This window comes from Bacillus sp. AFS012607, assembly GCF_002558005.1.
In the GTDB taxonomy this organism is placed as follows: Bacteria; Bacillota; Bacilli; order Bacillales; family Bacillaceae_G; genus Bacillus_A; species Bacillus_A thuringiensis_S.
In genome coordinates, this window is record NZ_NTVM01000002.1 from 288,356 (window position 1) to 346,026 (window position 57,671).

A 57,671-nucleotide genomic window follows, 5' to 3' on the forward strand; every position below is an offset into this window, starting at 1 on the left:
CGAATGATATTGAATATGATGGGAACAACCGCACAGTGGGAACGTGAGACGATTTCAGAGAGAATAAAAGATGTATTTGGAAAGTTGAGAGAAAACGGCATTTTTTCAACAGGACATCCACCATACGGTTATAGATGCAGTGGTAATAAATCAATTGAAATAGTTGAAGAACAAGCGGAAATTGTACGCTATATATATGAGCTATCCAAGACCATGGGACTATTTAAGATTTCTGTAGAATTAAACAGGAAAGGTATTAAAACAAGGCGGAATAATAAGTTTGGACAGTCGGCGGTAAAAAGAATACTGCACAACCCTTTCTATTGCGGATATATGGAGGTTAATAACAAATGGGTTCCGATCAAGAATGAAGGTTACATACCTATAATAAGTGAAGAAGAATTTAAGACGACTCAAAAAATATTAACGAAACGTAATAAAGCACAGACAAGATCGAGAAGCGTTTCTTATTATCCGTTTAGTGGAATTGTACTTTGTCCCGAATGTCAACGGGCAATGAGGGGCGATAGAGCTAAATATGGCGATTATTATTATCGTTACTATCGCTGTGTATACGGACGAGAAAATATTAATTGCACTAACAGAAAGCGAATTAGAGCTGAACAAGTTGACAAAGCTTTTGCTGAATACATTTCAGGGTCTTTTGAGAATACTACAATAAAATTAGATTCCAAAGATATTAAAAGCGATATAGAGTATGAACTGAAACACTTAGATAGTAAGATAGAAAGGTTGAGTGATATATATATAGAAGGAGATATCACTAAAAGTAAATACAATGAAAAAATGAACTCCCTTCTAAATGAGAAAGAGAAATTAAAAAAAGATTTGACATCATGTAAGGAAAATGTTGACGCTGAATTTGTTCGGGATCAGATAAACAAACTAGAAAGTATTTGGCACTTAATAGATGATAAAACCAAATCCGAATCTATAAGAAGTATTTTTGATACTATAAAAATAAAACAAGATAAGAATAAAGTGACTATTATGGATCATACCCTACTTTAATTTTGGGTTAATGGTCCATTTCCTCTATGATACGCCCTTCCGAAAGCTGATACTAACGACGTTACACTTGCTTCACCTTGTTTCACACACATACACTCTCCTTCATTTTCACAACAAAAATAGGGTTCCCCTGGCCAGGAGAACCCTATTATACACCTTATTTTTATATTGGTAAATTATAGAATAAATAAGTTTTTTTGTCAAGTTTTCAGCCTACTAACGCTCCAATAATTTGTGTAATCTCTAGCAGGAAGATTTCGATCTACACCGAATATTCCAGTTCATAACAATACAAATGGAGGGCGTCATGAAAAGATTAGTCATCATTACAGTTGGAAAAACACACAGTGGAAAAACTACATTTGCAAAAGAGCTAGAAAAAGAGTTACCTAATTCTTTTATTATGGACCAGGACAACCAAGCTGAATTTATTAACACACATTATGAAAAATTACAGCCGACAGAAGGTTCAAATATACTAAAGCACGGTCTTTCAAAATTCATTGTTGATTATGCGAAAGAACATACAAATTTACACCTTATTATTTGTAATTCCAATCGCAGTAAAAGCGGAAGATTCTATTTACTAAACGAATTATTTCCACAGAATGAATATGTACGCATATTAGTTCATTTTGACATTCCAGATGATGTACTTTACGAAAGAGTGGCTCGAAGCACGCGAAGTACGAATATTTTTAGAGGTGGATATTCTAGTTTCAAAGAAGTACTTGATCGACAACAAACTGAATCACTTCACGATGATGTGGTAGATCCTGTAGAAAACGAGGCTGATTATTTGTTTGTTATTCGCAATAATAAAGATGTAAGCTTTACTATAGAAGAAATTGTTCATCTAGCTAAAGGTTTATCCCCTACCCCCAAATAAGAGATTATAAAAATTACATAATCATAGATTATTATGCAAATCCTTCCTCTAAGCGCCTAACATAGTATATAATAATAAGATAATCTACTTCTATATGCTCATTTTTACACAAAACAGTTCATGCATATGAAAGAAAAGAGGTACAAAAATATGAAAACAAAACAAACAATCGCTGCGTCTACACTAGCTTTAGCAATGATTGCTGGCGCGAACCCTGCTCATGCGGAAGTAAATGATGCTACTCCTCAGCAAAGTACGGGAGATCGATTAGCTGAAATTAAGCAACATAAACAAGAGTTAGATGCGAAATTGCAGCAACACAAAGAAAACGTGGATCAAACATTGAATGAACTTAACAAGGTTAAGGAAAATGTTGATACGAAGGTGAATGAACTACATGAACGTAAACAAGTTGCTGATGAAAAAATTAACGAGATTAAACAACATAAACAAGAGTTAGATGCAAAACTTCAGCAAGACAAACAAATCGCCGAAGATAAAATCGCTGAAATTAAAGAGCATAAAAAACAAGTAGAAGATAAAGTTGCTGAAGTAAAAGAGCATAAGCAAAATATCGATAACAAAGTGAATGAGATTAAAGAACATAAACAAACTGTCGATGAAAAAGTGAATGAAATGAAGCAACATAAAGAGAACATCGATCAAAAGGTTAATGAACTTAAGGAAGTAAAAAAACAAGTAGATGAAAAATTAGCTGAGTTAAAGAAAGCGAAACAAACTGCTGAGGACAAACTTGCTGAGTTAAAAGAAAACAAGCCGAATACTGGTAACACGTTAGAGGAACTTAAGAAAATTAAAGGCAATTTAGACAGTCTTTCCGCTAACTTAGAACTAGCTAAACAAGATGTGAAAAACAAACTAGCTGCATTACAAGAAGCTAGACAAGATTTAATCAATAAAATTAACGAAATTAAACAATCAAAACAAACTGTTTCAGACGATTTATCAAAGAAAAAACAAGACTTAGATATTAAAATCAACGACTTTAAACACACTGAGAAAAAAATTGATGACAAATTAGCTGAGATACATACAACGAAGCAAAATGTTGATAATAAGATTAATGAAGTATCACAGGCTAAACAAACTAATGGTACTAAAAACAATAACGCTAAAGAACTTCCTAACGCTGGTAGCGAGCAATCAAACAATATGGCTCTAGGAATGCTATCTGTATTAGGCGGTGTTTTATTACTTACTCGTAATAAAATTAAAACGTTATTCTCTAAATAAATCCATTAAAAAAAAGGAAACCCGCACATACATGTACGGGTTTCCTTTTTTTATATTAACTGTCCATCTCGAAGCATCAATATACGATCACATACATCAAGCATTCTTTCATCATGTGTAATCATAATTGCTGCTTTTTGGCTCTCTTTCACTTCACGTTTCATCATTTCTACAACTTCACGTGCACGTTTTGAGTCTAAGCTTGCCGTTGGCTCATCCGCTAATATTAAATCTGGGTTGTTCATGAACGCACGAGCGATTGCTACCCTTTGTTTTTCCCCGCCAGATAGTTGATTTGGATAATGATTCTTTCTTTCTCCTAATCCAAATGCCGCTAATAAATGATCTGCACGCTTTTCCGATTCTTGTTTACTTTCTTTTTTCAGCTTTGCAATGTAAAGCAATTGTTCTTTCACATTTAAATATGGAACAAGATTTGCAAACTGGAAAATGAAGCCGATTTTTTTCAAACGAATGTCTGTCATTTCCTTTTCTGATAACTGTGTAATATTTTGCTCACGAATGTAAATATCCCCTTTTGATGGTGATAATAATGCACCCGCGATTGATAATAACGTACTTTTCCCTGATCCAGAAGGACCGACGATTCCGATAAATTCTCCGGCTTTCACATCAAGCGATATCGGATGAAGGGCTGTTACTTCCGTATTCCCTTCTCCGTACACTTTACTTACTTTGTCTAATTTTAATAATGAAGTCATTACATCCCGCCTCCAATTGCCTCTAGCGCATCAACTTTTAATACTTGGTATAACGAAATAAGTGTTCCTAAAATACTAATTACGATAAAGATTGCTGCATATTGTGCAATCATCGGTGTTGTTAATAAGAACGGCATACCTGCTGGTAAAATTTGTTCTAACCCTTGTACAAGAACGATACTGATTACCATCGCAACGACTGATAAGAATAACACCTGCACGACTAAGCTATTTGCTAAATACGAGTTCTTTGTACCGATTGCTTTTAATACACCTAATTGCTGTGTTTTTTGCAGTGTAATGACGTAGAAGAATACACCAATTAGTAATGCAGCGATAACAAGTAAGAATGCAATGATCATTGTTAATGTTCCTTGCTCTTCTTTAAACCCTGGAATACTTTGCAGCACTTCTTTTTTGTCAATTACGTGTGCATTTTTTACTTCTTTATCTGTATTAAGTGCGATTGCACTATAATCTTTTTGGTTTGGTTGTGAAATAGCGCCCCATACGTCTTCATTTACATAAACGACTGGTGTATGGCTAAACATTTGATCTTTCGTAAATCCGACGATTGTAAATTCTTTCTTTGAAACAGGATCGATAATTGTATCCCCAATATCGATTCCTTTTTCTTTAATTGATTCATCAGCAACCATTTCATTATTTGCTGTACCTAATTTCTCACCTTTTACAATGTTCGGTTCTAAAAATGAATCACGTTCACTTGAAAAAATAGCGATATCAACCTTTTTCGAACTATCTTTCTTTTCATACGTTGAAACTTTCACCCGAAATGGAACTGCCTCTTTCTCGTCCACTTGATTTACTACGTTATCTACATCGTCTTTCTTAATTTGTGAACGAAGTAATTTATTTTCCGCATCATCTGCTAAAACGAACTTATTCGCCTCCATATTTTGAATCGATGAAGCATTATCATATGATAATCCATTTGCTAATCCTGAAATAACAAGAACTAAAAATGATAATAAAACCATGATAAGTCCGATTAATCCGTATCTTAATTTTGATTGTTTCAATTCACGCAGAGCTAAAAACATTATGCTCGCTCCTTCCTCTTTCTTTCTATGCACTTATCATAAAAAAGAAATATGAACGGAATATGAACAGAAGATTACAGAGTAAAAAATAAATTTTCTGAAAGTATTGAAAATAAATAGAATCCTTGATACAATTCAGTCAAATAATATTGACCGAGTAATTTTATTGAAGGAGTTGATCATGTTGAAGCCCGTATTAACACTAACCACTTATAGCCAACTAAAAGCATTAAGCGATCCACTACGTGCCGAAATGATGATACGTCTATGCGAACGTCCTTATACTGGACAATTACTATCTGAGAAATTCGGCATTTCAAGGGCGAAAATTCATTATCATTTAAAAGAATTAGAAAAGAATGGTCTTATAGAGATTGTTTATACAGAAGAAAAGAATGGCATTGTTCAAAAGTTTTATCAATCTGTCGCTAAAGGCTTCACCCCTGCCGCAGATCTATTACCTCATTTAGAAATATTAAGCGAATCAGGTCGCCAAATCTTTTTACAAATGATAGAAAGAACGAAAAGCCAAATTCTTGCTGCACCAGAAGAAGCTTTTACATTACAAAATGCAAGTGAAGATCCAGCTAAGTGGAATTACGTTTCATCCTGCTGGGAATTTGATGCTACGCCAGAACAATTTCAAGTGTGGGTGAAAAAGTTTTATGAATTAATGGCTGAATTAAACGAAATCACAAAAGGTGCAGATAAAGATCCGAATAGCAAACCTTATTATATTTCTACTACTGCACTTCAAATCGCCGAGAGAACAATGCAGCAATTTATTAAAAAAGAAGAAAAATCGTAATACGATTTTTTTTACCGAGACGGTCAATTTTATTTTACCGAATAAAATTATTATAAAGGAGTAGATAAAGTGGACATATTAAAAAACCGGAATTTCCTCTTATTATTTTTAGGGAGAATTTTTACAAACATAGGAGATAGCTTGTATTATGTAGCGGCGATGTGGCTCGTATATAAACTGAGTGGTAATCCTTTTTATTCTGGATTGGCTGGTTTCCTTACACTATTACCTTCTGCACTTCAATTTTTTACCGGTCCATTCGTTGATAGATGGTCAATAAAAAACACCCTCGTCATCACACAAGTTTTGCAATGCATTCTTATTTTAATCATTCCTATTACACACTACTTCGACCTACTAACAGTCCAACTACTACTCATCATCATGCCAATCGTAGCCTTTATTGAACAATTCGCCTATCCCGCACAATCAAAAGCTTTACCACTTCTACTGCATAAAACACAATTATTAAAAGGAAATTCACTCTTCTCATTTGCATATCAAGGCATTGATTTAATTTGTACGACTCTTTCTGGAATATTAGTAGCACTATTTGGCGCAATCACTTTATATGTGATCGACTCCTTTACATTCGCGATTACTGCCCTTTTGTTCTTTTCATTAAAAATCCCAAAACAAACTGAAGCAGACACACCACTTTCAACTAAGCAATATTTCTCTGATTTAAAAGAAGGCTTTTCAATCGTTTTTCGTTCATTGATGGGCGTCTTCTTAATCGGTTCCGTTGTCGCTAATTTTTCAATTGGTATGACGATGGCAATACTCCCTTCTTTCGCTGATTCTTTAGGCGGTGTGAAATTATATGGTTTCTTTTTAGCCGCTATATCCGCCGGTTGTTTAATTGGAGCACTATTCAGTTCATGGGTTGGTAAATATAATGTTGGCCGTGTCTCCATTATTAGCTTTGCCACTGGTGCTTTCTTTTGGTTTCTCTCTACGGTTGTACCGTTTCAATGGTTATCTATTTTTTTATTCGGCTTAGCTTGGATACCAATTGGTGCGACCAACATATTATTTGCGACTATTGGTCAAATTGTAATTCCAAACCAATATCTTGGGCGTATCAATTCAGTCACACGGAGTATGGGCACAATTGCTATGCCGCTTGGCTCTTTAATTGGCGGATACACTGCGAATGTATATAGTAGCCAAATCATTTTTGCGCTCGCTAGCATCGGGATTTTATTCATCTCCCTCGTATGGCTGCTTCATCCAAAATTACGGGCTTTGCCGAAAGCTGATGAAATTACGGCGGATACTTTTGAGCTTCGGTTTAAGGAAGAACAGGTGAAAGGTACTGCTTTGTAACAGAAAGAGAATATTTTCTTTCTGTTACAAAGCTCAAACAAGCATAACCCTATTCGAAATTTCGAACGAGGTTATGCTTGTTTACTTTTTGATGCAAAATAGCACCCTTTAATGGAATAACTAATACGTTCCGTTAACGCTTTGCTGGCCATGCCCCCTGCATTTTCCTTAATTGAATAATTTGGCCTGTATGATAAGCATCATGAAGCATGATGTCCAGTAATTTCTCTTCAAGTGAATTTTGTTCAAGCTCTTTTTCAGAAATCACGCTCAATACCTGTCTTAAATTACGCTGAGCATTTTCAGAACGTTCAACGACTTCCTTCCATTCCGTGTCATCATTAGATTGCTTAGTAAGATAAAAAGTGTCATTACCGTCTAGGTTATGTGCCCATCCATGACCTTCCAAGTTTGCAGCAAGCCTCTCTTTGTAATAAATGAGATGATTAACGTTCTCCCAAATGGTATTCGTTTCCTCACCAGATGGTTTCCACATAGCCTGTTCGGCTGTAAGTCCTTCTATAGCATGTTTAAACGGTGCATACCAACTCTCTTTATCGAATGTTGAATCTAGTGCGTTTAATAACAAGTCAGTTCGTTTCAAATTAATTTCCTCCCTACACGGTTCAAGTTTTAACACAATCCTTATAACTCTGTAGAGATTCTACATTTTTAAATAAACTTCCTGCTAATCTTATGCCACAAATCGGTCCAATTATGTAATTAAAATGACTCCCATTCTTTCACTTTACACGTATACTAGCGCCCCAAAAAAGAAGAGGCCGTTTCCAAACAGCCTCTTCCATCTATTTCGGAAGCTCCACCCGAACAGTAGTCCCTTCCCCTTTCGTGCTATACACTGAAACGTCTCCGTTATGCAGTTCCACAATCTTCTGCACAATCGATAATCCTAAACCACTACCTTCTACGTTTCTCGCTCTTGCCGTATCTACTTTGTAAAAACGATCAAATATACGGTCCATCTCTTCTTTTTCCATACCAATTCCGTTATCAGATATAGAGATAATGACACTAGACTCTAACTCTTCGACGAAAAACTCAATCGTCCCACCATCGTTTGAAAACTTAATGCTATTCGTGAAAATGTTACTCCATACTTGATGAAGTAAGTTTTCATCACCTTTTATAGTGATATCTGGCACATCAAATTCAACGGCGATATCTTTTTCCCGCCATTTCCACTCAAGCATAAAAATGACGTCTTTAATTTGCTTCTGTAGATTGAATTCTCTTATTTGTAGAACCTTTTCCTCTTTATCTAATGAAGCGAGCGTAAGTAACTGTTTACATAAACTAGACATTCGCTTACTTTCACCCTCAATAATTTGTAAGTAATGATTTCTTTCTTCCTCACTCATCTTTTCTGTTTGCAACGTCTTTGAAAAACCTTGTATGGAAGAAAGTGGCGACTGAAATTCATGTGAAACGTTCGAAACGAATTCTTGTCTCATTTCATCTAGTTCTTTAATACTCTTCGTCATCTTTTGGAAGCTTGTAGATAACGTTCCTATTTCATCTTTTCGTTTTACGTCTAATTCAATTTCATATTCCCCACTCGCAATTTTTTGCGTAGCCTTCGTAAATTTACGAATGGGACGAACGATGTAACCTGCTGCAATCGCTATAAAAATAATACTTAGTAAAACGATAAACCCAAGTAATACCGCTAAGAAAATTCGCATCTCGCCAAATTGTTGCTGAATGTCAGGGCGAATGAATAAAGCGTACTGTTTATCACCGTGTTTTACCGGGACACCGACGCTATTAATTAATTCATTATCGAAAAATCCTGTAATGAAAAGGCGCGTTGGATAAGTAGAAACACCATTAAATGTCTCCCCCTGCAATACTTTATGAACGGTATCATCACTTATTGTCGTCTTACGAAATGCATTTCCGATACGCTTTCCATTCTTTTGATCATCGACAATATAAATTTCATATCCTAGCTTCGCAATAGACCGTAAGTATGCCTCTTGATTTTCTTCACTTTGCTTTTCATATAACGATTTTACTTCTTCAGCATACTTTAAAATCTTTTCACTATTATACGGTTTTAACTTCACTTGATAATATACGTTCGTTAATAAAAAGCCTATAATACTACTAAGTAGCATAATGCCGACCGTCATAAATACAAATCTAGAATATAGTGATTTCATCTTATTTCAGCTCCAACTTATACCCGAGGCCGCGCACCGTTGTAATTTGAAAATCATCCGTTCGTTTTGAAAAACGATCTCTTAATCGCTTTACATGAACGTCAACCGTTCGTTCATCCCCTTCAAAATCCATTCCCCATACTAATTCAATTAATTCTTCCCTTGAAAATGTTCTTCCAGGATAACTAGCCAGTTGCGATAACAATTCAAATTCCTTCAGTGGAAGCAAAATCGTTTGTCCGTTACACTTCACTTCAAAGCCTTTTCGGTCAATTGTTGTACCGTGCAACGTAATAATATCAGCACTCAGCATTTGATAACGACGAAGTAATGCTTTCATACGGAAAATGACTTCAGCTGGCTCAAATGGTTTTACGATATAATCGTCTGTACCAGAAATGAATCCTTTTTCTTTATCCACTAACTGGTCTTTCGCAGTTAATAAAATAACAGGAATATCATGATACTTACGAATTTCTTCACATAACGTATAACCATCAACAAACGGCATCATAATGTCTACAATCGCAAGATGAATATTTTCCTTCTCTAATACTTCTTGCGCTATCTTTCCATCTTCAGCCTCAAAAACTTTAAACCCCTCTTTTTGTAAATGATAATGCAATAACTCTCTAATATGTTTATCATCATCAGCTAATAAAATATGTATCATCTTCATTAAACCCTCTCTCGTTCATCCTTCTACATCACTACATTAAGAAACAATTGGATTTTTTGCAAGAAAAAGAAAAACAGAATTTATAAGTTCTTGGTGGATTGAAGAAGGTTTCAAAAACAGTCAGTCTTCAAATGTATAAGTAATTTAAAGAAAAGGATTCCTTAGAAGATACTTTTGTTATCATTATGGTCAGCTGCTTTATTTTTCTTATAACTTGATGACGTACTCTGGTGTACGAATAAGTGATCTATTACTTTTTTAGTAAGTGGTATAAAGAAATTCAGCAATAACCCACCTAAACAAACAGTTAATATAGTTCCAACACCTATTGGTCCATGTAAAATCGTTGCCATTATTAAGAATATAAGGTAAATAAATGTTCGTGCTATAAAAATATTCGTTCTAGTTAATTTTTGTATGATTAAAGTTAATCGGTCAATTGGAATGGGAGCAAAATTTGTTTGTAAATATATTGCAGTTCCTAATCCTGTAATAACTAATCCGATTCCAAAATAAATCATTTTACTGTACCATATTTCAGGTGTAATTAAATCGCGTAATAAAAATAGCCACACATCAATACCAATACCCGTTATGAATGCTGTTAACAACCCTAGTACCTCTGGTCTTTGTCTTTTTAATTTCGAATTACAACATATTAATAATAAAGCTATTATTATTTCCCAGCTTCCCACAGTAAGCCCCACATTTAAAGAAAGTCCTACTAAAAGTGCATCAAAAGGTGAAGTGCCAAAATCTGATTGTATTGTGACAGAAATACCAAGGGTTAATATTAAAATTCCTAATACATAAAAAACATACTTCATTTTAATCAACCTCTTCATCGTCATTTTTGTTGCATTTACAATAAAAATATTTTATATTAAATGTAACTTCAAATTGTTGCATTTGCAATAAAAACAAAAGATAAGGAGTTCATTATGAAAGAAATTCTTCGTGAAATTGGCATGATTGCAAGAGCATTAGATTCTATTAGTAATATAGAATTTAAAGAATATGAGCTTACAAAAGGTCAGTATTTGTACCTTGTGCGAATATGTGAAAACCCAGGAATCATTCAAGAAAAGCTATCTGAGATGATAAAAGTAGATCGTACAACCGCAGCCCGTGCTATCAAAAAGCTTGAAATCAATGGATTTATCGAAAAGAAAGAAGATGAATCTAACAAGAAAATCAAAAAACTTTTCCCAACAGAAAAAGGGAAAAATGTCTATCCTTTTATTAAAAGAGAAAACGATTATTCAAATACTGTTGCATTAGAGGGATTTTCGGAAACAGAAGCGGAAACTATTTCTAATCTTCTTCAAAGAGTAAGAAAAAATATAGAAAAAGATTGGGAATTTGTAAAAAAGGGAAATAAGAGAAATTATTGATTATATAAAGGAGCGAACTATTCAAATGACTACACATATAGAAAAGTGCACCCTTGAAGATATACACAGACTTCAAGATATTAGTTATGAAACATTTAATGAGACTTTTAAACATCAGAATTCACCCGAAAGTATGAATCACTATTTGGAAAAGGCATTTAACTTAAAACAATTAGAAAAAGAATTATCCAATATCTCTTCTCAATTCTTTTTTGTCTACTTTAACGATGAAATTGCTGGATATTTAAAGGTCAATATTGATGATGCTCAGTCTGAAGAAATGGGAAATGAATCACTTGAAGTAGAGAGAATTTATATAAAGAGCTCCTTTCAAAAACATGGTCTTGGTAAATATCTACTAAATAATGCTATTGAAATTGCAATAGAACATAATAAAAAGAATATTTGGCTAGGCGTATGGGAGAAAAATGAAAATGCTATTGCTTTTTATAAGAAATTAGGTTTTGTACAAGCTGGCTCTCATTCCTTTTATATGGGCGATGACGAACAAGTTGACCTTATAATGATCAAAACACTCATATAACTTTTTTTGAAAGGTGGGCTATTATGTATATTCCAAAGTATTTTAAAGTCACAAATGTTGATGAAATTTGGGATTTTGTTCAAAAAAACTCTTTTGGAACAATCGTCACAACTAAAAAAGAGAAACCAATCGCAACTCATTTGCCCTTTGGATTAACTAAACAAGGTGATGACTATTTTATTACTGGACATATGGCTTATGGGAACCCCCAGTGGAGAACATTTGAAACCTGCGAAGATGTTCTTGTAATGTTTCAGGGACCGCACTCTTACATCTCTTCTTCTTGGTATGAAAATGAAGAAGTTCCAACATGGAATTATCAAGCCGTTCATATATATGGTAAAGCAAGTATTTTAGATAAACAGGAATTAATAGATGAATTAACAACAATGTTGAAAAAATATGAAGAACATCGTGAAAATCCAATATTATGGGATAAACTTTCCCCCACTCTCTTAGAAAATGAACTGAAAGGGATAGTTGGGTTTAAAATTAAAGTAGGAGACATCCAGGCTGCATATAAATTAAGTCAAAATCGGAATGAGAGGGATTATAGTAATATTATTGATAAATTGTACGATGAAGGAAATCCAGATGCGAAACAAATGGCAAAACTCATGGGGAATAGATTAAACAATCACATATAATTCATTGTAATTCAACTCTCACATTTCAAAATTAAAGAAAAGACTGGAGGGCTTTATCGGCAGTTTTCTTTAGAACGTAAAAGATTGAGCTTAAAGTGCATGGGGGTTAATTATAAATATAGATCCATTAGAAAAGAATCTATTTTGAAAAAAGATTATTCAAAATAGATTCTTACGTTTTAGTATTAAGATTATTTTAATCAAAAATAATTTCTAAGCCTTCGAAATATCAACAAATCCTTCTCCGAACACATCACGAACATCGTGTATAGCGATGAACGCCGCCGGATCCGTAGTTTGAACAATCCGCTTTAGCTTCACTACTTCTTGCTTATTAATAACAACATAAAGAATTTCCTTTGGAGTTTTCGTGTAATAGCCATGACCTGAGTACACAGTAACCCCTCTGCCCATTAAGGTAGTTACCTTCCCAGCTATTTCATTCGGGTTATCAGAAATAATCGTAATGGCTTTCTTCGGATTTAAACCTTCAATTACAAACTCCATCACTTTCGTTGCTACATATAGCATAATAATTGTTATCATCAGTTTTTCTGCACCAATGATGAAATAAGATGAAAACGCAACAATTAAATCGAAGAACAGTAGACCGTAGCTAATGCTCCAGCCTAAATATTTATGCGTCATCCTTGCTAAAATCGTAGTACCTGCAGTTGTTCCACCAACGCGAATAATAAGACCAATCCCGCACCCAATAAATATTCCTCCGAAAATGGCATTTACAAGCATTTCATCCGAAGCAATCGTCCAGCCTTCTGTCAAATGAAGAAATAGCGAGTTCGTAACTACAGCGATAATCGTATAAATTGTTGTAATCTTATTTAAAAACTTATAACCGGCTATTAACAAAATCGCATTTAAAATTAAGTTAACTAAGCCCGGTGACCATTCAAATAAATAGTACGTAATAATCGTGATACCTGTTACCCCACCCTCACCAAACTCGTTCGGGATAACAAACAAATTAACACCTAACGCAAAAAGAAATGCACCGATAATAATAAAAATAATGTCTGTCGTTCTTTTTTTCATACAGTACCTCACTTCTTATGTAAATATTTATTCTGCCATAAACTCTCACTATTATATCGTGGAATATTCAAATCGAACAGTGGTTTGTTTTTATTTTAATATAAGATAAAAAATCAACATTATTTATTATGTACTGCAAATAAAGTTTTGATTTCAACCGTAATTTACTCTTAAAAAGAAATGCTAAACATTGACTTGCACAAATTTCAAATAAAAAAGTACCCATCTAATTGTCATACGCAATGAGAATTAGATGGGTACTGCATGATACATTTAGTTTTTACATGTATTGTTTGGAGAAAATTGCAAATAACGACTTATACTCGCCTTATTAAGACCAAACCCAAACATCATCATTATTTTCAACGTTGCTCTTTACCTCATGAACTTTTTCAATGTTATCCGTTGTGTTCCAGTTAATAGAACTTCCACCCCAGCCTACATACTTCATATCAATTTTCACTTTCTCACCCACATTAAATACTTGTCCCTTTGTTAAGAAAACATCAATAATAACTTTCTTACCATTTAGCGATGGATACTCAACTACGACATATTTAGTAGAACCGTCTCCTTCATCTTCCATCGTTCCTACTTTTGATACTTCCCCAATCACATAATCGGGTGAGCCATCTTCTTTCATGTGCATACCTAACTTGTTTGTTGTATTTTCAACTGCAGTTGCAACCATATATTCTGTAAAATTACGCATCATAGATCCAGTAGCTTTTACTTCATCTCCTACTTTCACATTTGAAAATGAATCAATATACACACTAACAGGTTCTTCGTATTGCTTAGATTTTACGACAATTACACCGTTATCTACTTCTACTACTCGTCCTTCTAACGTCGAGAAGTTCGATTCAATAGAAGCTGCACTCGCTTTTGTTACTTCTAGTCCTGGTAAATTTGTTCCTGATAATGCTGCGATCCCTAAAGCACCTGCTAAAATTATTTTTTTCATACCCATTATGAAACATCTCCATTCATGATGATTGTATTTGTTTGATTGGTATCGACCAACCTGTAATCATTATAGTTACAGGTTGTGAAAATAACAACCGTTTTCCTCATGCAATGTTGCATACTGTAATTTTTAAATATACAACAATGAGTCTAGATTCTCGAGTTACAGCAGGTGAAATTGTTGATGATGAAGAAGCTAATGTTATGCATCATATTTTTCAGCGCTACGATTTGTATAGCCGTAGTTCATTACATTATGTAGGAGCGGGATTCATATGTTAATAAAACCAAAGAGATTACAGCCAGGAGATATCGCGGCGACAGTAAGTCCTTCATGGGGAGGAGCAGGTGATTCTGAAATAAGATGGCGATATGAGCAAGGAGTAAAAAGATTAGAAGAGGTTTTTCGTCTTACGGTTATCCCAATGCCAAATAGTTTAAAAGGTAGCGAATACCTTTATAACAATCCAGAGGCTCGTGCGGAAGATATAATGACTGCATTTAAAGATACACGCGTGAAAGCAATTATCGCGAATATTGGCGGTGAAGATAGCATCCGGTTACTCCCCTATATAGATTTTAATGTGATACGCGAAAACCCGAAAATTTTTATGGGGTACTCTGACGTTACTATTTCACATTTATTTTGTCATAAAGCAGGCCTTTCCTCTTTATACGGTCCAGCAATTTTGACTGATTTTGCTGAAAATGTAGAGATGGATCCATATACAGTTGAAATGGTAAATCGAACTCTCTTTTCAAATGAAACGATTGACGAAATTCAACCAGCTCATGAATGGACGAGTGAGCGTTTAGAATGGATAGAGAGTAATAAGGATACAAGACGTACGATGCAGCAAAACAAAGGATATGAGCTACTTCAAGGCTCTACTACTGTACAAGGGCGTTTAATTGGTGGTTGTATAGAAGTACTGGAATTTGCAAAAGGAACGGAACTTTGGCCTGAGAAAAAACATTGGGAGAATAGTATTCTTTTCTTTGAAACCTCTGAAGATCATCCGGAACCAAGTTATATAAAATATTGGTTACGAAATTATGCAGCGCAAGGTATTCTGCAAAAAGCAAAAGGTATCATCTTCGGTAAACCGAAAGATGAACAATATTATGAAGAATATAAACATGAAATACTGCTGGTTATGAAGGAACATCATTTAGAAGATTTACCGATTCTTTATAATTTAAATTTTGGCCATACCGAGCCAAAGTTTATTTTACCTTACGGCGCGTTGGCAGAAATTGATTGTGAAAATGTATCTTTTTCTATTTTAGAGAGTGGCGTGGAATGAATAAAAACACTCCTATGAGATATGTCTGTGAATTGGTACTTTTTAAAAGTATATAATTGGAGGGAGATTACGTGTATGGAAGTAACATTTACAGTAAGTAAATGGGATGAAAAACCAATCGATGATACTAAAAAAGATTTCCCTATTAATATTGCACATGTCGAATATGATATTGATGGTGAATTAAAAGGAAAAGCTTTTGTTGAATACTTCTTATATTATTTAGACTCAAATATAAATGATGGTCACTTAGCTACTGCTAAAATTTCTGGATTTTTACACTTTGAAGGAATTTATAAGGGGCAACAAGGGACATTTACAGCTATAGAGCAAGGAATATTTGATAAAGGAAATTTAGATTCCCCAGGAACAATTATTAAAGCTACTGGTAACTTAGAAAATCTGAGAGGGTCCTATAATTATCAGTTTACAGGTCAAACAAGTAAACTAATTTTAGAGTTGGAATTTTAGCAAAATATCCTATAATTTAGTGGAAAAGACATTTCTTGTAATACTAGGAATGTCCTTTTTGTTGACGAGCTAGTACGTTATAGTCACCACCAATTTTTATAGGCAGCGTTGATGTTAATAGTCCTTGTACAACGAATCTCCCTTGCTCATCTGGCGTAACATGATGAACACCTTCATCTTTCGATACTTCCGTAAATAGCGCAACATCTTCTTTTGTAAACGTTCGTTCAAAGGTGATTTTTTCGCCTACTTGTAATTTCATCCCATGCGCCTCCTCAAAAACTCTTTTAAAATAAGAAAAACCGAAACTATAATCATTTCGGTTTTTCAATCTAAAGAAGTCTATTTATTTTAATGAATGTACAAACAACCCGCTGCGCAGTTTCGGTTCAAACCACGTTGATTTTGGCGGCATAACTTCTCCAGCGTCTGCGATTGCTAATAAAGCTTCCATTGATGTCGGATATAATGCGAATGCTGCTTTATATTCACCGCTCTTTACAAGGTGTTCTAGTTCTTCTAATCCGCGGATTCCTCCGACAAAATCGATGCGTGAATCAGAACGCGGATCATGTATTTCAAGTACTTGACTTAATAAATGATCTTGCAGGATAGATACATCTAAACCTCTAACAAGATCATTCGCATCAAATGTTTCTTCTTTCACAGTAAGCTTATACCACTTCTCATTTACATACATACCAAATGTTTTTGGCTCATTTGGTTTATACGGAGAAACAGGTGCTTCTTCTACATAAAAGTACTGCGTAATTTGATTTAAAAACTGTTCCTCTGATAAGCCATTTAAATCTTTCACAACTCGGTTATAGTCCCAAATCGATAATTCATCCTGAGGGAATAATACAGATAGGAAGAAATTAAACTCTTCTTCTCCTGTGTAATTTGGATATTGTTCTCTTCGCATAAGTCCTACTTTTGCAGCTGATGCAGAACGGTGATGCCCATCTGCAATATAAAGATTAGGAATATCTTCAAATGCGTTTACTAAAGTCGTAATTACATCTTCATCTGCAATCTTCCACGCAACATGCTTAACACCGTCTTCTGCTGTAAATGTATAAATTGGCGCATGCTCTTCTTTCCAGCTTCTAATTAAATGCTTTACTTCATCTTTTGTACGGTACGTTAAAAAGATCGGACCTGTATTTGCGTCACACACATCTACGTGGCGAATACGATCTAACTCTTTTTCATGACGTGTTCTTTCATGTTTTTTAATTGTATCATCTTCATACTCATCAATAGATGTACAAACGACAAGGCCTGACTGCGTTCTTCCTTGCATCGTCAGTTCATAAATATATAGCGCTGGCTCTTCATCTTGTATGAACACTTCTTCTCGTATAAATTGCTTTAAATTGTCGCCCGCTTTTTCATACACGCGATCATCATACGGTGACAGTTCAGGGTCTAAATCAATTTCTGCTTTATCAACATGCAAGAAAGAATATGGATTCCCTTTTACAACTTCCCTTGCCTCTTCACTATTTAATACGTCATACGGTAAAGCTGCCACTTGTGCCGCTTTTTCCTCTACTGGACGAATGGCCCGAAACGGTCGTATTTTTGCCACATTCCTCTCTCCTTTACACAATCATTCGAACGGCTACAACACCTGTAATTTTGCTTATATTTTCTACAATATTCTCTTTTATTATATCATCAATTCCGTTATCGATATCAATCATTGTATATGCCCAAGAATGTTTACTACGATTAATCATATCGGCAATATTAATATGATGTTCCGCTAAGCATCCTGTAATTTGCCCTACCATATTCGGGACGTTTTGATGCATAATTGTAATTCGTTTCTTTCCGATATACGGCAATTCTACGTTTGGATAATTTACTGAATTACGAATATTTCCTGTCTCTAAATATTCACGTAATTGGCGCGCTGCCATGAATGCACAGTTTTCTTCTGATTCGGACGTAGATGCACCAAGGTGAGGCGTCGCTGTTACATTTTTCATCTTTATCACATTTTCATTTGGGAAGTCTGTTACGTAATGCGTAATAACATCTTCTTCTAACGCTTTTTGAAGAACATTTTCATCTACAAGTTCTCCTCTTGAGAAATTGAATAAACGCATACCTTTTTTCATCTTCTCTATAGCGTGTTCCCCAATAATTCCCTTCGTTTGATTTGTAAGAGGAATATGAAGGGTAATATAATCACACGTTGCAAAAATTTCATCAAGGCTAAATGCTCTTTGCACATGTGTAGAAAGACGCCAAGCTGTTTCAACTGAAATATAAGGATCATATCCAATAACGTCCATCCCTAACGCTAACGCATCGTTCGCAACTAAAGCACCGATTGCGCCAAGGCCAATTACACCTAGACGTTTTCCTGCAATTTCTGATCCAACGAATTGTTTTTTTCCTGATTCAACAAGCTGCGGTACTTCTTCACCCTCTAAATTTTTCGTCCAGCTTACACCGTTAATAATGTTACGTGAAGACATAATAAGGCTGGCGATAATAAGTTCCTTTACTGCATTGGCATTCGCTCCTGGTGTATTAAATACTACAATCCCTTTTTCTGTACATCGCTCGACAGGAATATTATTTACACCAGCACCAGCTCTTGCAATCGCCTTTAAGTCTTTTGAAAACTCTTCTTGGTGTAAAGAGTAGCTACGAAGTAAAATTCCATCTGGGTGATTGATTTTATCCCCTACTTCATAGCGCTCTCCGCTAAGTACTTGCAAACCTTTTTCTGCAATTTGATTTAACGTTTGAACACGAAACATATTCCCATCTCCCTATCTATTCTCAAGCTCAAATTCCTTCATATAATCTACTAATCGTTTTACGCCGTGTGCTGGCATCGCATTGTAAATACTGGCACGCATACCGCCAACTGAGCGATGTCCTTTTAACGTAACAAGGCCGCGTTCCTTCGCTTTTTGTAAAAACTCATTGTTAAGTTTTTCTGACGGTGTTGTAAATGGAATGTTCATAAGTGATCGATACGCAGGATCAACTGGTGAAGTAAACAATTTAGATTCATCTAAAAAATGATAAATAAGTGAAGATTTCATTCTATTTTGTTCTTCAATCGCAGATACTCCGCCTTGCTCTTTCAACCACTCTAGTACAAGTTTTGTTACGTAAATACTAAAGGATGGCGGTGTATTATATAAGGAGTTATTTTTACTGTAAGTTTCATAATTTAACATTGTCGGACAAGAGCGATCTGCTCCCCCAATTAAATCTCTTTTTATAATAGCAATCGTTAAGCCCGCAGGTCCTAAATTCTTTTGCGCCCCCGCATATATAAGACCAAACTTCGAAACATCATATCGCTCTGATAAAATATTTGAGGACATATCCGCAACGAGCGGCACTCTTTCTACATGTGGAATGTCCACATATTTTGTCCCCTCAATTGTATTATTCGTTGTAATATGTACATAATCTAGTTTTTCATCACTTAATAAACCGTCCAGTTTAGGAATCGTAGTAAACTTCTCTTGCTCGGAAGAAGCAATCACTTGTACTTCCCCAACTTTTTCGGCTTCTTGTAGTGCCTTTTTAGACCATGAGCCAGTTAGTATGTATCCAGCTTTTTTATACGTATTCATTAAGTTGAACGGTATCATAGAGAATTGTAATGACGCACCGCCTTGTAAAAATAAAATATCATACTCATCAGGGATGCTCATTAATTCACGAAGTAAGTTACTCGCTTCCTCTATAATACTTTGAAAATAAGAAGATCGATGACTCATTTCTATAATAGACATGCCTGTCCCGTTATAATTTAAAAGCTCCTTTTGCACTTTCTCTAAAACTGGCAAAGGGAGTATTGATGGTCCTGCTGAAAAATTATAGACTCTCTCCATTACCCTCATAACCTCCCTATTTCTCATTCGATTATTTTTTAAACTTTCTGAATTATAACCCAAAATATAATATATGGTCAATTTGTTTTCTATTATTACGACGCAAGACGCGATGGAATCGCTTGCAAGTGCAGACTTTTTATATATACATAAAAAAGTGTTAAGTACATAATTGCACTTAACACTCTAATAATAGAATAATAATAGCTAGTCGTTCGTAAAGAACCGATCAAAAATTTGATAAATAGCAGAAAGACCAATGAGCCAATAAATAGTGTCCACAAGCGCCGGCATAGAACCAAACCATTTCTCAACTACATTGTAATCTAACGCTACAAATAACCAATTCAAACCGCCGAGAATCACCAAAATTACTGTAAGGTAAGACAAAAATTTCATTATGATTGCCCCCTAGGTGATAAGATGGTGAAAGGCCTTTCACTAGAAATATATGTAGTAATCTTTAAAACTTACCTATTTTATAAAAATTATTTTCGGTACCACCCGTTAATAACTGCCTCTGCTTCTTTACTATGTATTTGATACGCATGTGTACTATCATTAGAGCCAATAAACCAAATTGAAAAACCTTTAAAATATGGTTTCGGTTCTAATACATCGCGGTAAGCACGCCATCCATTTAATTGTACATCTTTTGAAAACACATTTGAAACATCTGGATTCCACGGATTTTGTAATCCAAGTTCACGCGCCGGAACGTTAAACCCACCGAAGTAAACTGGTTTTCCTGTTGCATTATGTAATTGTTCCAATTGCTGAACAACATTTTGTCCACGATTATACACTGTCGTCGCAAATAAACTTTTCTTTACTTCTTCATATGTTGGATTTCTTTTTCCTGAAACTTCAAACCAACTATCAATACTTACAATATCCACCTTTTTTAAATACGGACGATTGATTTTCTCTTTAAACTTCGCTTCATAAGAAGGGTCCCAGCTTGCTGTTAACCACCAGTTCATTTGATACAAAACATTTCCTTTATACTGATTACGAACAAAATCAATTGTATCGCTCCAGTATCCTTCTGCATACTCCATATTCACGAAATTAGAAGCAATCTTTAGTCCATACACATTGTATTTACTTGTAATGGAATTAAAAATATCTTGCAGAATAACCGTCTTCCAATTCCAGAAGAAATCATTAATGTTACTTGGGTTCCATTCTGTCTCTCCAACATTCCCCTGCTGAATATACGGGAACGGTTCCACTATAACTTGAATATTACGCTTTAATAATTCTTGAATTAAAATAATAGCTTGTTGCTTTTGCGCTTGATTAATTACCATGTTTGTAGAAGTCACATTTGGGATATCTACCTGAATCGGTACATTTACTGTATTTAAATTTAAGCGCTCCACATCCGCTAATACTTTCGCTACATTTCCAACTTCCCATACTGTTACGTTTCCTGATTTGATTTTTCCAGATTGAACAGTATTTACATCTGCCTGTACATTTCCTTGAAAACAAAAAGAAAACAACATAATAAACACTCCTAAAAAACTTATTAAACTCTTATTTTTCTTCACAACTTTCCCCCTATAATTTTTGGCTTTCTTGATTATTTTATACAAAGTTTCATATATATTCCACAAAAAATCCAATAAATTTTTATTGATAAAAATGCTATTCATCCTTTATTCACATCTTACTCATACTAAGCCCCTAAAAATAGTAAGATAAATAAAAAAGGAACGGATTTCCGCTCCTTTTTATCTTTTTACGATTATCAATCCATTTCCCTTTTAGGCTCTACCAACATGATGTGGGATTCCTTTTCAGTGAAAGGTTTATGCTCAACGCCTCTCGGGACAATAAACATCTCGCCCTTAGAAATTTTCACCTGTCCATCACGGAAATCGATGAACATCTCCCCTTCAAGCACAATAAATAGCTTATCCGTATCAGGATGCTCATGCCATATAAAATCTCCATTAGCTTTAAAAAGCTGAATTTGATCATCATTCATTTCACCAATCACTCGTGGATACCAATAATCGTTAATTTTAGATAACTCGTCATTTAGTTTAATAGGTTGGTAATGGATAATAATCCCTCCTCATTTTTAACTTCCACTATATTACAATAATCTAAGTAAAAAAGTCGTCATTACGCTTAAAAAGAAAATGCTCCGGCCAGAACTTTTCATTCAGATAGTACAAAGGAGTGATTTCAATGAAAGTTCTTTCAATCCAATGTTTCCTTTAACTCTCCATAAGTATAGAACAGTGATTTTCAAATAAGAATGGACCCCTGTTGACATTAGTATGGATTATTGATGAACTTCTCGCGATATTTAGTAGGCGAAATGCCAACTCGCTTCTTGAAGACTCTACTAAAATAAAAAGGGTCTGCAATTCCAACAGCCTGCGAAATTTGTTGTACAGGCACACCACTTGTACATAACATTTTTTGAGCCATCTTTATACGATAGTTCAATAAATATTCTGCTGGCCCCATACCTGCATGCTTTCTAAACACGTAAGAAAGACGATTTCGATTAACATTATTTTGTTCTGTAAGCGTATGTATTGTAATATCTTTATAATAGTATTTTCGAACGTAACTAGATATTCGTTCGAATAAAGTATGCGACTCATAGTTGTTTTCTCTATTGACAACACTTAATAAAGCTTCATTCAACGCTTCGCGAAACAGCATTTCGGTCTGAAGCATCGAAATGCCTCCACGCTGATTATACACATCCCAAAGACGCATAAGTAATTCGACAAGACGAGGAGATTGTCCTGTTAATAATTCAAAATGCTGATGAGTAAAGCCAGAGTCTTCTCGTTCTGGATTGCTTATCTGATATAAAACAAGAATATATTCCCAGTTTATTTCACCAAGCATTTTATGGGCTAATGTCATTTTTGCACCCCCATGTATAACTTTTCCTGGGGAAAGGATATACGGCGTACCATTAAATTGAAATTGCGTCTTCCCTGTAAGTGGAAATACAAATCCTGGGAAAGAATCTGTAGACTCAGCACAAGGCACACCTGGATTTTTAGCATAACGATATACTCCTTCTACTCGGAAAGGATTATTGGCAAGATACTCTGCTAACTCATTCACGTCCAACTTCACAATGCACGCCTCATTTCAATAATAGTTTTCTTGTAATTCGCGAGATTAATTGGTGTACATTCTGGGCAACGCTAAACTAAAAATAGTACATACGACTTAACAAGATCTGGTTATTAACCTATAAATATATTGTTTTTCATTTATTGACAAAAGTATCCTCCCTATATTATTGATAATGATTTTCATTGTAGTTTGATAAAAAAACATTTGTCAAGTTGGATGGCGTAGAAAAATGACGAAACAAGGGGTACAGAGGGACCGTTCTGTTGCAAATAATACCTGGTCTTTGTTAACTAATTCCCCTCAAAACTGGAATAATCATGTTAATAGTTGTAATGGCTTTATTTGTTACAGCACTTGCAGCATGTGGAAATAATCGTAATCCTGAAGAAGTTGCTACAGCGTATTTCGAAGATGGAAACAGCCTACTATCAAATTAAATGATAGTAGGCTGGCTGTTAAAATTATTTAAGAACTGGGTTATGTTCTAAATGATAAGCTTTCATTATCAAAAAGATTATTACTAGTCCCTCCACAAACAAAAACACCCTATCACTTCGGTTCTAAATTTAGCACCTTCCCCTCTATTCCCTCCGTATTCAATGTAGTCGTATGATACGTTCCACTTACCCAATCATCTATTTGATCATGATACCAATCACTTCTAAAATGTCCCGATTGTCCTGGTCCCACTATATGATAACCGTTTGACATATCTTTCGTATCAATAATGAATCTCCAAGACGCTCCGTGATTTACAATGCCGTTATCGCCGTAACTCGCTGCTTGCACGGTAACTTGACTTCCGCCAATCGGGACTGGTTTCTCACGATTAAAAGCGAGTAGTGCTAACATACTAGATGATTTTGAAATTGGATGTGTAAAAGCGAGTTGATGGTAATCGCCCCACTTCCACTCTCCAACATCCGGTCCATATTCCTTCTGCAATTTCTTCATTACATTCTCGTACGATGTATGCACAACTTTTGTGAAACCTCCGTACTTCGTAAACCACGCGCTATTTTCTCCCGCTACTTCTTTTCGAATCAATTCATCAACAACTTGTGACTTCCCTTCAAATAACTTCATTACATCTTTCGGTATTTCTTTTGAAAATAACGTATTTGAAATCTCTTTCATTAATAAATAGAATATTAATGGTGCCGGTTCATCTTTACTATCGTAAAAATTCCACTTTGTTAATTGGTTTACGCCTTCTTTCTCTACCTCATTTAAAGATGCTTTATTTAACTCTTTTAAAAATATAGGAGTAAACTCTTTCCCGTATAAATTCTTTTGATCCATCTGTAACTCTTCTAAATCTTTCACCGTATACTTTTCCTTCTCTTGCAAAAATTCTTGAATACGCATTTGCCTATATGGCTGCGCCCACGTATTGCTAATATGATACGGATAATCATCATCAACAATTTTATTATTCGCAGTTGAAATAAAACCTTCTTTCGGATTTATAACTTTCGGCAGCTGATTAAATGGAATATATCCTTCCCATTCATATTCATCTGTCCATCCTGGAACAGGCAAGCTACCATCGCCTTTTTTACGCACTGGTATATTTCCATTCGCTTTATAAGCAATTGTGCCGTCGTTTGATGCAAACACAAAGTTTTGGGTTGGTGTATGAAACTCTTGAAGAGCGGTTTCAAACTCATTCCAGTCTTTTGCTTTGTTCATATTTAATACAGCTTTTAACTCAGCTGACGGTTCTAAAGCTGTCCATTTCAAAGCAAATACTGTTTTCGTTTTCTCCTTCCCCTTATTCGCAAACTCTGAAATTACTGGTCCATGCCTCGTAATCGTAACGTTATAAGGAATTGTCTTCCTGCCTTTTACTTTAATAGACTCGTCAACAACGGTAGCTTTCTCCCATTTGTCGTTATACAGAAATTCATTTTCATTATTAGGATTTCTCTTCTCAATATATAAATCTTGCACATCAGGCCCCGTATTCGTAACGCCCCACGCTATTTTTTCATTATGGCCTAATATAACACCTGGTACTCCAGCGAAAATAACGCCACTCACATTTAAACCTTTCATTTCAAGTCGCGTTTGATACCAAATAGAAGGCGTCGCAAGAGATAAATGAGGATCATCTGCTAAAATCGGCTTACCTGACGCACTCTTCTCACCGCTCACAACCCAGTTATTACTACCGTTAAACTCCGGCGGAATTATCGTTTTTGAAAAACTTTGCGCTACGTCCACATTTGTATTTTTCAGTTCAGCTAGCAATCTAGGGGCATCTTTCGGATATGTAGGAAATAGCTCATTCGCTTGCTCTTTCGAAAGGTTTTTCAGCGCCCAATATCGAAACGCCTGTCCATGCCAATGTCCTCCTAAGTCAAACGCCATATACTTTCCAATTGTTAAAGAATCCACGATTGACCATTCAGAAGGCTCATAACCTAATATAGTAAACTCAACCGGCAATTTCTTTTCCACTTTTGCCTCACGTATAAAAGCGTTCACCCCATCAGCAAATGACTGCAGGGCATATTTTGCTTCTCCATCATATTGACTAACTGAAGCTTCTGCCGCTCGCCGTAAACCGAGTGTTCGAAACAATTTATCTCGGTCAACAGCTGCTTCCCCAACAACTTCACTTAACATACCAGAAGCTTGTCTTCTACTTAAATCCATTTGGAACAACCGATCTTGCGCTTGTACATATCCTTGCGAAAAATATAAATCATGTGCATTTTCCGATTTAATATGCGGGACACCTTTACTATCCCGCTTTACCGTAACAGCGTGTTGTAAATCCTCTAGCTTTATCGTTCCATCTATCTTTGGCATAGATTTCAGCGTATATATATTCAAAAAAATCGCAGCGGAAATAACTAACAAGAGAACGATACTACTAGCCCAAATAAAAATTCTTCTTCCCCTTTTTCGTTTCTTCTTTATAACTACCTCCATATAACCACCCCTTTCTCACACTATTCGCTTCTATAGTAAAAGAACCTTTTAGACTAGAAAAAATCCTTATCCAAACTATGGATCATACAAACCGAATACTTCTCTCCTATGGATTCCTTCACTAAAATCTATTCGTTCTTTCTTACACCAATTCCTCAAAATCCCCTTCACATAAACTAACGTTTTCTTATTATTTTCAAACGCAATTTTAAGTGCCTCTAACACTTTCTCTCCAGAAAGTCTTTGTATCCAATTCTTCAATTCCTTCACAATATACGGGGATAAACTACTAATATTTTGTTCATAAAACTTATAAACTTCACTATTTGGAACGCCCTCTTCTATGGTTTCTATCTCTTCCTCTTCTTTTTTCTCTTCAATAACTACTTGTGAACTACTATTATCCTCTTCTTCTGGCATACCAAAATACTGCAATAATAATGGAATCGTGTATTCTTCTTCAAGGCATTTACGTAAAAATATATGTATGAACTCATTACTTTTTACAGTCTTTAACTCACGTAATACGCACTTCTCCACATTCGTATTTGAAATAGGGTTATAGTGTAACCAGTTTATTATGAATACCTCTTTCGTTTTCGTATCATATAGAATCTTTCCATACTCAACAAACCTGTTTAGCAGCTTCTCAACAGTCTCCATACTATAACCTGTTTCAAGCTCTGCCACACGCTTCGGTAATATGTAAATACCACATTGCTTTGTTTTCGTACCAGTTAACAAATATATGTAAAAATAACGCTCCTCTGGCGTTAAATCTAATATGAATTCATCTTGCCAAAAGTTCACCTGCACATTACGGTATACCGCCATATGTTTCCCTCCACTCTTTGCTAGTAAATAGGAAAATTTTAATCCTTCATTATAAAGATAGGCATGCGGGAATGGTTTTGGCATTCGAATTACAATTTTTTTACTACTACAACGCCGGTTTCATTTTTTCGCGCTTGTTTTGTTCTTTTAGTTGTTTTTGTTTTTGTTTTTTCTTAGTGATTTATTACTTGGTAGGGGCTTATGAGGGGCTTGGAAGGGCATTCTACATTACAATCTATCAAATACAATTTGTTCTTCCTACTAAATAGGAGCTATTCCAAATCATTATTTTGGATAGCTCCTTTCAAATTCTTCTTATTTTTTACTTCTACCAATGTCAGCTTCTATATACAATTTCTTCTGCTATCTGCGGGCAGTAACACTCTCATTTCAAAATTCGGTGAATAAACTGCTCGATTGCAATGCGAGTGACCCTCACTGATTAAAGTTTCATTTTATTTTTGCATTGAATCTAACATCTTCACAATAAAGGCAGCTGCCTGACCACGAGTTGCTGTGCCTCGAGGATCAAACTCATTATTTCCAATACCATTAACTACCTTTAGACTGTATAATCGTTGAACCGATTCTTTGTATGTTATTAAATGCTTATCTGTAAATGGTAATGCTACTAACTCACCTGTAATTCCTTTATATCGTAATGCTTTGTCAATCATAATAGATACTTCTTCACGAGTAATTGGTGAGTTAGGATCAAAAATCCCTTCACCACGACCATTAATAATTCCTGCACTTGCACAACGTTTAATACCGTCATGAAGTGATGGATGTGCCTCATTAATATCTACAAATGACTTATTTCCCTCTGGTAGTTTAAGAGCATTCGAGATTAATTTCGCAAACTCCGCTCTCGTTACATTTCGATATGGCGCAAATACACCATTACCTTCGCCTTGCATAATACCTAGACTGTTTAATTTACGAATATGCCCTTCAAACCAGCCACCTGTAATATCATCTTTTGGTTTTTGTACTTCTTCCTTTGGTACATTGTAGTTAATTTTAATCCAACTTGGGTCATAGAAAATCCATTCTCCATTACCTACTTTATACCAACCATTTTTAACCGCTAATACTTTGTAACGATCTCCGTTTGAAGCTTTACGTACAACACGATGTTCAATACCCGCATCACTACGTACATTGATGCCACTACCATTTACCACTAGTTCCATGCTAGGTTCAGCTGGATTATTTTCATTTGGATTAAATGAGTCATTTTTATCTTGTAAAGGCGTATCAATCTGCGCATTTATATTTGCATACCACTGAATTCCTTGTACGAAACCAGCCCAATTACCACGTGAAATTAAAATGTCAGGACATTTTTTCCCGCTCCATTGTTGATGCTTGTAAATATGATCTGCACCAATTCCTTCTTTGTTCATTAAATAACCTGCAAGTCGTTTTGCATTTTCTAATGCTTTATTGTAATCACCATCTTGGTTAACCGCGATCTCGATACCGATAGATTCCCTGTTTCCTGATCCATCTCCATCTCCTGCATGCCAACCATTTTCGTTTGTTGGTAAGTGTTGATAAATTTGTTTATCGTCTACAGTAAAATGCCATGAAGCTGTTCGGAAAGTGCCTTCAGTTGCTTGCTTGTATAAATATTTCGCATGATTTTCAGCATTAGCACCAGCGGCTGTATTTGCGGTCTCATGAATTGTAATGTAACGTGCTTTCATCGGATTTGCAGGACGAATATCAGGATTTCCTGCTGGAACAATCCACTCCACAAATGGAACTCCTGCAAGTGTTCCATATTTCTTCGTACTCTGTGCGCTATATTGAATACCTCTTGGCTTTGCAACAGGTTTCATTTGACGATCAGACCCATCATTTCGACCATCTACAGATTCAAATGCCTTTTCAATGTTTGAAATAGCTTCCTTTTCTGCTACTTGTCCCTTCTTAGCATCTTGCATTTTGTTTAATTCTTCTGTTTCATCATGTTTATGCTTATATTCTTCTAAAAGCATTTTTTCATTTTCAGATACTTCTGCTTCGTTAATTTGTACATGATTAGGAACTTCCAACTTGAAATTAGAATAATTTAATCCACTCGATCCGTGTTCTCCTTGGGCAATATTAAGTTGATCAGTTTGAGAGTTGTTTATCTCTTCTGCTGATACTGATAAAGGTACGCTCCCTAAAATCACTAGACTTGTTGATAGTGCGATTACTTGTTGTTTGATTGTCTTATTCATTATTATAATAGATACATACACATTCCCGCCGTGTATGTATCTCAACCTCCCTTTATTGTCACATTAATTTTTAAAAATATGAATCTACTATGTACTTCTAATACATTTTCTTTTTATTTATATATTTAAATTACTATATTTTATACCCATTAAGAAAATATTTATATGTCATCCCTACAGATGAATTTCATCTAACATACTTTTTATAAAATTCGTCAACAAACATTATTTTACAACTAATTACAAATGCCGTCAAAATAATCAATTTAAACTTAAACAAATGACTGGCACACAAATTTATATAAATTGGGATGGCGTGTTAGTAGACGACATGTTAAATGATGAGGGCAACCAATTCGCAATGTACTACTTTAACAATAAGGATGAGTGGAAGTATATAGATGATTACTCAGGTATTTTTACAGACGATGGAGAAACTCTCTACCACGTGCAAGTTACTTGAGAAAATTATTTCAAATTAAAAGAAGTTATTGATAATAGCTATAATTTTTGGAAAGACAACTTACAAAATATATAATTATAACAAGTCGATTTCTTATTTTAATAAGGAATCGACTTTCTTAATATTTAATTTGCTGATTAACATCTCACTCAAAAATTATTTTACTAACGATACTATTATAGATACCGAATTATCTATAACGGAACGTTCTGGGCGTGATTTCATTAACACTGTTAATCCAATTAAGGACGTGACTAATGTTTGCGCTAATGCTTTAGCGTTCAAATCACTTTGTAGTTCTCCTGATCGAATTCCTTTCATGATTAATTCTTGAAAAATAACTGCAAGATACATTTGGTGTTCTCTAGTCAGTACTTCAAACTTTTCATTATGAGGAGCAAGCTCAACCATTGTGTTAATACAAAAACAGCCTTTACTGAACTCTTTTTTATATTCCTCTTCCACCATATTTTCAAAAAACATCTGAATTGCTTCTTTTACAGATTGTTCGTTTTGAAGTTTTGTTCGTATACGAGCCGCATGTAAATTTGTGTATCTCCTTAATGCCGCTTCAAATAAGCCCTCTTTATCACCAAAAGCTGAATATAAACTCGGTTTTTGTATTTCCATTCTTGCAGTTAGATCACTTAATGAAGTAGTAGCGTATCCTTTCTCCCAAAAAAGTTGCATAGCAGCATCCAAAGCTTTTTCTTCATCAAATTCGCGTAGTCGAGCCATTTAAAAATATCCCCTTCCTCTACATTTTTAGATTATAAACTAACACTTTATGTACCAATCAGTATATTATATATCGTATTAAATTATAAACGATGTGTCAAAGAAAACAGAATTAACTCAAAATAAACTTGACATATACATTTACTCAAGATTATATTTTACTTACAAAATAACATACCGTTCGGTACGTTATTTACACCAATACAAAATGGAGCTGATTTTATGAATAGCAAGGAAAAGATGATGACCACTCTTAAACATAATGATCCCCAGTTATATTCACCTATTAGCGCAAACATGTCCCGCTACATGACTCTATTATTCGCAATAGCTTGCGGGATGGCGGTGGCAAATATATATTTCGCTCATCCGCTACTTGATTCTTTATCAAATGAATTTAAGATTAGTCATTCAACTATCGGTATTGTGATTACTATTACTCAAGTTTGTTATGCAATCGGATTACTTTTATTAGTTCCACTTGGTGACTTATTAAACCAAAAAAGACTCATTATTGTTCAAATGGTTTTATCCGTTATCGCTTTAATTGTAATTGGGACCGCTCCCTCGGCCATCGTACTTTTTATAGGTATGGCCTTAGTAGGAATTCTTGCAACAGTTACGCAAACACTCGTCGCATACGCATCCATTTTAGCAAATCCAGCTGAACGTGGACGCATAGTAGGTTTCGTTACAAGCGGCGTTGTAATAGGCATTCTCCTTGCGCGTACATTTGCAGGCGCATTAACAGATTTAGCTGGATGGCGATCCGTTTATCTCACCTCCGCTACACTTATACTATTCGTAACTGTTTTGTTATATCGTAATTTACCTACTCTTGGACAGAGCAGAATGACAACTATGCCTTACCGGAAGTTAATACGTTCTGTACTCTTATTATTTATAGAAGAACGACTCTTACGCATTCGCGGAATATTAGCATTGCTCATTTTCACTTCATTCAGTATTTTATGGACTTCTTTAGTATTACCTCTAAGTGCTACACCACATAATCTTTCACATACAGCTATTGGTGCGTTCGGCCTTGCTGGAGTTGCAGGTGCATTAGCTGCTACTAAAGCTGGACAATTAGCTGATAAAGGATTAGGACAAAGAACAACTGGCATAGCTTTATCTTTATTAGTACTTTCATGGCTCCTAATTAAATCTATTAATCACTCTCTATTATTACTAATTTTCGGCATTATCCTCTTAGATTTAGCGGTGCAAGCTGTACATGTCACCAATCAAAGTATGCTGTTCACAGTGCGTCCCGAAGCAAGAAGTCGACTTACTGCCAGTTACATGATTTTTTATTCTATCGGTAGTGCAACAGGTGCAATTCTTTCAACAAATACGTATGCAAAATATGGTTGGGATGGCGTATGCATATTAGGTGTATCTATTAGTGCTTGTGCTCTTTTATTTTGGATAATAACCTTGCGGCGATCATCACAGCTGAACGAAGAATAATTCATTTATGATTAATACGTGTTTTTCTACAAGACTATAGAATAGCATTTATTTTTTAACACAAATCAACGGCATTTTCATATAAAAAATGCCGTTGATTCACAATTTTATAATAAGAGATCCTATACTATCGAAATACATCTATTACAAATTCCCTTTAACGTTTTCAACAATTTCGTTTATCGTATTTCGATCAAACTTATCACTAATTTCGTATGGCTCACGATCTTCTACTAATTGTACGCCGACGATATCGTTGCGATTTTTACTATATTGCACTTCAATAATAGACCCACGCTCTATTTGTTTCCAAACGAGACTTGCTTCATCTTTATTATCTAAAATAATACAGTCCTCAATATTTTCATCAATTCCAATTAACTTATTATCATCCATATATCCAATCTCGTATTGTTGCCGTTCTTTCGCTTTGCCACTTACTAATATACCTTTGCTACCATATGAATAATCCATATAGTCCTTTTTCTCCGTTTGTACCGCTTTCGGCTTTTGTGCTTCAGTTTTTTCAGTAGCCCCACAACCTGTAATAAGACTGATTGGCATAACCACTATTAATACTAATCTAGTGAATTTCTTTATCATTTGTAACCAACCTCATATATTTAATGTAAAACTCCATTTATTACTCTATTAAAGAATAACATGATACTAAGTAAACAGAACGAAAGATAACATATTATTTACATACCCACACTTTAATGAAGGACCAGACCATTTAAACCTAGTCCTCCATAACTTTAGCTTTGCTTCACATACTTAATTGTATGAAATGACGTCTCATTAAATAATCGCAAGTTTTCCCCATCATAATCTTGAACTTTATATGCTATTTTCTTTTTTTGAATTGTATCTTCTACACCGTCTACTAAACGTTTATTGAGATGTAAATAGATTGTAAAAGCTTCCTTATCATATTCCCAAGTGCCTTCAATATAATTCTTTTTATTTGGATACTCATCTTTACCATACGTTTCAAATGTCTTATCACCTTTTAAAATAAGTGACATAATGAAACCGTCTGTTCCTTTGAATCCCCAATTACCAATTAATTCCGTACCATCCTTCACATTCTTCATAACGTTATCCGTATTAATTCCAGCTTTCTTATCTAACTCTTTCAAATCTTTCACAGATACTGTACCGTCACCGATTTTAATATCCCCTTCAAGGTCTTTGAATGCCTTAAGCCAGTAAATATCTCCTTCTTTCACTAACTTTTCGGATTTCTCCATTAACTCTTTATCAGTCTTATCGCCTTTTTCTCTTTTTTCTTTTCGGGTGAATACTTCATTGATTAAAGAAAAAGACTCTCTAAAATAACTAATTGCTTTTTCAAAATCCTTTTGTTGATTTACATACTCTGCAGGGGGATCTATCGACTCGAATTTATCTAACGTTTTATTTAATTCTTTCACACTATCTACTATATCTGATTTCTTTTTCTTACCGTCAAAAACCTCTCTTGTAATATTGTTATGCTCCGCAAACAACTTATCAAACTCTATCCCTAATTTATACACTTTATTAGGATAGTCTTCCTTTGAAACTTTTTCTTTCTTACTATTAGACTTCGATTCTTTTACTTTAGACTCTTCTGTTTTCTCCTGTTTAGAAGTGTTCGTTTTCTCAGACACTCCACAACCAAATAACAACATGACCGGAACTGCTACCCCTAGTAGTTTCTTTGTATTCATGACTGATTTCTCCTTTTACTTGAATAGATTACTCTTGCTATACCCATCCTCTTTTTTTATCTTGTAATTAAAGTTACAATCGCAATAACTCCTAGAATCGGTCCCCAATATTCCATCTTTATAAAAAATAGTGAGTGCTTTTTGTTAAACATAACTTTTTCACCAGTTTCAGCATCTATATAAACTTTCCCATTTGGCTTATTAATATATTTTCCTAAATACCAAGACATAACCCCTGATATAATAAACATTACCGCCATTGGCCAACTATGATCTTGAAAATATGTAGCGTCCCCCGTTATAGATCCCAAGATAACCTTACCCAAAAGAGTATTAATAATTACAATAATTGCGACTAAAAAACCCCAACCAGACCAAATAACCATCTATTTCTCCTCCTAAAGCGCACAACTTTGTACCTTATGTTAATTTGAACTGCAAACGAAAACATTAAAAAACCGAATATTCAGACGTAAATAATTATATTTATCCTACATTCGATTCTAACTTTAGTGTTCTAAATGCAAATGAACCAGACATAATTTGTAATATTGTTGGAATAAACAAAAAGAATAATGACATAAATAACATAACTATAGGAATCACAATCATACAAACTCCATAAACTTTATTATTAACCTTGTTTACTAAACATGATAAAATAAGCAATCCTATTTGAACCGTTAAAATAATAGAGTAATAAGCTAAAAGTTCATAATCAAAACTTTCCATAATATTAAACGCTACAACTATTAATAGTATGGAAATAATAATTCCTATAATGCCACCAATTAAACCTAGTACGAATTCAATCGTCCTTTTCAATTCAATCCCCCTTTTATGAGCCACTAAAAACTTGTATATTTTTCCCATTCACCATCATACCAAATATTTATTGGAAAAACTATACATACTTTTCATTCTTCCTTACCTTACAGTGACCTTCTTACCATTATAGATAGCTTGTAGCAGTCACAAAATCAAAACCTTGAAAATTACTAACCGAATTGTCATACTGAAAATTATAAATTAATATGATAGAATTGTAGGATTTCTTTAATTTAACTTCTTCGTTAATTCGAGAAAGTATTTTGTCATCATATGAACATCCCGTTAATAACATAGAAATGTCATCACTTGCTTCTTCTAACACTTCCTTTTCAATAAAATCCTCATCTACATCAATCATATCTATATTAAAATCAACAAAAAAACTCGCTGGTATAGCGTCTCCTTCTTCATCATACGTAACATCTATATATGTATCCAACTGATCTTGCGTTTTCATATTACCTAACCATATTGAAACTATTCCATGTACTTCCATTGTAGTTTTCCTTTATTTTTTATCTTGCAGAACCAATTCTATAACTTACCGACTACTTTAAAACTCATAATTTTTATGAAAAACATTTCTTCTTTCCATTTAGTTAAATGGGGTTATTCGGAAATTCATTATCATACTTATGAATTAGCACTTTATCATTTTCATTAATTGGTACTTCACCTAAGTATTTATGTTTCCAAATAATCATTTGATCACTAAAACTATATTCTGTGTCGAGCCAATTGGTATAATCGAAATGCATGTTAAATTCCCCACTATGTTCCAGAGACATTGTAAAAGAGTACCAAAGCTCTTGCTGATTATCTTTGAAAACATTTCTTAATTCCTTACTCACTTTATATAAAGAATCTTCTTTCCTTTCAAATTCCTCTTCATTAACTTCGTATTTAAAAGGAATTTCTACACTATACTTATAATTTTCTTTATTTCTGAAGTTGTTATAGACAAAGTAAGTTCCCCCTCCAGCTTCTGATATTTGTGCATAAAAATAAAATTTCTCCCATTCTTCTGGAATCATGGCATGAACCGTTTCCGCTATCTCTCTATATAATCGATTCAATTTTATTTCCAATTGAATACCCCCTATTAGATTTTCATCATTCACTTTTTCTATATTATACCACCCTTTTAATTAGCTCTTTATTTCATCTAAAATTCAAACCAAGTTTCGATGCCTTTAGAAAGTAGACATACCTCTTAAATACAATTAGTATTAAAATAAGAAATATGAAAGACTTAAAAAGGCTCTTACATGAAGGAAGGAAGTGCACAGCTATGGATTTTAAAACAGTTATGCAAGAACTTGAGGCTCTAGGTAAGGAACGAACGAAAAAAATATACATATCTAACGGTGCGCATGAGCCAGTATTCGGAGTAGCTACAGGTGCTATGAAACCAATCGCCAAACAAATAAAATTAAACCAAGAGTTAGCTGAAGAACTTTATGCGACAGGTAATTACGATGCTATGTACTTTGCAGGCATTATTGCGGATCCGAAAGCTATGAGTGAGTCTGATTTTGATCGTTGGATAGATGGGGCTTATTTTTATATGCTATCTGATTATGTTGTAGCCGTAACTTTATCGGAGTCAAATATTGCACAAGACGTTGCTGATAAATGGATTGCAAGTGGGGACGAGCTTAAAATGTCTGCAGGCTGGAGTTGCTACTGTTGGCTTTTAGGAAATCGCAAAGACAATGAATTTTCCGAAAGTAAAATTTCCGATATGCTTGAAATGGTGAAAGATACAATTCATCATTCTCCAGAACGAACAAAATCCGCTATGAATAATTTCCTAAACACTGCGGCAATTTCATATGTACCACTACACGAAAAAGCAGTCGAGATTGCAAAAGAAGTTGGTATAGTTGAAGTCAAACGTGATAATAAAAAAAGCAGTTTGTTAAATGCTTCTGAAAGTATTCAGAAAGAACTTGATAGAGGAAGACTTGGTTTTAAGCGTAAGTATGTAAGGTGTTAAAAGTATGAAGGTGTCAATCTAGGAGAGATTGACACCTTTTTTGTGGACATTACTAGACTAACGGAGCTGCAAGTTAAAGGGAACCAATCATTCATCTCCCACTATACATCTCAAACTTCTTCTTTCAATTTATATACCCTATCTCTTTTCTCATCATCTTTGATAAAAATAAGTTTTCCTTCTGTAACAAAACCTTCTAATAGTAAACATACTTGTCCATATGCTTTAGGCTTATTCGTAGTGAATCTTTCATCGGGTATTTTACCAGCTCGTATTAATCGTTCACATAGCTCAAGCGCACTTATTTCTTCAGAATCAATTAATTCTAAAATATCTTTTTGTAATGGTGATAAAGGGGCTGGTACCTTACATACCTCAGCTACCTCCACCTTTTCTTTTTCTTCTTCAAATAAATCTTCAAATGAAATTTGATTCATTACATCTTTTCCTTTCTAACAATTGATTTATATAACATGAATCGAATTCTATAGGTACAAGAACTTTAAATATTAGCTATTGTTATGTATTGCTTGCTTACCTCATTACATGAATTTCAAACTCATGTACATCATTTCATATAGTATATTTTGATTATACCAAATATACGTTCTGTCTTCTATTGTAGAATTTTTTATAACAGGAATGAAAGTAATAGTGAACATTTTTCTTCTCTTTAGTTGTATAAAAAATCATGTGAAAAGTTTACATAATAGAATTATAGTGCTCTGTTAAATTTCTACACTAAAACGCAAAAAAACACTCGTTGCCTTTAATCGACAATCGAGTGCTTTAAGTTCATCTATTTTTAAGTAGCATAAATTTGTAAGTTTTGTACGAGTTCGTTAATTTAACATACATTCCATGTGTTTATATTTATCGCCCGGTAAAATGTCATCTCGCCTAAGCTCGTACTTTATTTTCTATTCTATCATTGCACATAACACTCTATGATGGTACAACCATCATGGAGTATCTATTTTCAAACGCCCTATTATTTTTTCTGTATTTCATTTAGTTAAATAGGATTATTCGGAAATTCACTATGATATTTATCGATTAACGCTTTATATTCTCCATCATTTGGTACTTCTCCTAAGTATTTATTTTTCCAAATAATCATTTGGTCACTAAAACCATATTCTGTATCGAACCAATTTGTATAATCATAATGCATCTTAAATTTCCCACTACTCTCAAGAGTCATTGTAAAGGAATACCAAAGTTCTTGCTGATTATCTTTAAAAACATTTCTTAGTTCGTCGCTCAACTCAAACAGCTTTCTTTTATTTTTTTTAAATTCTTCTTTATCAATAGCATAGTTAAATGGGATTTTCACACTATAATTAAAGCATTGTCTATTTTCAGGTGTATTATAAAAAAAGTACGTCCCCCCTCCAGTTTCCGATATCTGAGCATAAAAATAAAATTTCTCCCATTCTTCTGGAATCATTTCATTAACCGTTTCAGCTATTTCTCTATACAACTTGTTCATTTCTTTTTCCACTTTAATCAACCTCCTGCGCGATTTCTAATCATTTTCTCAAATATCCCTTTTCCTTCTATTTCATAAACCATTTACTTTATTGCTCTATTAGCCTCTACAATTACTATTAATTTACCGATTTTACCATACCCACTATTTAACTACTAACACAACATTTTTTATAAACACTTTAAAAATTTATTAATAAACTAAAATAAAAAGCATTAGATGCAAGAATCAAATCCCGCATCTAATGCTTCTCAGTTTATTCAGCTAGAACTTTTAGAAACTCTTCAAAATTATTACTCGCAAAATACGTCACGGGTTCTAAATCTGCAGACTCTTCATGATTCCAAACACATACAGAAGGTTCTTCGTTATTCCCTCGGTAGTCTAAACATACAAAATCACCTGCAAATAAAACTGCTATTGGCAATAATTCTACCCCTACTAAATCTTCATCAGAAACAATTCTCTCTTCTAACTGAGTTCTAACAACCCCAATATCATAAAATTCATCATCACTTTGGCCAGTAACTTTTAGTATACACAAAAACCTATCAATAACATAACTATGATTATTACAGACGAAACTATCTTTTATCGGAACAGCTCCATTATTCTTTTTAATAAATTCTTTATATGCACTAGGTAATTTAATTCTCCATTTCCTTTCTTTCTCAGATAACAAAGTATCGTCTGGTACTGGATAAATTACAGAACCATCTTTAATTTCCATAATACTTATACCTCCTCAATTTTATGTTATCTTGGAGCATCTGCCCACATACCTTTTGTTCTTCCACCATTATGAGGTGTGATATTATGAATGCCAAATGGAACTAATTCCATCTTACCAGGCACTTCGGTATGATGCCAAGTCATTCCTTTTTGAGTTCCACCAATTTGTTCATCTAACCATTTAAATTGGTGTTTATCTGACAACTTCCAAAACTCTTCAGGCAGATGAACTGTTTCCTTAACTAGATTCGCACTAGCAAAATCAGCAAATCCATATCTCATACCTTCTACTTTATTTACAGTTATTTTTGGAATATGACCTTTTGATATAGCCATTTCTTTTATCTTTCTTCTTTGAGATGAAGATAAACTATCTCCACCTGGAATATTATCGTCCCAAGACCATGGTCTATTAGATTCCACATGTTCTTTATATACTTTTGCATAGTCATTTATAACGTCATCAAAATTCTTACTTCCATTAATAAATTCGTCTATATTTTTTAAATTAGATTCACTTACTCCCTTACTACCTTTACCCGTACCCTTAACCCCACCACTCTCCAAATTCGAGATCCTACTCTGAATACTCGCCTTTGAGGCATCATGGGCTTCTTGGAATTTCCCGCTATAGTTCGTTCCAGTTCTAGCGACACTTCCATCTGGCAGTATTTCTACACCTTTAACGAATAGGGATACGGAGTTCATGTGCAGTGATAATCAAGTTGTTTAATTTTGTGTCTAGAAATGCAATAACCTTCTGCCTGTTAATTTGGTACGAGGTTATTAAAGTTGTTTAAAAATAAGTTTTATTTGTTGCACTTTTTCATTTAAGTGAATAATAAAAGTGTTTAATTTCTGGATAGCTAATAATTAATAATCACCCCTTTAATATTCAATCCCAAACATTAAAAATTACTTCACCGATATTTTCTGGTCGCCAATATTTAGCATCTTTTAATTCTTCTGTTAAGTTGTGTTCCCTAGGTATAAAAGGCTTTTCTAAATAAGCTTTCGACAAAACTTGATAGTACGCTTCAAATTCACTTTCTAATATGGGCATATCAATAAAACTAAAAATAATTTTTCCTTCTACATTTTTATCCGCAAAAGCTAAGAAAGGATAAAACTCATGCAATAAAATAATAAATTCCTTATCGTCTATTATCACTATCACTTCAAAAAAATTTTTGGGATAGTGTGGTTGTATCCATTCTACTATTTTGAATTTACATGTCCTCAATACATCATAAAATATTCTCTTTGTTTCATTTTCATTATGGGAATTTAAATGTATTGCTTTCAAACCTGTAATATGTGGCGGTATTTTCACTCCCAAAACCTCATTCCCTTTTATTAACTAACCACAGATATCGAAACATTATTCCTTTTATTATACGAGAAACTCAAAAGATGGTATTAAATTTCAATTCTGTACGATTTTTTAAACAACTTTATTATTCGTGGTCAGTCCACACCTTTGGCTACTAGACCTTTAATGAAGTAGTCCGCATCATTAATCTTATCTACGGTTTTCCAGCCTTGTATTTTTAAATTTTTTAATAGATTATTTTCCTTAAGCGATTGTACCACATTATTTCTACGCTAAAACGCAAAAAGCACTTGTTGCCTCAAATAGACAATCAAGTGCTTTAAGTTTCATCTGTTTTTAAGCAGCATAAATTTGTAAGTTTTGTAGTAACAGTATGACACCTTTTATATGTGGTAACAACTACTACGTTAAAACTTACGAGTTTGTACGAGTTCGCTAGTTTCATGCACATTGTACACCATGGTGATACAATCATCATGGTGTACGTATTTTCAAACACACTATTATTTTTCCTGTCTACTTCACATATACTTTGTTTTTTATTCATGTATGTGGTTATAATACTTACAAAATCACTATGTTTTTTATATTAAGACCGCTCTTCTTCATACTTTTTCATTCTTGCCATCAGTTCTTTGTCTATTTCATCTGTTAGTTCTCTATTTAAATATTTATACTCAAAATATTCAATTCTATCTGAAGGTCCAAATTCTGAATCATTCCAGTTAACATAACTAAACCGAACTGTTAATTTCCCTTCACCATTCACAATCATTGTAACTGAAAACCATGCCTCTTGTTGATTATCAATAAATACTTGTTGTAATTGAACTGTCAAATCAAATAATTCGTGCAGAAATTGATTATAAATTTTTCTATCAACATTATACATTCTAGGTATATAGTGTGAATATTTATATTCTTGTTTTTCATCTAAGGTTGTATAGAAAAAATAAACTCCTCCTTCCCCATCTTTCACCTCACCATTGAAGTAAAACTCTTCCCATTCAACAGGTATCATATCGTTTATCTTTTCAGCAATTTTACGATAAAGTTTATTTAATTCATTTTCAAATGACATATTATTTACCTCCTGCTTTATTTAAAATTTCACGTATAACCGGTTTCTTCCCTTGAATTTGATATTCTACCATGAACGAATTTGGTCTCATTGATTGCCCACTATATACTGGTTCAATCTTTACTGTCACTTTTTTAGGAGGCTTTCCACCTAATGCATTAGCCCATTCTTTCTCCATGTTATACCATTCTCCACCTGACCGATTAATCTGTTTATTTTGAGCGACTAAATTATCAATGTCACCGGATCCATGGAATTGCGTCCCTATCAAATGCCCACCATCATCATCCGGCAATCTATCTTCTCTTCCTGCAGCCACTTGCATTCCTGTGTTTCGTTTTCCTTTTTGAAGTATTAATTCTCCTGCCTCAACATCTACTATTCTACCAAGCTCATCTGTTGTATATTTATAACCATCCTCGGTAACATAACGCACGTTTGGCGCAAGTTCTTTCCTTCCATTTTTCCCTTTAATAATGTGCTTCCCAAGATCTTTCTCTTTTATTTCAGTTATCTTAGGAGTTTCACCCGTACCCTTAGCCACACTACCTTCCTTACTAACTCCTGAACCACCACTACCCTTAGCAAGTTGATAAGCATCATCCTTAGCTGCCGTACTTGCCTTTGAAAACTTTCCAGCTACTTCTCCAACAGTTGAAGATTCTATATAAGGAAGCTTCATTCCTATTCCAGTATCCACCGTCCTAACTGCTACTGGAATAGGAGTATTTTTCATAGCATCTAGTGCATTTTTTAAAGTCTTATTTTCCTTAAGCGATTGTACCACATTTTTACCCAAATTTGGATTAAAACCAGGCATTCCTTCTTTGAATTTTAATAATTTGGCTAAATCAGCTAATTCACTCGTCCCTTTGAATGCTTTTACTCCTTTTCCTACTGCTCCAACAACTGGGATTGCGTCTAATCCACCAAAAATGATGTTTCCTACCCGCTCTTCTTGGCTCAATTTCCGGTGTGTTCCCCAGTCTTCTCCGTCGATACCGCTTTTTATTTGTACACCTCCGTATACTACTGCGGCAGCGGCCCCGAGTGGTGGACAAAGGATTGTTGTGATGATGATTCCTACGCCTATTCCTATGTCTCGCACCATTTCTAGTTTTTTCTGTTCATCTTCTATCGATTTGTATTCAAATCCTCGTGTGGATGGGACTACTTTCTTGTATTCTTCATAATTTAATTTTGCATCCGGATTTTGTTTTTTTAGTTCTTTGTATTCCCCTCTCAGTACGTTATCAAATGCAGGTGAATCTCTAAAAATATCTTCTACTGTTATTTTATCTTTCTTCTTCTGTATTGTTTGTGGTACACTTCCGTAGCCTGCATGCGCACCTGGTAATACTGTCGTTGTTGTAGAGCCAATTCGGTTATTTGTTTCAAAACTGAGAATAGATGTATCTCTCATTTTTTGAGCGAATTTATCCATTTCTACTAAAAAAGGTTTATCTATATGTTCAGAGACTAATCGCCCTGCTTCTCCGCAATATTTTTGTAATGTCGAATAACTATCAAGTAATTCCCCGATTTTTTGCGATTGATCTTTAGGATTAAAATGGATACTACCATCCGAGTCTAAATCTCGTATTCTTCCATCAATTCTTTTTAATGATTCATTTGCTTCCCGTAATTTCATGAGTGCATCTTTTGTAATTCGATTCATACCATCCCCCATGTTTTGCCATGGTTCAGGTCTATATTTCACATCCATCTCGTTTTCATCCCCCCAGCCGTATGGTGATTTCTACAACTTACTTAATATTTCACGTAATTGTTCGTCCTTTTCAAGCATTTCTACACATACATTTCCTACAACTGTCGCTGACCTAGAATAGTGTTCAGCCAATTCTAGTGTTTTGTGTAATATATCAGGATATTTTTCAATTACTCTCATCGCTTCACCTTTTTGATAAAAATCACAGCTTAATAAACTCTCAATATTCGTTCCAATGACGTCTACATGGATTTTATATATATTTTCTAACTTCATTACTATATCAAGTAGTTCTTGAAAATTAACTAATACTTCTTCTCCACCACCAGAACCACTATCTCCCATTGATACTTGCATTATTGAATACCTCCTAACGAGAATTGTCTCGGGTCAATTAACTTTTTATATGGCATTTTTAACACGTCATACAATTTCTTATTAACCGCATAGAGGCTCACCCAGTCATATCGATTACGATCTACATCGATTTGAACGAAATCTTCTCCTTCAGTAAAATATAAGAAACATTCCCATTTTCCTCCTCTATTACTTCGAGGCCTCGTATACGTTTCTATCGCTATAACGTCTTTATTTGATAAATCTTTTTCCTCAAATGTTTGTTGTTCTGCCTCTGTCATTCTCTTTGAGAAAAATGTATCTTCTATTTCCCTCGGTTCTCTCAATAAGAAAGGAATGCGTGTTAATAATGAAAAATATACGTCCGGCTTTGGTATGTAGTCGATCTCGTATTTTTTATTTGGTTCTATTTCTGTTAATACAGCCACACGGTCTTTATCCTCTTTTAAAAAGCCAATTAATACATTATTCATTCTCGTGTATTCATGACAATTTTCATATTCCTTTAATAGTTCAATTATTTGAAAAGCTGCAGGGGTAATTCCATTTTCACTTGTAAGTAGGCCTTTTTCTTTTAAACTCGTAGTTGCTTTCGTGACACATTCTGCATCAAGTAAAATAATTGCGTCACGGTTTGGCAATCCAAATATATCGGTAACCCCAGCTGCACCTGCGAGAACATATAATTCAGCAGGTGCAAAACTCATTTCTTTCCCCATTCTTTTATCCCTCGTTTCTCCATCACAGTTGTTTTATCGCCCTTACTTCCGATTTATCTCCGTACGTTTGAATGCTTTTATCTAACTCTTTCAAAGCTTTCGTATGTCCTTCAAATGCCTCTACCATTTCTGAATTATATTGAATGATCAAATCAAGATAACTTAAAAATGCATCTCTCGTTTTTCCATTCCATTTCGCACCTGTGACATATGCTTTTAAGTCTTTCGCTTGGTTTAAAGAATCCTTCATACCATTTTCAATGTTTTGTGCGTAAGAAATGGCACTTGCAGTGTTACTTCCTATAATTTCAACCTCTTTACCACTCATGTTAGTTCCCTCCATTCTTTGTATGCTTAATGGATAAGTTTTTCAAATTCCTTTTTCTTTTCTTCAAAAGCCTTGGTCGCTGCAGCGTATGCTGACGCTTTCTCCGATTCTGCTTTCGCTTTATATTCCAAATACTTTGCATAAGCTGTACTTTTTGCAGATCCAATATCGCTTAATGCACTTTTAAAATAGGATACTAATGTATGTAATTCTTCATCCTTTTCATGACGTTTTTGTTCAAATTCAACTGCTGGAATTTTATTAGCTTCTAAACCATTACTTTTACTCTCATACTCTCTCTTTGCTGATTCAGCCTCTTGAATGAAGTGCTTTAACTCTCTTTCTTTATCTTTTAAATAATCATGTAAATCATCATACCGATCTCGTTTCCTCGCACTTTCTGTAAAACCAGACGCATTTAAAAAAGCATTGTACAATTCATCTAACATCTTTCTCCCCCTTTAGCACAATAACTATGTAGTTAAATTCGTATATTTAAACATGAATATTCATTACATTAAGAATTAACAAATAATTATTTTTACATATTGCTATTTTATCAAAGGGATTTTAACATTTCCATATTTTATGAATGGCTTTCGCATTTTTCTTCAATAAAGTGAAACTTGAATCAATATGACTATGTATTTATGTGCAGAAATAATAAAAAACACTGCCAGGCGCAGTGTTTTTTATTATTACCTTTTATCCAATTCATTCGTATTAAATCCTTGCTTGAGAGTAAGACCAGTTCTTTCTTATTTCATCAACAACTATTTCTGGATAATCCCAATGAAGCGTACGAGTAGACTCCCTGATTCGTTATACTATTCCTTGGGCTGTTTTGTTTCTATATTCATTCCAATATTTTGGCTCAGTCGCTCTTAAAAGAACGATAGAAAAAGGATCTGATATGAATATCAGATCCTTAACTTTAATTTCTTAATACATACATCTTTTTACACGATAACTGGTTCATACGTGCTCAAATTATCATACTCAGTTTTTACAATACTAGGCGGAAGGTTAACACATCCTCAGATTCACCTTTTCCTGTAGCAGTGCATAATGTTTAATAAAATTAAAGCATATTTTTACTTACCAGACTTAATTTTTTCGTTATATTCTTCTAAAGTTAACCCTTTTTCTTTTAGATAAACAGCAACTTCTTTTCCTACATAACGATAGTGCCATGGCTCATACTTAATGCCAGTAATATTCTCTTTATCTTTTGGATAGCGGAGAATAAATCCATACTCTGCAGCATTCTTATCTAACCATTTGAATGCATCGGTAGTTTCAAATTTTGCATTTAAATCTTCTACAGTATTCTGCCATTCAACTGAAATAATGTCTAACGCTAATCCAGTATGATGTTCACTTGCACCAGGATACTGAAGATATTCCAATGCCTTAGCACTAGCCTCTTTATCCGACAAACCTTGAGATTTATAGCTTTTAACTGAAGCATCATAATAATTTTGTTGTAATTTTATAGCTCGATAACCTGATCTTAAATAAAGATTGATTCCCTCTTTTTTTGCAGCTGCTACCATATCCTGATAGGAAGTTGCAATTCTACTATCTATTTTCATATTCGGCTTAGCATTTTGGGTAATACTTGTTAATTCAATTCCTAGTTCCTTTGATAACATATGCTCTCTATTTACAAGAATAATTCTCCAATCATTAGGATCAGAGATAGGTAAAACATCTTTTTTATTCGCATGTATCTCTTTTTTATTTTTATCGTTATTATTAGTAGTTTCCTGAGATGTTTGCTTTCCACTACAAGCAGCAAGACTCCATCCCATTGCCAATACCAATGCTAAAATTATAAATTTTTTAATTGTATCTCATTCCCTTTTTGTTTATTAGTCTTTATACCAATTTCCCAACACGTCTCTAGGAATCTCCTTAAAATCCTTCAAAGAAACGGGGCCGACAAATTTTTTAATTCCATGTTTTTTAGAATCTTCATCCGAATAATCTTTTAAAAATTGAATTTTAAATTGTTTCTTACCATCAGCGTAGTCGGTTACTGTCGGTACGATTGCCGCTTGTCGTATACCAAAAGTTTTATCTTCATACTTAACAAATTGTACATAAGATAATCCTCCAACCAATGTTTCTAATTTTTCTTGCGCAGAAATAAGATTTCCAAGAGAATAATAGATTAGCGTTTCATGTCCCTCTTTATTTTGTTTCCACTCAATTGGTTGAATTACATGTGGATGATTTCCAATTACTACATCTACACCTAAATCTGTTAAATATTGAGCAACTTCTTTTTGTTGCTTTGAAGGTGTTGAGGTATATTCTACTCCCCAATGCACCATAACAATCACCATATCAGAGCTACTCTTTGCCTTTTCCACATCATTTTGTATCGCTTTTTTATCAATTAAATTTAAAGCCCAAGACTTATCAGCCGGAATTTTAATTCCATTCGTACCATATGTATAATTTAGTAACGCAAAGCGAATACCATTTTTTGTAATCGTTTTTATTTCATTACGCTCGTTTTGACTCTCATTCATGCCTACTGGGATAACATCCGGATATTTCTTCCAGTATTCTCTTGTATTCGCAACACCTTTAATACCCATATCCATAGCATGATTTGTCGCTTGAGTCACTATATTGAATCCAGTGTCCACTAAAGATTGTCCTACTTCTTCAGGTGTATTGAAAGTCGGATATCCCTGTACTTTTAGATTATTTCCTGCAATTGGAGTCTCCTGGTTCACGATAGCAAGATCACTTGATTTAACAGCTTTTTTGATATTTTCATAAATATAATTATAATCATATGAACCGTCTTTTTGTTTGCCATCTTTAATTACTGCGTCATGATATAAATTATCACCCGTAGCTATTAAATTCACAACCGATTGTACTTTTTTATCTTCCGTAAAATTAGGAGACTGTTGGATAGGACTTTTCTCTACCCAATTTGGTGCTTTTAATGATGTATCTATATTGGATTCAGCCGGTGGTAATGAAGCTTTAGATGTCTTAACATCAGTATTACCACAAGCGGTTAAAAGCACTAAAAAAATAAGACATACTAAAAAAAACTTTTTACTTCTCTGTAAAGTATCTAACATGTGATCCTCTTTTCTGTTTTATTCCTTATAACCTGTTCTAACAAATCATTCTTTAAAAAAACGTATTTTGGTTTTACCCTTAATTATGGAAGGACACTCTGTTACACCTGCTTCGGAATATACTAATAATTGTTTTCCGCTTTCTAGCAATCTATCGATTCCATCAGAAGTAATAGATTACTAGAAAAACATAATCCATCAGGATGTCGACTAGTTTGATATACCTATTCCAATTGCAATAACTCGTTTAATATTTAAACAAGATAGGAGAATCGTTCATATAGCCTCTTCTCTCGCTTTATGTTTAAGGTGCCTCCAAAAAAGGGATCGTTGCTGTACCCCTTTGCATAGTGCGAAATTTTTGTAACTAATTTCTTTCATTCAAGCGACAAACATTATACCGATAACAATAAGTAAGACCCAAGAACTTATTTTACCAATATACGAAAAAAGTAGCAATCTTTTGCCCCATATAAAGAAGCCAATTAGGAGAAATGAACGAGAGATTCATTCTATTCAATTCCTTCATTGATTAATAAAAAAACAAGCCACCCAACTATTGGATGGCTCTATACTATAAAGAGAATTTGTTATTGGATTACTTCAATTTCCCTTCAAAAACAATCTTCCTACCGCACGGCTCAACTACTGTTTTGCCGTCTTTCTTTACTTCATGAAAGATTGGCTCTTCCATACGACGAGACGGAGCGTAGCCTTCTTGTTCCATACGTGCTAAGCAGTCTGTAATTGTTTCATTTTCAAGTACTTCAAATTTCTTTTTATTAGGTTGTTTTGTCATGCCCTAACCTACTTTCTATTTTTCTTGATGCGAATTGATTTTTCATGTAGACCATATATAACATTGCGAGAATTCCCATTATAATCATAACCGCAATAAAAAAGCTTGTATACTGTATTTTTTCTATAAATACGCCGCCTAATACAGGTCCCATAATACTTCCTAAACTAAAAGCGATTCCGGATAATATATTACCTGCTGGTAGTAAGTGTCTCGGTAATAAATCAGTCATAAATCCAAGCCCTAAAGAGAAGCACGATCCAATAACCATACCCGCTAAAAGCATGCAGGCAAAGACGATCCAGTAATATTGATCAAATACGGCGGCAAGTAGAAAAATGCCCGTACTTATGCTAAACGTCCACGTTAATATACGATCCCTTCCGTATTTATCACTCAATATACCGAGCGGAATTTGTGTAATAATACCCCCAACTGCAAATGCTGGTAATAAGAAGGATACATCTGAAACAGACCACCCTTTACGAAGCGCGTATACTGGTAAGTTACTATTTAACATCGCCTCAAGTACGCCATATGCAAGTGGTCCTAGTAACGCAATCCATCCTAATCCAACAACTTGTTTATAACGAGAAAATGATGATTCACTCTTCACTTCTCTTTCATCTTGCGCTGGGAATGCATTTTTTGTTGGAAGTAGTAAAAGCCAACCTATTAAACAAAGTATAGTAGATATAATAAATGGTGTTGCAAGACCGTACTGCACAGTGCTTGCTAAATACGGACCAACAGCAAAACCAATTCCGAAGAATACACCGTATATCGATACTTGTCTCCCTATTTTACTTGGGTCTGATGTTGTCGTGATCCATGTTTGTGTTCCGACATGCAGCATATGATCTCCGACTCCAACTAGAAATCTAAGGATAAACCATACCCAAAACGAAAATGTTTGTGTAAAAAAGAATAATGAAATAATAACGAGAAACCCACCTATAACGATAATTGGCTTCATTCCAAACCTTTGCATCGGTTTTTCAAGAAACGGCGAAATAACTAATATCCCAATGTATAATGCCGTTGCATGAATACCGTTAATACTTGAACTAACCCCTTCTTGTTCAAAAATCATTGCAATGGCAGGTAAGAGCATTCCTTGTGACAAACCCGAGATTGCTACAATCCCAACCATAATCCAAAAAGTAAAACGCATTGACATCCCTTTCCCTCTCCTTCTCACGCTTCCACTTTTCATTATAAACTGTTTCTGCAAATGCGTGTACGAATATTCATAATAAAAAAGAAGCTAAAAGAATGAACCTTTTAGCTTCCTATCCTTCCCAAACTTGCGCTTTCACATTGTAATGAAAGTGTTTAAAATATGGATTTTCATAAAATGAAGGTCCATATAAGTAATGTTGCATATGAGCTGTTAGTGGCTGCTGCATCTGTAAAGGAACTACAGCTGGTGAAACTTGCATATACATCGGATCTATCATTATTTTTGTATAGATATGATGATTATATGGCGAATAAGCGATTAAGGATGGTTTATGCATTGATAATCTCCCCTTATACATACAAATGTTATAGTATATGCAACACTTCTCATTTCGGGGATTATTTCTGTTCTAACCAATCCTCTACATGTTTTATAAATACATCTAAACAATCAATAAACGGCGAGTGTCCGCAATCTTCTAATACCTTCAACTCTGCATTTGGCAAATGTTTCGCTAATTCCTCACCGACTACTTGCGGTACGACATAATCTCTATCACCTTGTATGACGAGTGTTGGCGCTTTAATACGATGAATTTGCTTACTTCCCCCTACAACCCCGTTATGTTCATCTGAAATATTAAATGTAATGAGCGCATAATTCACATCTACGAAATTACGTTGCGTTAACATATCATCTAAATACTTTTCATAACGGTCCGGTTCAGGTTGATTATGTGTATATATTAATAGATTCCATACTGTACGGTAATATAGTTTGTTCATATTTTTTATCGCGTCTAATACTGGAGCGATTTGTACTGGATCTTGCGCAATTTCTTCTTTCGTCTTTACTAAACTTGATACAATCGGCTGCCCATTCGTATCTTTTTTAAAGATTGGGTATCCTTTCATTCCTACTGATTCTACTAAAATTAACTTTTCTACAAAAGTTGGGTGGTTCGCTGTAAATTGCATCGCAACGCCACCGCCCATTGACCAGCCCATTAATGAGAATTTCTCTAGCTTTAACTCGTCGATAAATAATTTTATATCTTCTACAAAGTCTTGTAATGAATCTATGGACTGATTATACGTTGATTGTCCAAACCCTCTTAAATCAAGAGCGTAAATATGGTATTGATCTTGCAACTTTTCAATGACTAAATCCCAATGTTGTGACGATGTCATGTTCCCGTGAATGAGTACAAGAATATCTGTATTTCGCCTTCCAACTTCCTGATATGCAATCGTTTCTCCGTTCGATAGTGAAACAAACTCCATTGTTGCAGGCTTAATCATCACAAGTTCCCCCATTCTATTTAATAGAAAGAAAATTCTTTACTTAATTAAAGAATAGCACGTAGAATATACGTTCGCAACATAAAACCTATAAGAATTTTTTACATAAATCAACATGTCTATTACTAGACAATTATTATAAAAAAGTATATAGTTAGCTAGGTAACTAATTTGAAAGGATCAAAATACATGGACGAAAAACAACATTTTTTTCACATCGTCAGCCAGACTTCTCGAAAGTTTACGAAGAAATTTAATGAACGTGTATCTCCAACAGGGTTATTTAGTGCGCAATGGGCTGTTATTTTCCGCATTAATCAAACTGGTTCTTGTACGCAAACAGAATTATGCCAGTATTTAAATGTTGAATCACCAACGATGACTCGTACGTTAACACGTATGGAAACGATGGGATGGATTATTCGTACAGAAGGTAAAGATCGCCGCGAGAAGCTTATTTCTTTATCCGAAACAGCGATAAAGATGATTCCAGTATGGCAAGAAGAAGTTGACACTTTCGAAGAAAAAACGCTAGAAGGTATTAACGAAGATGATTTACATCAAGCATTTCAAATGTTACAACAAATTATTAAAAATTTAGATTAAATTGGAGGGATGACGATGCAAAGTGAGAAACTTTGGACGAAGGATTTCCTCGGAACTTGTTTTAGTAGTCTATTTCTCTTCTTAACATTTTACATGCTTATGACTACTCTGCCTGTCTATGTAATAGACGGCCTAAAAGGAAAACCTGAGGAAATTGGTTTAGTTGCAACTGTGTTTCTTATTTCTTCTGTTTTATGTAGACCATTCACAGGAAAATGGCTCGATGATTTAGGAAGAAAGAAAATATTATTTATTTCACTTTCATTATTTTTAGCCGCTACTGTTATGTATTTCGGTGCGCAAAGTTTATTCTTATTACTTGCCCTTCGCTTCTTACACGGTATTGGGTTCGGGATGGCAACGACAGCTACTGGTACGATTGTAACTGATGTTGCGCCAGCTCATCGACGAGGCGAAGCACTTGCATATTTCGGCGTATTTATGAGTCTGCCAATGGTAATTGGTCCTTTTTTAGGTTTAACAATTATTTCTCATTTTTCGTTTACTGTGTTATTTATCGTTTGTTCCGTATTTTCATTACTTGCATTTTTATTAGGGCTACTTGTCGATATTCCTCACGAAGCACCTGTTAGCAAACAAAAACGTGAAAAAATGAAATGGAAAGACTTAATCGAACCATCTTCTATTCCGATTGCACTTACAGGATTTGTTTTAGCCTTTTCTTATAGTGGTATTTTATCCTTTATTCCTATTTATGCGAAAGAACTCGGTTTAAGTGAAATTGCAAGTTACTTCTTTATTGTATACGCACTTGTTGTTGTCATTTCTCGTCCATTTACAGGAAAGATTTTTGATCGCTTCGGTGAAAATGTACTCGTTTACCCTGCAATCATTATTTTCACAATCGGAATGTTCATATTAAGCCAAGCACAAACTTCATTTTGGTTCCTTGGCGCAGGTATGCTAATCGGTTTAGGTTACGGGACATTAATTCCGAGTTTCCAAACGATTGCGATTTCTGCCGCTCCAAACCATAGACGTGGTTCTGCGACAGCTACGTATTTCTCATTCTTTGATAGTGGTATTGGTTTTGGTTCTTTCATTTTAGGTATTGTCGCAGCGAAATCCAGTTATCATAATATGTATTTTATCGCAGCTATTATCGTTGCGTTCACTTTACTTTTATATTACGGATTACACGGACGAAAACAAAAATTCAAGAAACAACCTACAGACGGAAAAATTTCCGCTTAACGTTAATAAGGAAAGTAAACTTCCCCGTTTACTTTCCTTATTTTGTATTTCTTTCAAGACGAGCGTATACTTATAGTAGAAATAAAAAGGAGGACCATATATGAAACTAAAAAAATCTCCCCTACTCTTACTTATACTAACATTCATATTTGTAATTACAGGGCTTGGATTTACTTACTTCAAACATAATAAAACGACCCCATCAAAACATAATGTGACAAAAGAAAACTGGTTAAATGACCCTTACTTACGTTGGTCATATACCCATATGAAAGAATTCACTTTAGTTAATAACGTAAAAAACAATCCTGACCAAATTGCTCACTTCCCTTCCGCATTGCAAAACTTAGATGATTTTGCTGTGGAGCGTAGATTCGGAAATACAACTCCTCTAAAAAAACTTTTAGACGATAACAAAACAGATGCTTTTGTCGTTGTACATAATGGACAACTTGTTTATGAACGATATTTCAATGAGTATAAACAGAATGAACCTCATGGTATGGCATCATTAGCAAAAGTCTTTACCGGGGCAATTATACAATCTCTCGCTGAAGAAAAACGTATTGACTTAGAAAAAACAGCTGACACTTACATAAAAGAATTAAAAAACACACCGTTCGGTAATGCCACACTTCAGCAATTAATGGACATGCAAGTTTCAGCTGAATATCCTACTCATGGATATGAGCAACCTGGGCTAGAAAATCAAGATGCACAATTATATTTAGCTAGCAATATTTTACCCCGCGGCAAAAATTACGACGGTCCGATGAAAATTTATGATATGTTACGGGAAGCCGAAGAAACTGCACCGCCTGGTTCTTCCTTTTCTTACAATAACGGATCAACAGAAACGCTTGCTTGGATTATTAGAACTATTACTGGTAAATCACTAGCTGAAAATGTAAGCGAACGAATTTGGTCTCAAATTGGTATGGAAGAAAACGCGTATTACGTTACAGATGAAATGAAAATAGAACAAGCAAGCGCTGGCTTAAATGCAACTGCTAGAGATATGGCGAGATTCGGGCAATTACTATTAAACAACGGGGAATATAACGGAAAACAAATTCTCCCTTCTTCTATTACAGAAAGTGTAAAAAATGTACAAGAAGGTGAACTTGAAATTAGTATTGGCGCTTCTATTTCTTATCATAATCAATGGTGGATTCCCCACAATGAACAAGGTGCTTTCGAAGTGTTAGGTAGTTACGGACAAACACTTTACATCGATCCGAAAGCAAATATGGTAATCGTTCATTTCTCTTCTAACGCAACGCCAAGTAATGAAATACATTCGGTTTATTCAAATATGTATATTGATATTGCACATCATTTAGAAAAGCTTCCACAGTAGTGGAAGCAGGAGTTTAAACCTTGCACAGTTATGACTATTCAATTGAACACTCGATCTGTTGTGCTAAAACGTCAATATAGTAAAAAAGGATCTCTCTTGATATAGAGAGATCCTTTTTTTTATTTCTTCTTCTTTTCTGTCGGTTGGCTTTGTTTAGCGAAATTAGATGAATCATCGAAATTTGGTTGCTTTTTACCTGCATTATTACTTCTACCTTTTCCCATATGTAATGCACCTCCCCTCATCCTTACTATTCCCAATAAAAAACTCCTCTTGCGTTCAGGAAAAAATTTTTATTGTCGCTTATTAATAATGTCCAACAGTTCTCGTAGTACTTCCAACACTCTCGGTTCTGCCATACCATATTGTATACTTTCAACCATAATGTTAATGGTGATCATCATGCTGAGCTTGATAAAGAACAGCTTGTGGATAAAAAACCGTACATTCCATACATGTGAAAGAAGTTTTAGTGGTATTTTGACTCATCCAAGCATATAAAGTAACTAAATACTTGCTTGGTACCTATCTGTTTGTTGCACAAAACCAACATCCCTAGTAATCTCTCGTAAGATATTTGGAGATAACAATCTTTAAAATTCTTAAGCAAATAATTGTAATTCATCAGATACAAGAATAGACATAAAAAAACGCTATCCTTTCCTATATATTTATAGAAAGAATAGGTTTTTTCATTTTAATAGTATTACTTGATAGTATTGGCATTCCTATTAAAGCTAATATACAAATAACATCAATAAACTTGTAACTATGCCAACCCAAATGCAAAGAATGAAACAATAACCCATAATGTCTTTAATTTTCAATCCCAGCACACCTAAAAGAGGTAATGCCCAGAACGGCTGAATCAAATTTGTCCATGCGTCCCCCCAACCTACCGCCATAGCGATAGTAGCCGGATCTACACCTAACTTCAATCCTGCCGGGACCTGCAGTGGTCCTTGTAAAGCCCATTGCCCCCCGCCAGATGGCGCCAATAAGTTTACCAGCCCCGCTGACCAATATGTAAATATATCAAATGTATCCTTTGACGCAATGGATGCCATCCATTCAATGATTGAGCTTCCCAAACCTGAACTACCTAAAACAGCAATAATCCCTGCATAAAATGGAAACTGTAAGATAATTGGAGAAATGGATTGCGCAGATTCTTTAAATCCTTGTGCAAAGTTACCAAGAGAACCATGTAGGAGCAAACCAAGTGACAAGAAAAACAAATTAATGATATTTAAATCTAAACTATGACCGTTCATGAATTCATAAACACAATACAACGTGCCGATTGCGCCTAATATTATTCCTAAAACTGGTGTCCATTCCAGTTTTTCCGCAGGAGTTAAACTTTTTTGAGGAGGTTTTACAAAAGAATTTGTATCAGTTTCGATTGCTTTATAGCTGATAATCCCACTTTTTGGAGCCATAAGTACAATAATAATTGGCATCGTGATGAATAGAGTGAAAAAAATAATTAAAGTAGAGTAACTAAAGATTGTTTGTGAGGTAGGAATAATTCCAATCATATCTACAAGAAAATGATCCTTTGTGGCAATTGTCAGGCCAATAGAACTGGAGAGACCTGCGCTATATAAGGCTGTCGGAGCATAAGCAGCAGCTACAAGTAATGGAAAATGTGCATTCGCATTCTTTTTTGCTACTTCCTTTGCAATGATAGCTCCCACAACTACGGCTAGCCCCCAATTGATATAGTATGCAATTGCACTGATCAAAAATGTCATCGTATAGGCCTTTTGAGGTGTATCGGCTAACTTTGCAACAGACTGCAAGGCTCTATTAATAAACGGGACAGAAGCTAACGTCATCCCTGTAACCATTAGCAATACCATTTGCATTGTAAACGTTAAATAAGTCCAAAACCCATCCCCCCAAGATTTTACGATTTTGTACGGATTTGAGGGATTCATCAACAAAGCTATAATGAAAGTAAATAAAGTGAGCAGCACTGCAATAACAAAGGCATCCGGGACATATTTCTGAGACCATCTCGAAAATATATTTGCACATCGTGTAAGCAACGATTCTTTCTTTTCTGGTTCTGAATTTGTCTCCATTAAGGAATGTTTCATAAATATTCTCCTTTCTAAATTTTAATAAGGTAAATATAAATAACATTCCACAAAAGAAAATAAAATCCTTTTGCACTTGCTGCATATTAATCAACTAGATCAATATTCAAATACCGTTCCTTTCAACCTTTCTGGGCATTACCAGCATTAGCGATAGCTGGTTTAGGTGCTCGTGACATTATGGGATTTTGTGTTGTGAACTTACTATATGCGGGTTTTATCATTTTCTTATTTATTTAAACGAAAAGCTAGTTTTATACTAGCTTTTTTACATAATAAATCACTTATTTCCCATGAAATTTATAATCTTCTCCCACTCTAACTCCGTAAGATGTAATGACTCAAATGCAAAAAAATCTTCGCACACTTTTTCAATTAGATGTGGATTTTCCCTCAAAAAATTCCACTGTAATACTTTAGGAAGAAAATGCATTTCATATTCTTTACTTCCCCGTACTACCTGATCAACTTCTCTTTCACAAATTCCTCTTATTAAATAATCATTTCTTAACTCTATTTGAATTTGCTGAAATGTTTCGCTGCATTTTTTCAATTGAAGTAAACACGTAACATACTTCCGAAAAAGTTCGCCATCATACTGAACACAGTTTATAATACGATCGACTTCATTCATAATGCACGAGCCTTTTCTTCTATTTGTAATAACCATTTCTCACGCTTTGATACTTTACTCGTTTTCACAGATTGAAACACTGACCGTTTTATATCGCGAATGCCACAAAAACGTAAAATACCTCTCTTCATCATAATCCAATCTGCTGATCGATATAACAATGCGACGTACCATAGAGGCGAGTCTAACGTATTAATAACCCATGCTTTTTTCCCTTGCAATAATCCTTTCGGCAGAGCCCCTTCATATTTATAAGCAAATCCAGCTACGAAAATACGATCGATAAATCCTTTTAAAATTGCTGGCATCCCCCACCACCATATTGGATAGATGAATAGAAGTGTATCTGCTTCTTCTACTAACGTTCTATACCGAGCTGTTTCCTCTTCATTTACTAAATCGCGTCTTTTCTTCTCTTCATTAAATACGAGGACTGGATCAAATTGTTCTTTGTATAAATCAAGTACGGTAACTGAATGATTTGTTTCCTGTAGTCCTTTTTGCACATGATTGAAAATCGCCGCGTTAAAACTTGAAGGGTTAGGATGAGCATATATAATTAGTACGTTCACTACAAAACAACTCCCTCTATACGTTAAAGTTTCTCCTTCTTTAATAACTTCTCTACAATTTGTACGTTTTTCGAACTTTGCAACAATCGATTTAATAATATAAGTAACTCTTCTTTTTTTAAATCTTTCAGTTTCTCTTTAACTGCACTCTCACCAGCACCTTGAATATCATAAACAACTGCCACCATATGTTTACAATAATTTTCATAGGGACACTCACAGTTACTTTCTGAAAAATCTTCGAGATCGATAACTACTTCATAATTCCCTGCATTTCCAGTAACGAAAGCAAACACTTTTTTATCTTGTATTTCAACATCTTCTACATGCCCATCTTCATAATATTCATATCCCTTATCTACAATGTACTTTGGGATCCATTTCGTTATATCTTTTAATAAGTAAGCGTACATAATTGTACCCCTTCCTTTAATTCCCTTTTGACTTC

62 protein-coding genes and 5 pseudogenes (1 of these 67 cut by a window edge) are annotated in these 57,671 nt (G+C 34.5%); 18 read left to right on the forward strand and 49 right to left on the reverse strand.

What is annotated here, in order from left to right; translation table 11 throughout:
• On the forward strand, window positions 1–1,032 hold the 3' portion of the coding sequence (locus CN409_RS01790) for a recombinase family protein (protein ID WP_097807826.1). Its footprint begins 342 nt before the window's first position; the window shows 1,032 of its 1,374 coding nt (coding positions 343–1,374); its start codon lies beyond the left edge, outside the window; its stop codon occupies window positions 1,030–1,032.
• A gap of 26 nt (window positions 1,033–1,058) precedes the next feature.
• Here the strand turns inward: CN409_RS01790 and CN409_RS32720 are convergent.
• Window positions 1,059–1,124 (reverse strand): annotated as a pseudogene (locus tag CN409_RS32720) (methyltransferase); the annotation flags it as partial.
• A gap of 215 nt (window positions 1,125–1,339) precedes the next feature.
• Here CN409_RS32720 and CN409_RS01795 point away from each other — a divergent pair.
• A complete protein-coding gene (locus tag CN409_RS01795; RefSeq protein ID WP_000826975.1) occupies window positions 1,340–1,921 on the forward strand; it encodes an ATP-binding protein in 582 nt (193 codons plus the stop codon).
• A gap of 150 nt (window positions 1,922–2,071) precedes the next feature.
• Window positions 2,072–3,175 (forward strand): LPXTG cell wall anchor domain-containing protein, encoded by a 1,104-nt coding sequence (locus tag CN409_RS01800; RefSeq protein WP_000850999.1) that lies wholly within the window; start codon window positions 2,072–2,074, stop codon window positions 3,173–3,175.
• Between the two features lie 50 nt (window positions 3,176–3,225).
• On the opposite strand, the gene CN409_RS01805 is transcribed toward CN409_RS01800, so the two are convergent.
• Together CN409_RS01805 and CN409_RS01810 are read right to left on the reverse strand one after the other, a co-directional pair.
• Window positions 3,226–3,897: an ABC transporter ATP-binding protein gene (locus CN409_RS01805; protein WP_000202594.1), complete on the reverse strand. Its 672-nt coding sequence runs from the start codon at window positions 3,895–3,897 to the stop codon at window positions 3,226–3,228.
• Complete coding sequence (locus CN409_RS01810; RefSeq protein WP_097981010.1) at window positions 3,897–4,961, reverse strand: ABC transporter permease; 1,065 nt, start codon at window positions 4,959–4,961, stop codon at window positions 3,897–3,899. Before CN409_RS01810 ends, CN409_RS01805 begins: the two co-directional genes overlap by 1 nt.
• 184 nt (window positions 4,962–5,145) lie before the next feature.
• On the opposite strand from CN409_RS01810, the gene CN409_RS01815 reads away from it, so the two are divergent.
• Window positions 5,146–5,769, forward strand: a complete 624-nt coding sequence (locus CN409_RS01815) for an ArsR/SmtB family transcription factor (RefSeq protein ID WP_014895296.1) — start codon at window positions 5,146–5,148, stop codon at window positions 5,767–5,769.
• Window positions 5,770–5,838: 69 nt separating this feature from the next.
• Complete coding sequence (locus CN409_RS01820; protein ID WP_097981012.1) at window positions 5,839–7,098, forward strand: MFS transporter; 1,260 nt, start codon at window positions 5,839–5,841, stop codon at window positions 7,096–7,098.
• A 133-nt stretch (window positions 7,099–7,231) separates the two neighbouring features.
• Here CN409_RS01820 and CN409_RS01825 read toward each other — a convergent pair whose 3' ends face one another.
• The 4 genes from CN409_RS01825 to CN409_RS01845 form a co-directional block, all read right to left on the reverse strand.
• Window positions 7,232–7,702 (reverse strand): DinB family protein, encoded by a 471-nt coding sequence (locus CN409_RS01825; protein WP_000831311.1) that lies wholly within the window; start codon window positions 7,700–7,702, stop codon window positions 7,232–7,234.
• Between the two features lie 202 nt (window positions 7,703–7,904).
• Entirely contained in the window at window positions 7,905–9,281 is a 1,377-nt protein-coding gene (locus CN409_RS01835) for a sensor histidine kinase (protein ID WP_097825870.1), read from the reverse strand.
• Window position 9,282: 1 nt separating this feature from the next.
• Window positions 9,283–9,960 carry a response regulator transcription factor gene (locus CN409_RS01840; protein WP_000781960.1) on the reverse strand — a complete coding sequence of 226 codons (678 nt, stop codon included), beginning with the start codon at window positions 9,958–9,960 and terminating at the stop codon, window positions 9,283–9,285.
• Window positions 9,961–10,121: 161 nt separating this feature from the next.
• Window positions 10,122–10,787, reverse strand: a complete 666-nt coding sequence (locus CN409_RS01845) for a YczE/YyaS/YitT family protein (protein ID WP_000878286.1) — start codon at window positions 10,785–10,787, stop codon at window positions 10,122–10,124.
• A gap of 114 nt (window positions 10,788–10,901) precedes the next feature.
• On the opposite strand from CN409_RS01845, the gene CN409_RS01850 reads away from it, so the two are divergent.
• From CN409_RS01850 to paiB, 3 genes are read left to right on the forward strand one after another with little or no spacing between them, the layout of a single operon-like run.
• Window positions 10,902–11,354, forward strand: coding sequence for a MarR family winged helix-turn-helix transcriptional regulator (locus CN409_RS01850; RefSeq protein WP_000658986.1), 453 nt, complete (start codon window positions 10,902–10,904; stop codon window positions 11,352–11,354).
• Between the two features lie 25 nt (window positions 11,355–11,379).
• A complete protein-coding gene (gene paiA / locus CN409_RS01855; RefSeq protein WP_000207056.1) occupies window positions 11,380–11,898 on the forward strand; it encodes a spermidine/spermine N(1)-acetyltransferase in 519 nt (172 codons plus the stop codon).
• Window positions 11,899–11,921: 23 nt separating this feature from the next.
• Window positions 11,922–12,545, forward strand: a complete 624-nt coding sequence (gene paiB, locus CN409_RS01860; RefSeq protein ID WP_000275827.1) for a protease synthase/sporulation negative transcriptional regulator PaiB — start codon at window positions 11,922–11,924, stop codon at window positions 12,543–12,545.
• 213 nt (window positions 12,546–12,758) lie between these two features.
• On the opposite strand, the gene CN409_RS01865 is transcribed toward paiB, so the two are convergent.
• Together CN409_RS01865 and CN409_RS01870 are read right to left on the reverse strand one after the other, a co-directional pair.
• On the reverse strand, window positions 12,759–13,598 hold the full coding sequence (locus CN409_RS01865; RefSeq protein WP_000747488.1) for a YitT family protein: 840 nt from the start codon (window positions 13,596–13,598) through the stop codon (window positions 12,759–12,761).
• 331 nt (window positions 13,599–13,929) lie between these two features.
• Entirely contained in the window at window positions 13,930–14,571 is a 642-nt protein-coding gene (locus tag CN409_RS01870) for an ATP F0F1 synthase subunit alpha (RefSeq protein WP_086396816.1), read from the reverse strand.
• 35 nt (window positions 14,572–14,606) lie between these two features.
• Here CN409_RS01870 and CN409_RS01875 point away from each other — a divergent pair, with 35 nt between their 5' ends.
• From CN409_RS01875 to CN409_RS01885, 3 genes are all read left to right on the forward strand, one after another.
• Complete coding sequence (locus tag CN409_RS01875) at window positions 14,607–14,849, forward strand: hypothetical protein (RefSeq protein WP_000579227.1); 243 nt, start codon at window positions 14,607–14,609, stop codon at window positions 14,847–14,849.
• Window positions 14,843–15,874: a S66 family peptidase gene (locus CN409_RS01880; RefSeq protein ID WP_086396814.1), complete on the forward strand. Its 1,032-nt coding sequence runs from the start codon at window positions 14,843–14,845 to the stop codon at window positions 15,872–15,874. The genes CN409_RS01875 and CN409_RS01880 overlap by 7 nt, the downstream gene beginning before the upstream one ends.
• 75 nt (window positions 15,875–15,949) lie before the next feature.
• The gene (locus tag CN409_RS01885) at window positions 15,950–16,345 is read left to right on the forward strand and encodes a DUF3224 domain-containing protein (protein WP_081143398.1); all 396 of its coding nucleotides are present in this window, start codon (window positions 15,950–15,952) and stop codon (window positions 16,343–16,345) included.
• A gap of 61 nt (window positions 16,346–16,406) precedes the next feature.
• Here the strand turns inward: CN409_RS01885 and CN409_RS01890 are convergent.
• The 11 genes and pseudogenes from CN409_RS01890 to CN409_RS01950 form a co-directional block, all read right to left on the reverse strand.
• Window positions 16,407–16,607, reverse strand: a pseudogene (locus CN409_RS01890) (hotdog family protein); the annotation flags it as partial.
• Between the two features lie 84 nt (window positions 16,608–16,691).
• A complete protein-coding gene (locus CN409_RS01895; protein WP_086396812.1) occupies window positions 16,692–17,939 on the reverse strand; it encodes a DUF1015 domain-containing protein in 1,248 nt (415 codons plus the stop codon).
• 13 nt (window positions 17,940–17,952) lie between these two features.
• Window positions 17,953–19,125 (reverse strand): 3-phosphoglycerate dehydrogenase family protein, encoded by a 1,173-nt coding sequence (locus CN409_RS01900; protein WP_086396810.1) that lies wholly within the window; start codon window positions 19,123–19,125, stop codon window positions 17,953–17,955.
• 12 nt (window positions 19,126–19,137) lie between these two features.
• On the reverse strand, window positions 19,138–20,220 hold the full coding sequence (serC, locus tag CN409_RS01905; RefSeq protein ID WP_086396808.1) for a 3-phosphoserine/phosphohydroxythreonine transaminase: 1,083 nt from the start codon (window positions 20,218–20,220) through the stop codon (window positions 19,138–19,140).
• A 207-nt stretch (window positions 20,221–20,427) separates the two neighbouring features.
• Entirely contained in the window at window positions 20,428–20,619 is a 192-nt protein-coding gene (locus CN409_RS01910; protein WP_000670804.1) for a DUF378 domain-containing protein, read from the reverse strand.
• Window positions 20,620–20,708: 89 nt separating this feature from the next.
• The gene (locus CN409_RS01915; RefSeq protein WP_000739768.1) at window positions 20,709–21,776 is read right to left on the reverse strand and encodes a glycoside hydrolase family 113; all 1,068 of its coding nucleotides are present in this window, start codon (window positions 21,774–21,776) and stop codon (window positions 20,709–20,711) included.
• Between the two features lie 200 nt (window positions 21,777–21,976).
• Window positions 21,977–22,216: a cupin domain-containing protein gene (locus tag CN409_RS01920; RefSeq protein ID WP_000997179.1), complete on the reverse strand. Its 240-nt coding sequence runs from the start codon at window positions 22,214–22,216 to the stop codon at window positions 21,977–21,979.
• A gap of 293 nt (window positions 22,217–22,509) precedes the next feature.
• Window positions 22,510–23,337 carry a helix-turn-helix transcriptional regulator gene (locus CN409_RS01930; RefSeq protein ID WP_000762792.1) on the reverse strand — a complete coding sequence of 276 codons (828 nt, stop codon included), beginning with the start codon at window positions 23,335–23,337 and terminating at the stop codon, window positions 22,510–22,512.
• 552 nt (window positions 23,338–23,889) lie between these two features.
• A complete protein-coding gene (locus tag CN409_RS01935; RefSeq protein ID WP_097981013.1) occupies window positions 23,890–26,280 on the reverse strand; it encodes a penicillin acylase family protein in 2,391 nt (796 codons plus the stop codon).
• Between the two features lie 75 nt (window positions 26,281–26,355).
• Window positions 26,356–27,198 carry a DnaD domain-containing protein gene (locus CN409_RS01940; protein WP_140159753.1) on the reverse strand — a complete coding sequence of 281 codons (843 nt, stop codon included), beginning with the start codon at window positions 27,196–27,198 and terminating at the stop codon, window positions 26,356–26,358.
• A gap of 371 nt (window positions 27,199–27,569) precedes the next feature.
• Window positions 27,570–29,348: an S-layer homology domain-containing protein gene (locus tag CN409_RS01950; RefSeq protein ID WP_097960047.1), complete on the reverse strand. Its 1,779-nt coding sequence runs from the start codon at window positions 29,346–29,348 to the stop codon at window positions 27,570–27,572.
• A 259-nt stretch (window positions 29,349–29,607) separates the two neighbouring features.
• On the opposite strand from CN409_RS01950, the pseudogene CN409_RS32620 reads away from it, so the two are divergent.
• Window positions 29,608–29,886: pseudogene (locus CN409_RS32620) on the forward strand (DUF7832 domain-containing protein); the annotation flags it as partial.
• Window positions 29,887–29,967: 81 nt separating this feature from the next.
• Here CN409_RS32620 and CN409_RS01960 read toward each other — a convergent pair.
• Window positions 29,968–30,549 carry a TetR/AcrR family transcriptional regulator gene (locus tag CN409_RS01960; RefSeq protein ID WP_086396886.1) on the reverse strand — a complete coding sequence of 194 codons (582 nt, stop codon included), beginning with the start codon at window positions 30,547–30,549 and terminating at the stop codon, window positions 29,968–29,970.
• 222 nt (window positions 30,550–30,771) lie between these two features.
• Between CN409_RS01960 and CN409_RS01965 the strand changes: the two genes are divergently transcribed.
• The gene (locus CN409_RS01965; protein ID WP_001085017.1) at window positions 30,772–32,022 is read left to right on the forward strand and encodes an MFS transporter; all 1,251 of its coding nucleotides are present in this window, start codon (window positions 30,772–30,774) and stop codon (window positions 32,020–32,022) included.
• A gap of 144 nt (window positions 32,023–32,166) precedes the next feature.
• Here the strand turns inward: CN409_RS01965 and CN409_RS01970 are convergent, their stop codons facing one another.
• The 6 genes from CN409_RS01970 to CN409_RS01995 form a co-directional block, all read right to left on the reverse strand.
• Window positions 32,167–32,625, reverse strand: coding sequence for a hypothetical protein (locus CN409_RS01970; RefSeq protein ID WP_000591641.1), 459 nt, complete (start codon window positions 32,623–32,625; stop codon window positions 32,167–32,169).
• Window positions 32,626–32,780: 155 nt separating this feature from the next.
• Window positions 32,781–33,737 (reverse strand): DUF3994 domain-containing protein, encoded by a 957-nt coding sequence (locus tag CN409_RS01975; protein WP_044784001.1) that lies wholly within the window; start codon window positions 33,735–33,737, stop codon window positions 32,781–32,783.
• 56 nt (window positions 33,738–33,793) lie between these two features.
• Window positions 33,794–34,123: a hypothetical protein gene (locus CN409_RS01980; protein WP_086390664.1), complete on the reverse strand. Its 330-nt coding sequence runs from the start codon at window positions 34,121–34,123 to the stop codon at window positions 33,794–33,796.
• A gap of 100 nt (window positions 34,124–34,223) precedes the next feature.
• Entirely contained in the window at window positions 34,224–34,562 is a 339-nt protein-coding gene (locus CN409_RS01985; RefSeq protein ID WP_086390665.1) for a DUF4064 domain-containing protein, read from the reverse strand.
• A 127-nt stretch (window positions 34,563–34,689) separates the two neighbouring features.
• Window positions 34,690–35,064, reverse strand: a complete 375-nt coding sequence (locus CN409_RS01990) for an immunity 22 family protein (RefSeq protein WP_086390666.1) — start codon at window positions 35,062–35,064, stop codon at window positions 34,690–34,692.
• A 103-nt stretch (window positions 35,065–35,167) separates the two neighbouring features.
• Window positions 35,168–35,656, reverse strand: a complete 489-nt coding sequence (locus tag CN409_RS01995) for an antitoxin YezG family protein (RefSeq protein WP_140159754.1) — start codon at window positions 35,654–35,656, stop codon at window positions 35,168–35,170.
• Window positions 35,657–35,859: 203 nt separating this feature from the next.
• On the opposite strand from CN409_RS01995, the gene CN409_RS02000 reads away from it, so the two are divergent.
• Window positions 35,860–36,567 carry a DNA alkylation repair protein gene (locus tag CN409_RS02000; protein WP_000346338.1) on the forward strand — a complete coding sequence of 236 codons (708 nt, stop codon included), beginning with the start codon at window positions 35,860–35,862 and terminating at the stop codon, window positions 36,565–36,567.
• Between the two features lie 110 nt (window positions 36,568–36,677).
• On the opposite strand, the gene CN409_RS02005 is transcribed toward CN409_RS02000, so the two are convergent.
• The 17 genes from CN409_RS02005 to phaZ all read right to left on the reverse strand — a co-directional run bounded on the left by CN409_RS02005 (window position 36,678) and on the right by phaZ (window position 50,731).
• Window positions 36,678–37,004 (reverse strand): DUF3895 domain-containing protein, encoded by a 327-nt coding sequence (locus CN409_RS02005; protein ID WP_086390668.1) that lies wholly within the window; start codon window positions 37,002–37,004, stop codon window positions 36,678–36,680.
• Window positions 37,005–37,582: 578 nt separating this feature from the next.
• Window positions 37,583–38,071: an antitoxin YezG family protein gene (locus CN409_RS02010; RefSeq protein WP_000410097.1), complete on the reverse strand. Its 489-nt coding sequence runs from the start codon at window positions 38,069–38,071 to the stop codon at window positions 37,583–37,585.
• 244 nt (window positions 38,072–38,315) lie between these two features.
• Window positions 38,316–38,789 (reverse strand): SMI1/KNR4 family protein, encoded by a 474-nt coding sequence (locus CN409_RS02015; protein WP_086390669.1) that lies wholly within the window; start codon window positions 38,787–38,789, stop codon window positions 38,316–38,318.
• 26 nt (window positions 38,790–38,815) lie between these two features.
• The gene (locus CN409_RS02020; protein ID WP_086390670.1) at window positions 38,816–39,499 is read right to left on the reverse strand and encodes an HNH endonuclease; all 684 of its coding nucleotides are present in this window, start codon (window positions 39,497–39,499) and stop codon (window positions 38,816–38,818) included.
• Window positions 39,500–39,686: 187 nt separating this feature from the next.
• Complete coding sequence (locus tag CN409_RS02025; RefSeq protein WP_000701307.1) at window positions 39,687–40,124, reverse strand: hypothetical protein; 438 nt, start codon at window positions 40,122–40,124, stop codon at window positions 39,687–39,689.
• 589 nt (window positions 40,125–40,713) lie between these two features.
• Window positions 40,714–41,205, reverse strand: coding sequence for an immunity protein YezG family protein (locus tag CN409_RS02035; RefSeq protein WP_000007322.1), 492 nt, complete (start codon window positions 41,203–41,205; stop codon window positions 40,714–40,716).
• Window position 41,206: 1 nt separating this feature from the next.
• Window positions 41,207–42,931 (reverse strand): DNA/RNA non-specific endonuclease, encoded by a 1,725-nt coding sequence (locus CN409_RS02040; RefSeq protein ID WP_086396888.1) that lies wholly within the window; start codon window positions 42,929–42,931, stop codon window positions 41,207–41,209.
• A gap of 33 nt (window positions 42,932–42,964) precedes the next feature.
• On the reverse strand, window positions 42,965–43,291 hold the full coding sequence (locus CN409_RS02045; protein ID WP_001198201.1) for a hypothetical protein: 327 nt from the start codon (window positions 43,289–43,291) through the stop codon (window positions 42,965–42,967).
• Window positions 43,291–44,010, reverse strand: coding sequence for a DUF5081 family protein (locus CN409_RS02050; RefSeq protein ID WP_000514121.1), 720 nt, complete (start codon window positions 44,008–44,010; stop codon window positions 43,291–43,293). The genes CN409_RS02045 and CN409_RS02050 overlap by 1 nt, the downstream gene beginning before the upstream one ends.
• A gap of 22 nt (window positions 44,011–44,032) precedes the next feature.
• Window positions 44,033–44,338 (reverse strand): WXG100 family type VII secretion target, encoded by a 306-nt coding sequence (locus CN409_RS02055; RefSeq protein WP_000014535.1) that lies wholly within the window; start codon window positions 44,336–44,338, stop codon window positions 44,033–44,035.
• A 26-nt stretch (window positions 44,339–44,364) separates the two neighbouring features.
• Window positions 44,365–44,787, reverse strand: coding sequence for a hypothetical protein (locus tag CN409_RS02060; RefSeq protein ID WP_065845331.1), 423 nt, complete (start codon window positions 44,785–44,787; stop codon window positions 44,365–44,367).
• Window positions 44,788–45,432: 645 nt separating this feature from the next.
• Entirely contained in the window at window positions 45,433–46,164 is a 732-nt protein-coding gene (locus tag CN409_RS02065; protein ID WP_086396891.1) for a M15 family metallopeptidase, read from the reverse strand.
• A gap of 48 nt (window positions 46,165–46,212) precedes the next feature.
• The gene (locus CN409_RS02070) at window positions 46,213–47,448 is read right to left on the reverse strand and encodes a CapA family protein (RefSeq protein ID WP_079245762.1); all 1,236 of its coding nucleotides are present in this window, start codon (window positions 47,446–47,448) and stop codon (window positions 46,213–46,215) included.
• A 598-nt stretch (window positions 47,449–48,046) separates the two neighbouring features.
• Window positions 48,047–48,247, reverse strand: a complete 201-nt coding sequence (locus tag CN409_RS02075; RefSeq protein ID WP_000166303.1) for an NETI motif-containing protein — start codon at window positions 48,245–48,247, stop codon at window positions 48,047–48,049.
• Window positions 48,231–49,427, reverse strand: coding sequence for an MFS transporter (locus CN409_RS02080; protein ID WP_000062798.1), 1,197 nt, complete (start codon window positions 49,425–49,427; stop codon window positions 48,231–48,233). Before CN409_RS02080 ends, CN409_RS02075 begins: the two co-directional genes overlap by 17 nt.
• A 112-nt stretch (window positions 49,428–49,539) precedes the next feature.
• Window positions 49,540–49,767, reverse strand: a complete 228-nt coding sequence (locus CN409_RS02085) for a hypothetical protein (RefSeq protein ID WP_000549500.1) — start codon at window positions 49,765–49,767, stop codon at window positions 49,540–49,542.
• A gap of 61 nt (window positions 49,768–49,828) precedes the next feature.
• Window positions 49,829–50,731 carry an intracellular short-chain-length polyhydroxyalkanoate depolymerase gene (gene phaZ / locus CN409_RS02090; RefSeq protein WP_000594885.1) on the reverse strand — a complete coding sequence of 301 codons (903 nt, stop codon included), beginning with the start codon at window positions 50,729–50,731 and terminating at the stop codon, window positions 49,829–49,831.
• Window positions 50,732–50,920: 189 nt separating this feature from the next.
• On the opposite strand from phaZ, the gene CN409_RS02095 reads away from it, so the two are divergent.
• The 3 genes from CN409_RS02095 to CN409_RS02105 all read left to right on the forward strand — a co-directional run bounded on the left by CN409_RS02095 (window position 50,921) and on the right by CN409_RS02105 (window position 53,912).
• Window positions 50,921–51,337 (forward strand): MarR family winged helix-turn-helix transcriptional regulator, encoded by a 417-nt coding sequence (locus CN409_RS02095; protein WP_000343679.1) that lies wholly within the window; start codon window positions 50,921–50,923, stop codon window positions 51,335–51,337.
• Window positions 51,338–51,352: 15 nt separating this feature from the next.
• Window positions 51,353–52,552 (forward strand): MFS transporter, encoded by a 1,200-nt coding sequence (locus CN409_RS02100; protein ID WP_001190320.1) that lies wholly within the window; start codon window positions 51,353–51,355, stop codon window positions 52,550–52,552.
• A 100-nt stretch (window positions 52,553–52,652) separates the two neighbouring features.
• Window positions 52,653–53,912, forward strand: coding sequence for a serine hydrolase domain-containing protein (locus CN409_RS02105; RefSeq protein WP_000768730.1), 1,260 nt, complete (start codon window positions 52,653–52,655; stop codon window positions 53,910–53,912).
• 441 nt (window positions 53,913–54,353) lie between these two features.
• Here the strand turns inward: CN409_RS02105 and CN409_RS32725 are convergent.
• Window positions 54,354–54,502: pseudogene (locus CN409_RS32725) on the reverse strand (IS4 family transposase); the annotation flags it as partial.
• Between the two features lie 147 nt (window positions 54,503–54,649).
• The gene (locus CN409_RS02115) at window positions 54,650–56,017 is read right to left on the reverse strand and encodes a short-chain fatty acid transporter (protein WP_000682890.1); all 1,368 of its coding nucleotides are present in this window, start codon (window positions 56,015–56,017) and stop codon (window positions 54,650–54,652) included.
• Window positions 56,018–56,140: 123 nt separating this feature from the next.
• Here CN409_RS02115 and CN409_RS02120 point away from each other — a divergent pair.
• A pseudogene (locus CN409_RS02120) lies at window positions 56,141–56,257 on the forward strand (TIGR00366 family protein); the annotation flags it as partial.
• A 40-nt stretch (window positions 56,258–56,297) separates the two neighbouring features.
• On the opposite strand, the gene CN409_RS02125 reads toward CN409_RS02120, so the two are convergent.
• From CN409_RS02125 to CN409_RS02135, 3 genes are read right to left on the reverse strand one after another with little or no spacing between them, the layout of a single operon-like run.
• A complete protein-coding gene (locus tag CN409_RS02125) occupies window positions 56,298–56,651 on the reverse strand; it encodes a hypothetical protein (protein ID WP_001006475.1) in 354 nt (117 codons plus the stop codon).
• Window positions 56,648–57,223 (reverse strand): NAD(P)H-dependent oxidoreductase, encoded by a 576-nt coding sequence (locus CN409_RS02130; RefSeq protein ID WP_001101572.1) that lies wholly within the window; start codon window positions 57,221–57,223, stop codon window positions 56,648–56,650. The genes CN409_RS02125 and CN409_RS02130 overlap by 4 nt, the downstream gene beginning before the upstream one ends.
• A 23-nt stretch (window positions 57,224–57,246) precedes the next feature.
• Window positions 57,247–57,636 (reverse strand): SWIM zinc finger family protein, encoded by a 390-nt coding sequence (locus CN409_RS02135; RefSeq protein WP_000271530.1) that lies wholly within the window; start codon window positions 57,634–57,636, stop codon window positions 57,247–57,249.
• Window positions 57,637–57,671 lie beyond the last annotated feature (35 nt).

Excerpts from the sequence above, each read along its gene's own strand:
- CN409_RS01795 (WP_000826975.1), top strand. The coding sequence starts at position 1,340 with ATGAAAAGATTAGTCATCATTACAGTTGGAAAAACACACAGTGGAAAA.
- CN409_RS01800 (WP_000850999.1), top strand. The coding sequence starts at position 2,072 with ATGAAAACAAAACAAACAATCGCTGCGTCTACACTAGCTTTAGCAATG.
- CN409_RS01805 (WP_000202594.1), bottom strand. The coding sequence starts at position 3,897 with ATGACTTCATTATTAAAATTAGACAAAGTAAGTAAAGTGTACGGAGAA.
- CN409_RS01810 (WP_097981010.1), bottom strand. The coding sequence starts at position 4,961 with ATGTTTTTAGCTCTGCGTGAATTGAAACAATCAAAATTAAGATACGGA.
- CN409_RS01835 (WP_097825870.1), bottom strand. The coding sequence starts at position 9,281 with ATGAAATCACTATATTCTAGATTTGTATTTATGACGGTCGGCATTATG.
- CN409_RS01840 (WP_000781960.1), bottom strand. The coding sequence starts at position 9,960 with ATGAAGATGATACATATTTTATTAGCTGATGATGATAAACATATTAGA.
- CN409_RS01845 (WP_000878286.1), bottom strand. The coding sequence starts at position 10,787 with ATGAAGTATGTTTTTTATGTATTAGGAATTTTAATATTAACCCTTGGT.
- CN409_RS01850 (WP_000658986.1), top strand. The coding sequence starts at position 10,902 with ATGAAAGAAATTCTTCGTGAAATTGGCATGATTGCAAGAGCATTAGAT.
- paiA (WP_000207056.1), top strand. The coding sequence starts at position 11,380 with ATGACTACACATATAGAAAAGTGCACCCTTGAAGATATACACAGACTT.
- paiB (WP_000275827.1), top strand. The coding sequence starts at position 11,922 with ATGTATATTCCAAAGTATTTTAAAGTCACAAATGTTGATGAAATTTGG.
- CN409_RS01865 (WP_000747488.1), bottom strand. The coding sequence starts at position 13,598 with ATGAAAAAAAGAACGACAGACATTATTTTTATTATTATCGGTGCATTT.
- CN409_RS01870 (WP_086396816.1), bottom strand. The coding sequence starts at position 14,571 with ATGGGTATGAAAAAAATAATTTTAGCAGGTGCTTTAGGGATCGCAGCA.
- CN409_RS01880 (WP_086396814.1), top strand. The coding sequence starts at position 14,843 with ATGTTAATAAAACCAAAGAGATTACAGCCAGGAGATATCGCGGCGACA.
- CN409_RS01885 (WP_081143398.1), top strand. The coding sequence starts at position 15,950 with ATGGAAGTAACATTTACAGTAAGTAAATGGGATGAAAAACCAATCGAT.
- CN409_RS01900 (WP_086396810.1), bottom strand. The coding sequence starts at position 19,125 with ATGTTTCGTGTTCAAACGTTAAATCAAATTGCAGAAAAAGGTTTGCAA.
- serC (WP_086396808.1), bottom strand. The coding sequence starts at position 20,220 with ATGGAGAGAGTCTATAATTTTTCAGCAGGACCATCAATACTCCCTTTG.
- CN409_RS01910 (WP_000670804.1), bottom strand. The coding sequence starts at position 20,619 with ATGAAATTTTTGTCTTACCTTACAGTAATTTTGGTGATTCTCGGCGGT.
- CN409_RS01920 (WP_000997179.1), bottom strand. The coding sequence starts at position 22,216 with ATGAATGATGATCAAATTCAGCTTTTTAAAGCTAATGGAGATTTTATA.
- CN409_RS01935 (WP_097981013.1), bottom strand. The coding sequence starts at position 26,280 with ATGGAGGTAGTTATAAAGAAGAAACGAAAAAGGGGAAGAAGAATTTTT.
- CN409_RS01940 (WP_140159753.1), bottom strand. The coding sequence starts at position 27,198 with ATGCCAAAACCATTCCCGCATGCCTATCTTTATAATGAAGGATTAAAA.
- CN409_RS01950 (WP_097960047.1), bottom strand. The coding sequence starts at position 29,348 with ATGAATAAGACAATCAAACAACAAGTAATCGCACTATCAACAAGTCTA.
- CN409_RS01960 (WP_086396886.1), bottom strand. The coding sequence starts at position 30,549 with ATGGCTCGACTACGCGAATTTGATGAAGAAAAAGCTTTGGATGCTGCT.
- CN409_RS01965 (WP_001085017.1), top strand. The coding sequence starts at position 30,772 with ATGAATAGCAAGGAAAAGATGATGACCACTCTTAAACATAATGATCCC.
- CN409_RS01970 (WP_000591641.1), bottom strand. The coding sequence starts at position 32,625 with ATGATAAAGAAATTCACTAGATTAGTATTAATAGTGGTTATGCCAATC.
- CN409_RS01975 (WP_044784001.1), bottom strand. The coding sequence starts at position 33,737 with ATGAATACAAAGAAACTACTAGGGGTAGCAGTTCCGGTCATGTTGTTA.
- CN409_RS01980 (WP_086390664.1), bottom strand. The coding sequence starts at position 34,123 with ATGGTTATTTGGTCTGGTTGGGGTTTTTTAGTCGCAATTATTGTAATT.
- CN409_RS01990 (WP_086390666.1), bottom strand. The coding sequence starts at position 35,064 with ATGGAAGTACATGGAATAGTTTCAATATGGTTAGGTAATATGAAAACG.
- CN409_RS02000 (WP_000346338.1), top strand. The coding sequence starts at position 35,860 with ATGGATTTTAAAACAGTTATGCAAGAACTTGAGGCTCTAGGTAAGGAA.
- CN409_RS02005 (WP_086390668.1), bottom strand. The coding sequence starts at position 37,004 with ATGAATCAAATTTCATTTGAAGATTTATTTGAAGAAGAAAAAGAAAAG.
- CN409_RS02015 (WP_086390669.1), bottom strand. The coding sequence starts at position 38,789 with ATGGAAATTAAAGATGGTTCTGTAATTTATCCAGTACCAGACGATACT.
- CN409_RS02020 (WP_086390670.1), bottom strand. The coding sequence starts at position 39,499 with ATGAACTCCGTATCCCTATTCGTTAAAGGTGTAGAAATACTGCCAGAT.
- CN409_RS02035 (WP_000007322.1), bottom strand. The coding sequence starts at position 41,205 with ATGTCATTTGAAAATGAATTAAATAAACTTTATCGTAAAATTGCTGAA.
- CN409_RS02040 (WP_086396888.1), bottom strand. The coding sequence starts at position 42,931 with ATGGATGTGAAATATAGACCTGAACCATGGCAAAACATGGGGGATGGT.
- CN409_RS02045 (WP_001198201.1), bottom strand. The coding sequence starts at position 43,291 with ATGCAAGTATCAATGGGAGATAGTGGTTCTGGTGGTGGAGAAGAAGTA.
- CN409_RS02050 (WP_000514121.1), bottom strand. The coding sequence starts at position 44,010 with ATGGGGAAAGAAATGAGTTTTGCACCTGCTGAATTATATGTTCTCGCA.
- CN409_RS02055 (WP_000014535.1), bottom strand. The coding sequence starts at position 44,338 with ATGAGTGGTAAAGAGGTTGAAATTATAGGAAGTAACACTGCAAGTGCC.
- CN409_RS02060 (WP_065845331.1), bottom strand. The coding sequence starts at position 44,787 with ATGTTAGATGAATTGTACAATGCTTTTTTAAATGCGTCTGGTTTTACA.
- CN409_RS02070 (WP_079245762.1), bottom strand. The coding sequence starts at position 47,448 with ATGTTAGATACTTTACAGAGAAGTAAAAAGTTTTTTTTAGTATGTCTT.
- CN409_RS02075 (WP_000166303.1), bottom strand. The coding sequence starts at position 48,247 with ATGACAAAACAACCTAATAAAAAGAAATTTGAAGTACTTGAAAATGAA.
- CN409_RS02080 (WP_000062798.1), bottom strand. The coding sequence starts at position 49,427 with ATGTCAATGCGTTTTACTTTTTGGATTATGGTTGGGATTGTAGCAATC.
- CN409_RS02085 (WP_000549500.1), bottom strand. The coding sequence starts at position 49,767 with ATGCATAAACCATCCTTAATCGCTTATTCGCCATATAATCATCATATC.
- phaZ (WP_000594885.1), bottom strand. The coding sequence starts at position 50,731 with ATGATTAAGCCTGCAACAATGGAGTTTGTTTCACTATCGAACGGAGAA.
- CN409_RS02095 (WP_000343679.1), top strand. The coding sequence starts at position 50,921 with ATGGACGAAAAACAACATTTTTTTCACATCGTCAGCCAGACTTCTCGA.
- CN409_RS02100 (WP_001190320.1), top strand. The coding sequence starts at position 51,353 with ATGCAAAGTGAGAAACTTTGGACGAAGGATTTCCTCGGAACTTGTTTT.
- CN409_RS02105 (WP_000768730.1), top strand. The coding sequence starts at position 52,653 with ATGAAACTAAAAAAATCTCCCCTACTCTTACTTATACTAACATTCATA.
- CN409_RS02115 (WP_000682890.1), bottom strand. The coding sequence starts at position 56,017 with ATGAAACATTCCTTAATGGAGACAAATTCAGAACCAGAAAAGAAAGAA.
- CN409_RS02125 (WP_001006475.1), bottom strand. The coding sequence starts at position 56,651 with ATGAATGAAGTCGATCGTATTATAAACTGTGTTCAGTATGATGGCGAA.
- CN409_RS02135 (WP_000271530.1), bottom strand. The coding sequence starts at position 57,636 with ATGTACGCTTACTTATTAAAAGATATAACGAAATGGATCCCAAAGTAC.